Origin of the sequence: Streptomyces sp. ASQP_92, from assembly GCF_025399895.1 — a bacterium.
Classification (GTDB): domain Bacteria; phylum Actinomycetota; class Actinomycetes; order Streptomycetales; family Streptomycetaceae; genus Streptomyces.
The window spans coordinates 1-56,471 of record NZ_JAODUA010000015.1 but is presented as its reverse complement, the minus strand read 5'-3'; the positions used below and the strand labels follow the sequence as shown (position 1 = coordinate 56,471).

The window sequence follows — 56,471 nt, the reverse complement described above, 5'->3', positions numbered from 1 at the left end:
TGCGCGACTTGGAGCGCTTCCAGTGGGACTTCGCGACGTTCAAGGTCGACTGGGCGCTGTCGGGCCCCGTGCCGTGGGAGGCACCCGGCGCGGCCGGAGCGGGAACGGTCCACATCGCCGACGGCGTCGACAGCCTGTCCCGGTTCGCCTCCGAGATCGCCACGGGGCAGGTCCCCGGCGCCCCGTTCGTCCTGCTCGGCCAGATGACCACCGCGGACCCCAGCCGCTCACCGGCGGGTACGGAATCGGCGTGGGCCTATACGCATGTGCCGCAGGACATCACCTCCGACGCCGGCCCCGACGGCATCACGGGCCGGTGGGACGCCCGGGAGCAGGAGGCCATGGCTGATCGGGTCGAGGCCCAGGTCGAGCGGTACGCGCCGGGGTTCCGTGCGCTGATCCGCGCCCGGCGCATCCTGGCGCCCACCACCCTCCAGGCCATGAACGAGAACCTGCACCTGGGCGCCATCAACAACGGCACCACCGCCCTGCACCAACAGGCGATCTTCCGTCCCGTGCCCGGAACCGGACGGCCCGAGACCCCGATCAAGGGCCTGTATCTCGCCTCGGCGGCCGCGCATCCCGGCGGCGGCGTCCACGGCGCCCCCGGCGCGAACGCCGCCCGCGCGGCCCTGCGCCCGCATGGGCTGCACACCCTGCTCCACCGCGCGCAGCGGGTCTGACATCGCGGGCTGGGGACGTAACCCCGTGGTCCGTCCGGCGGTTCGGGCCGTGGGCGGGCGCCATGAGTGGTCCTGTCCTGGTATGAGTAGTCCGTTGGGGCGGATGCCGACCTTGAAATACGACAGAACCGGACATCCTGTGGACGATTACCATTCCCGCGACCAGTGGCCGAACATTGCCGCACTCGTAGAAGCGATGGAGGGCGGGCCGGACCCGGCCGCGGCCGAACTGCTCGAACGGTTCGCCCGTGACGCCGACCGTGCCTCCGTGTTCGCCCTCCGAGACGCGCTCATGGCTCGGGAGCGCCGCGAGACGGGGCAGCACCCATAAGGCGACCGCGAGGCCGCCACTCCCCCGCGGCGGCCGGACCTCGCAAGGGGGCGGGCCGCGCGCACCGCCACGGGCGCGCTCCGCCGGCCCGTGGCGGTGCGCGCGATGCCGGGGGCAGCCCTCCCCCGCGATGCCGGCTCAGCCCTCCCGCGCGATGCCGGGCGAGCCTCCCGCGCCATGCCGGGGCAGGACCGCCGACGGCCGCCCCCGCTCCCCTGTCGGCCGCGACCGCGTACTACCGCTCCTTCGCCTCCCGCTTCGCACGGCCACCCGCCGTGCGGGGTCGGCCCTCGATGTCGGCGCGGGCCTGTTTCACCTTGCTCCTGGCGCGGTCGGCATCGTCTTCAGCCTGTCTCGACCCGCTGTCCCCATCCGTGCCCGAGGCGTTCTTCGTCTCGCCCTTGGCCCGGTTCCTCCTGCCCTGGCGGCCCATCCGAACTCCTTGCGCGGCGCTCGCGCGGTCAGTCGCTCGACAGTGCCTCAAGGAGGTCGCCGACCTTGATGTCCGGCAGGGCGCGGGCCACATCGGCCTGCGCCACGATGCCGACGAGTTGGTGTCCGTCGATGACGGGCAGACGGCGCACCTTGTGCGTGGCCATCGTGCGCAGGATCTCCTCGGCGTCGTCGTCGGCGCCGATCGTCACCGCCTCGCCCTGGGCGAGCTCGCCGGCCTGGGTCGTCGCCGGGTCCTTGCCCTTGGCCAGCACTTTGACCACGATGTCGCGGTCGGTCAGCATGCCCTTCAGGCGCTCGTCGATGCCGCAGATCGGCAGCGAGCCGACGTTCAGCTCGGCCAGTTTGCGGGCCGCGTCCAGGACGCTGTCCCGCTCACCGATGCACTCCGCTCCACTGGTCATGATCTCTCGCGCGGTCGTCACGGCGAGCTCCTTTCTCCTGGGGTCACCCTGGGAAACCCGGCCGCCCACGACGGACGGCCCCATGTGCCGCCCACGGTCCGCGGGTTCGCACGCATTCGGGCGCCCGGGTGAGGGAGGCGGCCGAGGCCTTCGGTGCGCGGGTCTCGCTGACATCTCAAACCGCGCACCGGCCCCCGGCAAGCCCGGCTGGGCCAGTCGGCCGCAGCCCTGGCGGTCGCGCGCACTCCGGCGCCGCGCGAACGGCGCGCGCGTCGACATGCGGGTCCGACCCGGTGGCCCCAGGATGGGCCCAACCCGATCCACCTCCAGGAGGTTGCCGTGCTCGAACGCAAGCGGCGCAAGGACAGCATCGAGATCACGTTCGTGCTTCCTGTCGACACGCCGCCCGGTCCGGTCAGCGTCGTCGGTGACTTCAACGAGTGGCGCCCCGGCACCCACGAACTGCAGGCCCGCAAGGACGGTACGCGTGCGGTCACCGTGGCCCTGCCCGGCGAGAGCTCTCACGCCTTCCGCTATCTGGCGGCCGGCGACTACTGGTTCGACGAGGAGAGCGCCGACAGCCACGACGGTGCCAACAGCCGTCTCCACACCTGACATCCACCGCTTCCCGTACGCGACCCGGGACTCAGAGGCCGTCGTCGGGCGGGGCGGCGAGGCGTACGGCGCTTTCCAGCATGATGGCGTGGACGAAGGCCTGCGGCAGGTTGCCCCGTAGCTGCCGCTGGCTGATGTCGTACTCCTCGGCGAACAGGCCCGGCGGACCGCAGGCGGAACGGTTGCGTTCGAACCAGCGCAGGGCCTCGTTCCGGTTGCCCTGCTGGTGTTCGGCCAGCGCCATCACGTAACCGCAGAACAGGAAGGCCCCTTCGGCCTCTTCCAGGGGGCGCTGGTCGTGCCGGAAGCGGTAGGCGTAGTGGTCGCGGGTGAGTTCCTCGGTATAGGCGCGCAGGGTGCTGGTGGTCCGCGGGTCCTCGGCCGACAGCGCACCGCGCAGAGGGGGCAGCAGGAGGGCGGCGTCCAGGGACGGGTCGCGCGTCGACCGTTGCCAACGGCCCGATGGATGAACGCCGTTGGCGGTCGTCTCGGCAAGGATCACATCCGCGAGGGAGGCCCAGGCGGCCGCGCGCCCCGCGGACGGTGCCGCCTTGGCGACGGCCCGCAGCCCCGCGACACAGATCAGCCGGCTGTGGGTCCAGTGCTGTGCTTCGAGTTCCCAGATGCCCGCGTCGGCGTCACCCCGGCGCCGGGCGATGGCGTCGGCCGCGATGTCGACCGCCCGCCAGCCGTCGTTGTCCAGCCGGCCGTGCCGGTGAGCGGCGGCGAACAACAGCAGCGCTTCGCCGAACGCGTCGAGCTGGAACTGGCGGTTGACCCGGTTTCCGACCTGGCTGCCGCCGCCGGGGTAGCCGGGCAGCGCCAGTTCGCGCGGGCCGGGCACGGGGCCGCCGGTGACCGTGTACGCGGGCGCCATCATGGCCCCGTCCTCGTGGAGGCGGGCCGCGATGAACCGTACGGCGTCGTCGAGCAGGGGATGACCGCCCGCGGCGGCCGCTGCCTGCCCCGCGTAGCACTGGTCGCGGATCCAGACGTAGCGGTAGTCGTAGTTGCGTCCGGCCTCGGCCCGTTCGGGGAGGCTGGTGGTGGCGGCCGCGACCATGCCGCCGGAGGAACTGGTGAGGCCGCGCAGCACGGTGTAGGCGTGGCGGGCGTCCTCGGGGGCCAGCGTGTGGTCGAGGGCGGGTACTTCACGGGCCCAGGCGGCTCTGGTGGCGCGCCACAGGCTGTCGGGGTCGGGTGCGCCGGGCAGGGCGTGCTCCGAGATTTCCAGTACGAGATCGCGATGCTCACCGGCTTGCAGGCGCAGCTCGGCCGTGAGCCCGCCGCGGTGGCCGTACCGGGTGGAGCGCGCCTCGGGTACGCCGCTCCAGCGCCAGCGGAGTTGTCCGGTGCGGGCGCTCCACGTGCCGTCGTCGTCGCGGTGGGGTCCCCGGGACCGGTCGGTGCCGAAGCCCGCGGCGGGTGCCAGATCCACGGTGAGCCGGGCCTCGCCGTCGATGGCGTGCAGGCGGCGCAGCAGCACGGCCCGGTGCCGGTCCGCCGGCAGGGCGAGGGCTTCGCGGCACTCCACGACGCCGTTCTCGGTGATCCAGCGGCTCCGCCAGACGAGGGTGCCGTTCTCGTAGTAACCGCCCCACACATACCGCCCGTGGGGGGTGAGCGCGTAGTGGCCGGGCCCTCCGAGGAGGGTGCTGAAGACGGCGTCGGAGTCCCATCGGGGCAGGCACATCCAGGCGATGTCGCCGTGCGGCCCGATGAGCGCGCCACGCTCACCGTCGGCGATCAGCGCGTACTCGCGCAGTGTCTGCGGCGGGGGGTCGGCCGCGGAGCGCGACGGTGGGGATGTACGGCTCACCATGGTTCCTTGCGGTCAGGTCCGGTCCGTGCGGGTGAAGCGGCGTCGGGGTGCGGTGTCTGCGCGGGCGGCCGGGCGCTACAGGCTCGTCAGTGTCTGCGGGGAGAGGACCTTGATCAGGGAGTTGCTCCAGCGAAGCTGGCGCAACGTCCGGGGGTGGCAGGAGGAGGCGAGTTCGAGTAGTTCGCCTTCCTTGCCGGCCTGCGCGGCCTGGGCGAGCATCTCCCAGTACAGCGAGTTCCGGGTGGCGGCCAGATGCAGCTCGCACAGGTCACGCAGCAGAAGCAGGCCCGGCTCCTTCGCGTCCGGCGCATCCGTTCGGCTCCGCGTCATGAGGAGGCCGGTCGAGGACGGATCGGGGGCGCCGTCGAGATCGAGGCCGCGGGTCCTGGCGGTGTCCGACAGCAGGCGTACGTGCTCGTGCGACCAGGCGGCGAGGTCGGTTGCCACGTGGTGGACCTCGTGCTCGGCGCGATGGCGTTCGGCGACGGCCGAGAGTTCCCCGGCCAAGTGGTGCTCGCCGTGGTGGAGGGCCCGCAGGACGAGTTCGATCCCGTTCACCGTGCGCCTCCTTGACCGTCGTTCTCCTCGGGGGCGGCCGTCTGGAAAGCGTGGGCCGGGCGTCCTCCCGCCGTGGCGGGGACGCTGTCCGGCTCGGCGGGCGCGGACGCGGCGGTGGTGGGAGCGGGGGCGCTCGTGCCGTCGCCTCGTTCGATCAGGCGCAGCGCGGCCGCGGCCGTCTTGAACAAGGGCTGTTTGGAGACGGGGTCCCAGTCCGTGACGGTCGTCTCGTTGGCGGCGCGTCCGGGCGTGCCGGCACCGGGCCCCGAACCCGCCGGGGTGTCCCAATAGCCGTAGTGGAACGGCACGAACAGCAGACCCGGCCGGATGTCGGTGATCCGCAGACGCGCCCGCAGTGCGCCGCGCGGCGTGGCGACCTCCATCAGGTCGCCTTCGTGGAAGCCGAGCGCCTCGGCGTCCGGTGCGGACGCCTCCACCCACACGTCCGGGGCCGCCGCGTTCAGCTGCGGGGCGCGTCCCGTCTTGGTGCGCGTGTGGAAGTGGTAGAGGGTGCGGCCGGTCGTCAGCTGGAACGGGTGGCTCTCGTCCGGTTCCTCGTGGGGCGGAAGGTATTCGGCGGCCTTCAGGACGGCCTTGCCGTCGGGATTGAGGGAGCGGTACTCGACGACGGTGACGGGGGCGCCGGTGACGAGGTCCTTGCCGTACGCCTCGCAGGTGTCGGGGTGGGCCCAGGTGATGCCGTCGGTGTACAGGCGCTCGGTGCCCCGGGGCGACCGGGCGGTGCAGGGCCACTGGATTCCGGTGCCGCCGCGCAGCAGGGCGTAGGACAGACCGGTGTAGTCGCAGGGCCGTCCGGCGCTGCACCGCTTCCACGCCTCGAACGCCGACTCCGGGTCGTGCCAGGGCAGCAGGGGCCCGCCGTCCTTGTCGCGGAAGTCCATACGGGCGGCGTAGTCGAGGAAGATGTCGAGGTCGGGCCGGGCCTCGCCGGGCGGTTCCACGGCCTTGTCGCACAGGTGCACCGTGCGGTCGGCGTTGGTGAAGGTACCGGTCTTCTCGCCCCAGGTCGCGGCCGGCAGCACGACGTCGGCGAGCTGCGCGGTCTCGGTGAGGAACAGGTCCTGGACCACCGTGAACAGCCGGTCCTGGGACAGCACGGAGCGGATGCGGGACAGTTCGGGCAGGGACACGGCGGGATTGGTGCCGCTGATCCACAGCATGCCGATCGAGCCCTGCTCGGCGTAGCGGAACATCTGCATGGCGTGCGTGGGCGGCCCGTAGTGCGGGATCGTCGCCGGTTCGACGTTCCACACCCGGGCCAGATCGGCGACGTGGTCGTCGTTCTCCCAGTTCCGAAACCCGGGCAGGTCCCCGTTCGCCCCGCACTCACGGGTGTTCTGGGCGGAGGGCTGGCCGTTCATCTGCAACACGCCGGCGCCCGGCCTGCCGAGCATGCCGCGGATCAGATGCAGGTTGTTGACCTGCACGGCGGCGGCCGTGGCCTGGTGGGACTGGTAGACGCCCTGGAGCACGGTGGACAGCAGCCGGTCGGCGCTTCCCAGGATCTCGGCGGCCTCACGGACGCGTGCGGCCGGGACGTCACAGATGTCCTGTGCCCAGGACGGTGTGCAATGCTCCACCATCTTCGTCAGCTCGTCGAAGCCGACGGTGTGTTTCTCGATGTAGGCGTGGTCGACCCGGTCGCGGCGGATGATCTCGTGCAGCAGCGCGTTGAGCAGCGCCACGTTGGTGCCGCTTCGCGGAGCCAGATGCACGGTGGCATGGCGGGCCGCCGGGGTGGGCCGCGGGTCCACGCACACCAGGCGGGGCGGATCGCTCCCCGCGAGCCGGTCGAGGACGCGCATCCACTGCACGGGCTGTGTCTCGGCCATGTTGTGGCCGAACATCGCGAGGACATCGGCGTGGTCGAGGTCGTCGTAGCTGCCGGGCTGGCCGTCGCTGCCGAACGACTCCTTGAGCGCCTCGGCCGCGGTGGACGTGCACATGCGGGTGTTGCCGTCGAGGTGAGGGGTGCCGATGCCGGCCCGGGCGAGCACCGCCAGGCTGTAGTACTCCTCCAGGAACAGCTGCCCCGAGGTGTAGAACCCGATCGACCCCGGTCCGCGCTCGTCGAGCAGAGCCCGCGAGCGCGTCACGATCAGGTCCATCGCGGTGTCCCAGTCACACGCGACCAAACGGCCGTCACGGCGTACCAGCGGAGTGACGAGCCGGTCGGGCGAGGCGTTGGCCTGCCAGCCGAACAGGTCCTTGGGGCCGAGGCGACCGCGGTTGACCCGGTCCGACGCCCGGCCCCGCACCCCGACCATGCGGCCGTCGTCGACCGCGATGTCCATGGCGTCACCGTCGGAGTGCAACAGGGAGGCGGCCTGTACCCATCGCTGGACGTCATCCGGCCGCACCCCGTCCGCCAGATGGGTGTCGACGCGCACCGGCCATGTCCCGTGCCGGCCATAGGCGGTGCAGCTGCCCCATGGCTGGGCGATGCGGTCCAATGAGGTGTCCATGCCTACCTCCCTGTGCCCCGGGCGTCCGGCCCGCCGATCCGACATCGGTACCCGGCGCCGCCGCCTTGTAACGCCACGGCCGCTCCGCCGGGGACGGTACGAGCGGGTTTCCCGGCCCGTCCCGCAGCAGTTCAGCGGGGGCCGGGCCGACGCCGGGTGCCGGGCCGCGGCGGGGGTGGGAGGGCCGCGCAGTCGGCGTAGTCGAGGCATCGGGCCGGGGCTCGGGGGGTAGTCGCCGGACATGAAGCCACTCGCTGTCCCCGGCCCGTCGTACTGGATGCAGACGGTCGAGTTCCCCTCGTTCGGCCCCCTGGACGCCGCCACCGAGGTGGACGCGGCGGTCATCGGCGGGGGCATCGCCGGGCTGAGCACCGCCTGGGAACTCGCCCGTGCGGGCCTGAGCGTCATCGTCCTGGAGGCCGACCGACTGGCGGGCGGGGTGACGGGCCACACCACGGGCAAGGTCACGGCGCTGCACACCGCCGTCTATGACACCTTGCGCGACAAGCACGGCGAGGAGGCGGCCCGCCTGTACGCGCGTTCGCAGAGCGCCGCGCTCCGCCATGTCGTCGAGGTGGCCGAGCGACTCGGCATCGACTGCTCGCTCGAACGCCGCCCCGCCCTGACCTACTGCGAGCAGCCCGACGGTGTCGACGCTCTGCGCGCCGAGGCCGAGGCGGCCCGCGCGGCGGGGCTCGACGCCTCCTTCGTCACCGAGACCGAACTGCCCTATCCGGTGGCCGGCGCCGTCCGGGTCGAGGACCAGGCGCAGTTCCACCCCCTGGCCTATCTGCGGGGCATCGTCGACGACCTCGTGGCCCTGGGCGGCCGCGTGTACGAGAACACCCGTGTCACCGGGGTGGACGGGGGCGATCCGTGCCGGGTCACCACGGCCTCCGGGACCACCGTCCGCGCCCGTCATGTGGTGGTGGCCACCCACCATCCGCTCTTCGACCACGGGGTGCTGGCGACCCGGCTCACCCAGCACCGCGATCTGGTGATCGCGGGCCCGCTCCCCGCGGGCCAGGACATCGGCGGCATGTACATCACCGAGGAAGGGGGCAAGCGGTCCATCCGTACCGCACCGCTCCCGGACGGACAGCGGCTTCTGCTCCTCACCGGAGAGGCCTTCACGCCGGGCACCGGCGAGGACACGGCGGCGGGCTACGGCCGGCTGCACGCCTGGGCCCAGGAGCGTTTCCCCGAGGTCGCCATCACCCATCGGTGGGCGGCGCAGGACAACAGCTCCACCGACACCCTCCCCCTCATCGGTGGCCTGCCCACGGCGGGCGACAACGTGTACGTGGCCACGGGCTTCGCGGGCTGGGGCCTGACCGGTGGCGTACTGGCCGGGCAGCTCATCGCCTCCCTGGTCACGGGCGGTCGAGAACCGTGGGCCGAGCTCTACGACCCCCGCCGCGTCGGCTCCGCCGTGCGGTCGGCGACCGGCTTTCTCAAGGCCCAGCTGGACGCGGGCAAGCACTTCGTCAAGGACCGCCTGGACACCCTGGGCGACGGCACCAACGGCCCGGTCGCCAAGCTCCAGCGGGGCGAGGGCACCGTCGTCCGAGCGGCGGGGAAGCCCTGCGCCGTGCACCGCGACGACGAGGGCGAGCTGCACGCGGTGTCCGCCGTCTGCACCCATCTGGGCTGTCTCGTCGCGTTCAACAACGCGGAGCGGACGTGGGAGTGCCCGTGTCACGGCTCGCGCTTCGGTGTCGACGGCCAAGTCCTCCAGGGCCCGGCGCTGGAACCGCTCGAACCGTGCGACCCGGCCGACCTCTGACCCCGGACGGCCCATGACACGCGCCGGCCGCTGACCCCGGCGGCGCCGGCGTCGCCCTCGCTGGAGCGGCCTTAAAGGCCCGGAATCTACGGGCCTTCGGGCCGCGTGCCGTCGTGCTGGGCCAGCAGGGACAGCAGATCCGAGACGGTGGACCGCTGGTCGGCCGGGTGACGCAGCGACCTGTCGGGCGCGACCCGGTAGATGTTGGAGCGGCCCTCACGGGTGTGCGTCAGGTACCCGTCCCGCTCCAGGTCGGAAATGATGTTCTGCACCGATCTCTCGGTCAGCCTGCAGTGCGCCGCGATGTCGCGTATGCGCACGGTGTGGTCCTCGGCGATCGCCGCGAGGACACGGGCGTGGTTGGTCAAGAAGGTCCATCCGGTATGCGCTTCCGGTACTCCACCCATCCGCCCAGCATAGGAGATCGGATTCACGCATCCAAAAGGACGAAATAGATTTCCGGTATCTCTTGACGGGCGAGGGTGGGGAGGGGCAAATTTGGAGGGACCTAGTCGGGTGGAGTCCTCATGGGGAGCCTGCCGTGAAAGATCCAGAGCCGTCCCCCCAGGCCACGGGTCCCCTCTCGGGCACGTCGGCCGACCTGCTGGTGCGCGCCGCCGACGGGTCCGATGTCGTCCACGTTTTCGGAGACCTCGACATCGACAGCGCCCAGCCCCTCCACAGCGCCCTGCGCGAGGCGCTCGACAGGTCGGTCGATGGCCTCTTCCTCGACTTGCGCGGCGTCGAGTTCTGCGACTGCTCCGGGCTCGGCGCGCTGCTGCGCATCCGCCACCACGCCCTGGCGCAGGGCAAGTTCATCCGTCTCCAGGGCGCACGCCCGCAGGTGGACAGACTGCTCGGGGCGACGCACACCTGGCCGCTGTTCACCGCCACCGACCACACCCGCCGGCTCCCCGGCCACCAGCCGATGCGCGACCTCAGGCGTTCGGCGTGAACGAGCGGACCCCCTCCGAGACCACCGAGGCCCTGCACCGCGAGATCGAGCAACTGCGCCGGGCCATGAAGACCCGTCCGGCCATCGACCTGGCCCGTGGCGCCCTGATGGCCTCGTTCAGGCTCAGCCCGCAGGATGCCTGGACCGTGCTGGTCACCGTCTCCCAGCACACCAACAGCAAGCTGCACCAGGTCGCCGAGGACGTCCTCGGCTCCATCAACGGCGAACCCCTGCCGCAGGCCCTTCAGCAGCAACTCGCCGCGGCTCTCGCCCCGTTCCGCGCCAAGCCCCCCACCCCGCCGCACCCGGCAGACCTGCCGTCCGGGTCACCGGGCGCCGACCCGGACGACGCGTTGCACCCGCTACCGCAGCCCCTCGACCCCTGCCCGTAACGGGACGCATGCCCCCGAGGGCCTTGTGCCCGGCGGTGGCCAGGGACAGGTGGCCTTTCCCGTCGGCGCGACACACACGTTCGGCGGCCATCCGGGGGCCTGGTGACAGGTTCGCCGCACTTGGGGGTACACGCTCCCCGGGCGGGCCGACCGCCCGTATCAGTGAGCGAGGAGAGATCGTGGACGGCATCGTGCTGCTCAAGGAAGACCACAAGACGGTGGAGAAGCTCTTCAAGGAGTTCGAGAAGGCGGGCGACAACGCCCACGCCGAAAAGCGGAAGATCGCGGACCGGGTGATCGAGGAACTCACCACCCACACCTGGATCGAGGAGAAGATCTTCTACCCGGCGGCCCGCGAGGCCGCCCCCGACACCAAGGACCAGGCTCTGGAGAGCGTCGAGGAGCACCACGTCGTGCTGTGGATGCTCTCCGAACTCAAGGACCTCGACCCGAGCGACGAGCGTTTCGACGCCAAGATGACCGTCCTCATGGAGAACGTCCGCCACCACGTCGAGGAAGAGGAGAAGGACTGGTTCCCCGAACTGCGCAAGGCGATGGGACGCAACCGCCTGACCGAGCTGGGCGAGCAGATGGAGGCGGCCAAGAAGGAGGCCCCGGCCAGCCCGCTCGCCGTTCCCAGCGCCGAGCACTGAGACGGCGTCCCGGCAAGGAACCCTCGCCCGGCGGCCGTGCGGCCCGGCGCCGTGCGGCCGCAACGGCGGCCGGACCATCGCACCTTCGACGCGGGCGCCTGAACAGAAGCGCCACTCAGTCGCTCACCGTGTCTCCATGTCGGTGAGCCACCCGCCATAGGCCGTCCTCCCGGCGGTACGTCTGCGTGGCCCGCAGCGTGTAGGTGCGTGGCTCGCCGCCGACGGACGTGGAGGTGTGCTCCATGCCCGCCGTATAGGCCATGTCTCCGACCACGTCGTACGACATCAGCTCGAATTCGTACGACGTACAGGTGGAGAAGGTCTCCGCCAGCGCTGTGAACAGTTCGTTGATCTCCCGCTGGCCGCAGGCGTTGCGCCACGCCCCCAGGACACTCACCGGCTCGTTGCGCGACCACAGCGCACGGCGCGGGGCCGCATCGCCGTTGTGCAGGGCGAGCTCCGCCCCGTACAGCTCGGTCCTGACCCATGTCAGGAAGTCGTCGCGGTCACTCATGCTCCCAGGATGCGCCCGCCCCTGGTCAAGCGCACACACATCGCCGCGTACGCCGCACCGCCGATCGACAACGGACCCCCGTCCGGGCTCCGCGGATGCGGATGTCCTCAGCAGCCGGCGCCGGACGGCATCGGGCCACCGGCGCCGATCGGGACGGTGGACGGAACAGCACAGCACCCCGCGCCGGCCCCCTCATCCGTGACGGGCTCGTCGAAAAGACCGGCGCCCCCGCACACCCCGGTCTCGGGCAGGGTCAACTCCACCTTTTCGGCGGCCAGTTGGTCCCCGGCGAGCGCGGCGGCGATGGAGCGGACCTGCTCGTAGCCCGTCATGGCGAGGAAGGTCGGGGCGCGGCCGTAGGACTTCATGCCGACCAGGTACACGTCGGGCTCCGGATGGGACAACTCGCGCACGCCGTGCGGGTAGACGGTGCCGCAGGAGTGGACGTTGGGGTCGATCAGCGGGGCCAGTCCGACCGGAGCCCGCAGCCGCTCGTCCAGGGCGAGGCGGAGCTCGTCCACCAGCGACAGGTCGGGCCGGAAGCCCGTGAGGGCGATGACCTCGTCCACCGGGACCGAGCGGCGGCCGTCGTCGGCGACCAGGACCACGCGCCCGTCCTCGACCCTCTCCACGGCCTGGGTGCGGAACCCGGTCACGGCCTCGGCGCAGCCATCGTCGACGGCGGCCTTGGCGGCCAGGCCGAGCGCCCCGCGGGCGGGGAGTTGATCGGCCTCGCCGCCGCCAAAGGTGGCGCCGCCGATCCCCCGGCGCAGGATCCACACGGCATGGGTGCCCGGCTCGTCCTGTGCCAGGGCCGCAAGGGAGGCGAGCGCGGTGAAGGCGGAGGCTCCTGAGCCGATGACGGCGGTGCGCCTGCCCGCGTAACGGGCGCGCACGGCGGGGTCCTTGAGGTCGGGCACGCGGTAGGTGAAGCGGTCGGCCGCCGCCTTCTCGCCGAGGGCGGGCAGACCGTCACCGCCCGCCGGGCCGGGCGTGGCCCACGTACCGGAGGCGTCGACGACGGCGCGGGCGAGGATGCGCTCGGCCCGGCCGTCCGCGTACGCGATGTGGACCGTGAAGGGCTGCCGCTCCCGGTCGGCGTCCACGACGCGGTCACGTCCGGCGCGGGAGACTCCGGTGACCCTGGCGCCACAACGAACCCGGTCGCCCAGGGCGTCGGCGAGCGGCTGAAGGTACCGCGTGACCCAGTCGCCGCCGGTCGGACAACCCGTGCCGTCCGGCCGCACCCAGCCCGTCGGAGCGAGCAGCCTCTCGGCGGCCGGGTCGACGACCTCGGCCCAGGTCGAGAACAGGCGGACGTGCGACCAGTCGCGTACGGCGCTGCCCGCCGCGGGCCCCGCCTCCAGGACCAGGGGTTCCAGGCCGCGTTCGACGAGGTGCGCGGCGGCGGCCAGGCCGATCGGACCGGCGCCGATGATCACGCAGGGCAGGGAGGTGGTGTCGTTCTCGCGCATCTGTGCTCCGTCGTGTGCTGCGGGGGCGGTGGCGTCCGTCCCTGAATTGACGCCTATCGATATAGCCGACACTGCGGAGTGTGGCGCACTGAATCGACAGATGTCAATATCGACGCATGTCGAATTCCCGGGCATGCCGACGGATCCGGCGGCCCCGCCGCCCCCGACGAGTCGCAGTGGACGCGCTGCGGCCCGCCGAGGACGCGCTCCGGCCGGGCGGGAAGCGTGCTGTCGGTACCTCGGTGGGGCGAGCGGCGGTGTGGGTCAGAACCAGTGCAGGCAGTGCGGGGAGCGGTCGCCGCGGAAGAGGGCGTCGGCCAGAGCGGCCGCGCCGGGCCGGTGCGCCCGGATGTGCCCGGCGCGCACGAGGGTGCTCGGGGTGGTGCCGCCCAGGTACACCGAGCCCAGGTCGCTCACGTCCAGGGACAGGTCGGGCTCGCGGTCCGTCGGGACGCAGTCGCCCTTGCCGTCCCGGACGGTCAGCACATAGCGGCCGGCCTGGTCGAGGAAGGGGTCCTCGACATCGAGGACGAGCTCTCCGTCCGCGAACCAGCCGCGGGCGGCCAGCGCACGCGGGACGTCCAGCAGCCGCACCCACAACCAGTCGGTGTCGCCGTCCACCTCGCCGGCGCGGAAGTCCGTCAACTGCCAGCGCAGCGGGTGATCGGGGGCGAGGTGCTTGAACACCACCTTGGACATCAGGTCATGTGCGAGGAGAAACCGGGCCAGGGCCGTGAAGGCGGCGTCGTCGGTGGTGATCGTCTCGTCGACCGTCAGCGTGTTGTCCTCGCCGCGCGCATAGCTGGCGTACCCGTCCGGGGCCCCGTCGGCGTCCCGGTGCACGGCGACGTAGCGGGGCGTGGCTGAGATCGGAGGCTGCCCGGCCCCCTTGGCCCACCAGGAGTGCGGCCGCGACAGCGCGCCGGGCTGTGCGCGGCGGTACCGGTCGTAGACCTCCTCCAGGATCGCGCCGCACTCGGCGCGACGCAGCAGCTCCACCGAACCGGCGTCCCCGGCCCCGGTGGCGCCGACCGCTCCGGGCGCGCGGGGCGGAACGAGCGCGGCACGGTGGCGGGGCACGGTCAGGCGGCGCGTGTAGGTGGCCGGACCGTAGCCGAACCTGCGGTAGATCACGGCTTCGGACGCCAGCAGTACGGAGAGGAACTCGCCCCGGGCCCGCAGTTCGGCGAGCTGATGCCGCATCATCGCGCTGAGCACGCCCCGGCGCCGGTGCGAGGGCAGGACGCCGACACAGGTGATCCCGGCCGCCGGGGCGATGCTTCCCCCGGGCAGGGTCAGTTCGAAGGAGTACGCGCCTGCCGTGCCGACGGGCTTGCCTTCGGCGGTCACGGCGAGCAGGTTGCGGTCCATTTCGAGCGCCGACCACCAGGGGCCGCCGCCGTCGGGCGGGGTGTCCGGGAAGCGCGCGAACGCGGCGTGGAGTGTGTCGACGAAGACGTCGAGGTCCTGCTCGGTCGTGGAACGGATCTCCATCGCGGCCGCTGCCCTCCCTGGGATACCGACACCACCACGCGTGGTGTCCCGCCCCAGTGCAACCTCGACTCGGCGCCGGGTCAAGCGCATTAAGGCACTCCGCGCCATGCGGGGAGGTCGGCGGTGACTGACACGTTCGGGTGGAAGCTTGTGTCCGTGCGGGGCGCGAAGTGCCGCCATTCATGGGCCATTTGGATCACGGCGGGTACGTGTGTGCGCGTGGCCGGGCCGGGGGGCGGCGGGAAAGACGGCATGGTGACGCCATGCAATCACCTCAAGCGCCGCGGTCCTCCGCCGCGCCCAACTCCCTGTCCCGGCGCGGCTTTGCCCTCGGGACCGCGGCGGCCGCGGTCGCGGCGACCTCGGCGGCACCCGCACCCGCTGCCGCCGCCGGGGCCGAAGCCGTCGCCGGAACCGAGGCCGTCGCCCTCGCACCCTCGGCCACGGCATCCCTGTCCCAGCGCTGCCTGGAGGTCGCGCGAGCCCTGCTGGTGCGCGGGCCGGACGGCCGGGACCTGGTGCCGGGCTACCGCGAGGTCCTGGTGGGCGGTGGCCTGCCCCGGTCGGCCGCCGGGCCGAAGAAGGTGCTGGTCGTGGGGGCGGGCCCGGCGGGCCTCGTCACGGCGCTGTTGTTGCGGCGGGCCGGGCACACGGTCACGCTCGTCGAGGCCAACGGCAATCGTGCGGGCGGCAGGATCAAGACCTTCAGGACCGGCGGCCACGAGCGGGCCAAGCAGCCGTTCGCCGACCCGCGGCAGTACGCGGAGGCCGGCGCCATGCGGATCCCGCAGAGCCACCCCCTGGTCATGGCCCTCATCGACCACCTGGGAGTGCGGCGGCAGAAGTTCCGCCTGGTCGACGAGCACCCCGACGGAAGCCCCGCCCAGCAGACCTGGATCCACGTCAACGGCATCCGCGTGCGCCGCGCCGACTACGCGCGCAGCCCGCGGCGGGTGAACCAGTCCTTCGGTGTGCCCCGCGCGCTCTGGGACGTTCCCGCCGCCAAGATCCTCAGCGATGCCCTGGACCCGGCCCGGGACGAGTTCAGTACGCGGGGCGCCGACGGGCAGCGCACCGACAAGCCCGCCGCGGAGCTGCTCGCCGGCTGGGCACGGGTCATCGAGCGCTTCGGCGACTGGTCGATGCGGCGCTATCTGACCGAGTTCGCCAAGCTCGACGAGGCCACCATCGACCTGGTCGGCTGCCTGGAGAACGTCACCTCCCGCCTTCCGCTCTCCTTCCTCCACAGCTTCCTCGACGCGGCCCTCATCAGCCCGCGCACCACGTTCTGGGAGCTGTCCGGGGGCACCGCGGCCCTGCCCGACGCGCTCCTCAAGGAAGTCGAGCCGTGCATCCGCTTCGACCGCCGGGTCACCCGGATCGAGTACTGGGATCCGCACCGCCCGGGCACCGACACCTCCCATGTGAAGGCCGACGGACCCCATGTGTGGGTCGACACCGTCTCCGAGGGGCGCCGGGGAACGCCGGTCCGCGAGCAGTTCACGGCGGACCTCGCCGTCATCACCGTGCCGTTCTCCGGGCTGCGCCACATCCAGGTCAACCCCCTCATGTCGTACGGGAAGCGGCGCGCGGTCACCGAGCTCCACTACGACAGCGCCACCAAGGTGGTCCTCGAATTCAGCCGCCGCTGGTGGGAGTTCACCGAGGAGGACTGGAAGCGGGAACTCGCCACCATCGCGCCGGGCCTGTACGACTCCTACCGCAAGAGCCTGGCCCCCGACGACGGCAGCCTCCTGGGCCGGCACGACTCCGTCACGGGTGAACGCCTCTCCGAGAGCCAGCGCGCCTACTACGCCGCCTACCGCTCCGTCACCCGCGACCAGCCCGCGGCGGTCGCCGCGCTGGGCGGGGGATCCGTCAGCGACAACCCCAACCGCTTCACCTTCAACCCCTCGCACCCCGTGCCCGGCAGCGCCGGCGGAGTCGTCCTCGCCGCCTACACCTGGGCCGACGACGCCATGCGCTGGGACGCCTTCGACGACGACGCCCGCTACCCGCACGCCCTGTCCGGGCTCCAGGACATCTACGGCCAGCGCATCGAGGTCTTCTACACCGGAGCGGGACAGACCCAGAGCTGGGCACGCGACCCCTACGCCTACGGCGAGGCATCGGTCCTCCTGCCCGGCCAGCACACCGAGCTGTTCCCCGAGATCGTCACCCCCGAAGGCCCCCTGCACTTCGCCGGGGACCACACCTCCCTCAAGCCCGCCTGGATCGAGGGCGCCGTCGAGTCCGCCGTACGCGCGGCGCTCGAAGTCCACACCGCCCACTGATCGCACCGTCGCGTCCCGGGCGTGGCGAGAGCCCATTCGGGCCTCGCCGCCCGGGCCGTTCCGGATGCGGATCCGGCAGGTCGCCGGGGCCGGCGGGACGGCTGGGACGACGGCCGCCGGGGCCCGATCGCCGTGGCACGGCCGGGCCCCGGGTGGCCGGTGAGGTACGCGCGCGGGGCCTTGCGACCGATGCGTACGGGTTTGCCGCCGGGCGGGGCGGGCTACACGCGTAGTGCCACGTTCCTCTTCCTGGTCGTGGCTGAGCAGCGTTGCACCCCGCACCGTATGACGGAGGGCAGACCGATGACCGACACTCCACGCCCGGCCACCACGGCCGATTCCGGTGCTCCGGTGGAGAGCGATGAACACTCCCTCACAGTCGGCCCGGGCGGGCCGATCCTGTTGCAGGACGCCTATCTGATCGAGCAGATGGCGCAGTTCAACCGGGAGCGCATCCCCGAGCGGCAGCCACACGCCAAGGGAAGCGGTGCCTTCGGGCACTTCGAAGTGACCCATGACGTCAGCGCCTACACCAAGGCCGCGCTCTTCCAGCCCGGCACCAGGACCGAACTGGTCGCCCGGTTCTCGACCGTCGCCGGGGAGCGCGGCAGCCCGGACACCTGGCGTGACCCCCGGGGCTTCGCGCTGAAGTTCTACACCAGCGAAGGCAACTACGACATGGTGGGCAACAACACCCCCGTGTTCTTCGTCAAGGACCCGATGAAGTTCCAGCACTTCATCCGTTCCCAGAAGCGCCGCGCGGACAACAACCTGCGCGACCACGACATGCAGTGGGACTTCTGGACCCTCTCCCCCGAGTCGGCCCACCAGGTCACCTGGCTGATGGGTGACCGCGGCATCCCGCGCACCTGGCGCCACATGAACGGTTACACCTCGCACACCTACATGTGGATCAACGCGCAGGGTGAGCGCTTCTGGGTGAAGTACCACTTCAAGACGGACCAGGGCATCGAGTACTTCACCCAGCACGAGGCCGACCAGATGGCCGCGGTCGACACGGACTACCACACGCGTGATCTCTTCGAGCACATCCGCGACGGAGACTTCCCGAGCTGGACCCTGCACGTGCAGATCATGCCGTACGAGGAGGCGGCGACCTACCGGTTCAACCCGTTCGACCTGACCAAGGTGTGGCCGCACGGCGACTACCCGCTGATCCAGGTCGGCCGGATGACCCTGGACCGCAACCCCACCGACAACCACGCCGAGATCGAGCAGGCGGCCTTCCAGCCCAACAACCTGGTCCCCGGCATCGGCCCGAGCCCGGACCGGATGCTGCTGGCCCGGCTGTTCTCGTACGCCGACGCCCACCGCCACCGCATCGGCGGCAACTACCAGCAGCTCCCCGTCAACGCCCCCGTGGTCCCGGTGAACACGTACTCCAAGGACGGGGCGATGGCGTACCGCAAGACCACCGACCCGGTCTACGCGCCGAACTCCAAGGGCGGCCCGGCGGCGGACACCGAGCGGTACGGCAACCCGCCGAGCTGGTACGCCGACGGGGAGATCACCCGGGCCGCGTACGTCGATCACGCCGAGGACGACGACTGGGGCCAGCCGGGCACGATGGTGCGCGAGGTCCTCGACGACGCGGCCCGCGACCGGCTGGTGGACAACGTGGTCGGCCACCTCCTGAACGGCGTCACCGAGCCCGTGCTGCAACGGGCCTTCCAGTACTGGTCCAACATCGACAAGACGATCGGGCAGCGCATCGAGCAGGGGGTCCGCGCCAAGGCGGACGAGATGGACCCCAAGGCCGGGGAGCAGGGCAACCCCGCACGGCGGGACATGCAGGCCAAGGCCTGACCCCGCTCTTCCCCGGAGGGCGTTCAGGACGCCGGGCGCATGAGCCCGGCGTCCTTGGGCACCCGGCGACAAGGGCGCGTCCTCGCGCCCCAGGGACCGGGGAAGGCGAGGGCAACGTGACGTCGTCACACATACAGAGAAGCCGCGGCGGGGCGGGGAACCGAATCTCGGGAACGGACACGGTGAGTGCCGCGGGCCGGGCCGGGTTCGTGGCCCGGGGCGTCGTGTACGTCCTGATCGGGGTGCTGGCCATCCGTATCGCCGTCGGGAGCGGCGGCGGTCAGGCGGACCGTGAGGGAGCGCTGGCCGAGGTCTCCGGGCGGCCCTTCGGGGCCGCGGTGCTGTGGGCGCTGGCCGTCGGCTTCGGCTGTATGGCTCTGTGGCGCGGGATCCGGGCGATACGGGCGCGCGGCGGCGACCGCAAGGTCGCCTCGCGGCTCATGGACGGTGGCCGTGCGGTGTTCTACGCCACGGTGTGCTGGGGAACGGTCACTTTCGCCGCCGGCACCGACCGCGGCTCCAACGGCAACGCGAAGTCCCGTGACTGGACCCGCACGGCACTCCAACTCCCTTACGGGCAGCCCCTGGTGGGCGCGGCGGGTTGTGTGCTCGCCGGTATCGGCGTGGTGCTCGCGGTACGCGCGGCGATGCGCCGCTTCCTGCGCCGCCTCGACCTCGCGGCCACGCCCACCGGGACCCGGCAGGTCGTCACCGCGCTGGGTGTGGGTGGCGGAGTGGCCCGCGGCATGGTCGCGACGGCGGCCGGGATCTTCGTTCTGGTGGCGGCCATCCGCTTCGACCCCCAGCAGGCCAAGGGCGTGGACGCCACCCTGCGCAGCCTCGCCGGGACACCCGCCGGGCCATGGCTGCTGGTCGCCGTCGCGATCGGACTGATGCTGTTCGGCGCCTTCTCCTTCGCCTCGGCACGCTGGCGTCGTATGTGAGACCGCGGCACGGGTGCGTCCCTCGGCCGCCGCGGGTCCAAGGTCCCGGGCTCCGTGACCAACGTCCTCGATGGTGCCGGAACGCGGGGGCGCCCGTTTACGCGGAGGGGTCCAGGGCAGACGGACGTTGTGCTTCGGACCGGAGGCGCATCCGCAGGACAGGTCTTACCCGCGCGGGTCCCCTCCGGCTGTGCCCCGTGCGCGTGACACGGCATGGCGGCCGAGCGCGTCCGCCCGCCGGGCGCATGCGTGCCGCCCGGGCCCGCCTCGCGGGCCGCGACGCGGAACACCCCCGGAGCCGGACCACGGCGGAACCCCGAGTACACCCCTTCTCACAGAACGGCGGAGCGTCCATGAACACGGCCAGTCACCTCGGCAGAAGCGTCCAGCACTTCCGCGCCCAGATCCGGGAACTCGGCAAGGCGGCCGAGCGCGCCCGCGACCCCGAGCTGCGCCGACGTCTCCAGGACAAGGCGCGCCGCCTCCAGGAACGGTGCGAACAGGAAGCGGATACCGCCGTCCCGTCGGCCGGGTAGCCCCACCGGCCGGGCAGGCGTGAGGCTCCCGTGGGCGGACCGCATCGCGGTTCGCCCGCACCCGCAGGAGGGCCGCCCGGCGACACACAAGGACACGGCAGCACACGCCCCGCCCCGATCGCAGCGGGGGTGGGAGCGGCGCAAGATGGGCGCATGGGTAGTCGCATGGGAAGCACGGCGCTGATCGTCATCGACATGATCAACACCTACGAGCACGAGGACGCCCACCTGCTCGTTCCCTCGGTGAAGGCCATCCTGCCCACCGTGGCGGAGCTGCTGGCCTCCGCCCGCCGGAGCGATGTCCCCGTGATCTACGCGAATGACAACTTCGGCGAATGGCGCTCCCACCACGGGGAGCTGCTCGACACCGCGCTGCGCGGGCCGCACGCCGATCTGGTGCGGCCGATCGCGCCGGAGAAGCAGTCCCTGTTCGTCATCAAGGCACGCCATTCGATCTTCTTCGAGACACCTCTCGAATACCTCTTGGGCCAGCAGGGCGTCGACCATGTGGTGCTGTGCGGGCAGGTCACCGAGCAGTGCGTCCTCTACTCGGCACTCGACGCGCACATTCGTCATCTGAAGGTGACGGTGCCGCGCGACGCCGTCGCCCACATCCATGAGGATCTCGCCGAGGCCGCCCTGCGCATGATGGAACGCAACATGGGCGCGCGAATCCCGGTCGCAGCCGACCTGCACTTCTGAGCCCGGGGCCATTCGGCTGCCCTAGCCGTTCCCGCCCCACCGCATGGCCCGAGGGATGGCCTCCGGTCGCCGTAGCGCGCGTGGCGGGTCAGCCTGGGAGAGGCGCCGACCACGGTCGCGGACGGCGGGCGCAGAGAGGAAGCTCCCATGGGTGTGCGCAAGCGGGCCAGAAGCTGGCCGCTCTACCGTCAGCTCAAGGGGGCCGATCCGCTGGGCCGGGGCACCGCGGCGAAGTCGGAACACACCGAGCGGCTCAGGCCCCGTACCGAAACCGCCGACCGGGTGGTGCGTTCCATCTGCCCCTACTGCGCGGTCGGCTGCGGCCAGCAGGTCTACGTCAAGGACGACAAGGTCGTCCAGATCGAGGGCGATCCCGATTCGCCGATCAGCCGGGGGCGGCTGTGCCCCAAGGGCTCGGCCACGCTCCAGCTGACCACGGGCGCGTCCCGTGAGCACCAGGTGCTGTACCGCAGGCCGTACGGCACCGACTGGGAACCGCTGGATCTGGAGACCGCCATGGACATGGTGGCCGAGCGCGTCATCGAGACCCGGCGGCGCACCTGGGAGTGGGAGCACGAGGGCAATCGCACCGCGCGCACCCTCGGCATCGCGAGCCTGGGCGGCGCGACGCTGGACAACGAGGAGAACTACCTGATCAAGAAGCTCCTCACGGGCCTTGGCGTGGTCCAGGTGGAGAACCAGGCGCGGGTGTGTCACAGCTCCACGGTCACCGGCCTCGGGACCTCGTTCGGGCGTGGCGGGGCCACCACGTTCATGCAGGACCTCCAGCACGCCGACTGCATCGTCATCCAGGGCTCCAACTTCGCCGAGGCCCATCCGGTCGGCTTCCAGTGGGTGATGGAGGCGAAGGCGCGCGGCGCCCGGATCATCCACGTGGACCCGCGTTTCACCCGGACCAGCGCGCTGGCCGACCTGCATGTACCGATCCGGGCCGGCAGCGACATCGCGTTCCTCGGCGGGATCATCAACTACGTCCTGACCGAGGAGAAGGACTTCCGCGAGTACGTCATCGCCTACACCAACGCGGCGACGCTGGTCGGCGAGGACTTCCGCGACACCGAGGACCTCGACGGCGTCTTCTCCGGCCTCGACGAGGACGGCCGCCACTACGACCCGACGAGCTGGCAGTACGAGGGCGTCGCCATGCGGGCGCCGGCGGGCGCCGTGGACGAGCGGACCCAGCACTTGGGCGGGCCCGAGACACACGGTTCGGGTGGCGCGCAGACCCGCGGCACACCGCCCCGCGACGAGACGCTCAGGCATCCGCGCTGCGTGTACCAGATCCTCAAGCGCCACTACGCGCGCTACACACCGGAGTTGGTGGAGCAGACCTGCGGGGTGCCGCGCGAGGCGTTCCTGCGAGTGTGCGAGGACCTCACCGCGAACTCGGGCCGGGAACGGACGAGCGCGTTCGTGTACGCGGTGGGCTGGACCCAGCACTCGGTGGGTTCGCAGTACATCCGCGCGGCGAGCGTGCTCCAGTTGCTGCTCGGCAACATCGGCCGTCCCGGCGGCGGCATCCAGGCGCTGCGCGGCCACGCCTCGATCCAGGGCTCCAGCGACATCCCCACCCTGTACAACCTGCTGCCCGGCTATCTGCCGATGCCGCACGCCCGCTCGCACGAGACGCTGGACGACTTCATCCGGGCCAGTCGCACCGAGAAGGGCTTCTGGGGCAACATGCGGGCGTACGTCGTCAGCCTCCTGCGGGCGTACTACGGCGAGGCGGCGACCGCGGACAACGACTTCTGCTTCGACCACCTGCCGCGGCTGACCGGTTCGCACTCGACGTACGACACGGTGATGGCGCAGCTCGACGGGGTGTGCAAGGGGTACTTCCTGCTGGGCGAGAACCCCGCCGTGGGCTCGGCCAACACACGGTTGCAACGGCTCGGCATGGCGCGGCTCGAATGGCTGGTGGTGCGGGACTTCTCGCTCATCGAGTCGGCGACCTGGTGGCAGGACGGCCCCGAGATCGAGACGGGCGAGCTGCGCACCCGGGACATCGCCACCGAGGTGTTCTTCTTCCCGGCCGCGGCGCACACCGAGAAGTCGGGCTCCTTCACCAACACCAACCGGTGGCTCCAGTGGCACCACGCGGCGGTCGAGCCCGAGGGCGATGCCCGCAGTGACCTGTGGTTCATGTACCACCTGGGCCGGCGCATCAAGGCGGCCCTGGCCGCTTCAAGTGACCCGATGGACCGGCCTGTACAGGACCTGACCTGGGACTATCCGGTGGACGGGCCGCTGGACGAACCCATCGCGACGGCCGTGCTCGCCGAGATCAACGGGCACGGCCCGGACGGGGCTCCGCTGTCCGCCTACACCGAGCTCAAGGACGACGGTTCGACGCGGTGCGGCTGCTGGATCTACTGCGGGGTGTACGCGGACGGCGTCAACCAGGCAGCCCGCCGCACACCGGGCGGTGAGCAGGACTGGGTGGCCGCCGAATGGGCCTGGGCATGGCCCGCCAACCGGCGCATCCTCTACAACCGCGCCTCGGCCGCACCGGACGGAACGCCCTGGAGCGAACGCAAGGCGTATGTGTGGTGGGACGGCGAGCAGGGCCGGTGGACCGGCCACGACGTCCCCGACTTCGTCCCCGGCCTGCCCCCCGGCCACGTGCCTCCCGACGACGCCGAGGGCCCGGACGCGCTGCGCGGTGACGACCCGTTCATCATGCAGGCCGACGGCAAGGGCTGGCTGTACGCGCCCGCCGGCCTGGAGGACGGGCCGCTGCCCACCCACTACGAGCCGCAGGACTCGCCCTTCGGCAACCTCCTCCACCCGTCGACGCCCCGCTCTCCGGTGCGTCAGCTGCTGCCGAGGGAGGGCAACCGCTATCACCCGAGCGGCGACGAGCCGGGCGCCGGAGTCTTCCCCTACATCGTCACCACCCACCGCCTCACCGAGCACTTCACGGCGGGTGGCATGAGCCGCTGGTCGTCCCATCTCGCCGAGCTGCAACCGGAGTTGTTCTGCGAGGTCTCCCCTCAACTGGCCGCCGAGCGCGGTCTTGAGCACACCGGCTGGGCCACCATCGTCACGGCCCGCAACGCGATCGAGGCCCGCGTCCTGGTCACCGAGCGGATCAGACCCCTGACGGTGCACGGCCGTACCGTGCACCAGATCGGTCTGCCCTTCCACTGGGGGCCCAACGGGATGGTCACCGGGGACGCCGCGAACGAGCTGATGGCGATCGCCCTGGACCCCAACTCCCACATCCAGGAGGACAAGGCGCTCACCGCCGACATCCGGCCCGGCCGCCGGCCGCGCGGGCCGGATCTGCCGAAGCTTGTGGCGGAGTACCGCGAGCGGGCGGGCATCACCGACTCGACGGGGACGGAGGTACGCAAATGACGGACCGTCACCTGTTGAGCGGGCCCGAGCCCGATCCGGCGCGCGACGCGGGCCACGCCGAACCGCCGCCGCGCGTGGGGTTCTTCACCGACACCTCGGTCTGCATCGGCTGCAAGGCCTGCGAGGTGGCGTGCAAGGAGTGGAACGCCATCCCCGAGGACGGGCTCTCGCTCACCGGCATGAGCTACGACAACACCCAGGGACTCGGCGCCTCGACCTGGCGCCACGTCGCGTTCATCGAGCAGCAGACACCCGCACCGGACGGACGGACCCAACTGCCCATGCTGGGCGAGCAGTTCACGTCGCCCAGCGAGCCCGATGGAGTGGCGGGGCAGTCCGCTCCCCCAAGCGAGGCCGGCGAATTGCGGTGGCTGATGTCGTCCGACGTGTGCAAGCACTGCACCCACGCCGCCTGCCTGGACGTGTGTCCCACCGGCTCCCTGTTCCGCACCGAGTTCGGCACGGTCGTCGTGCAGGAGGACATCTGCAACGGCTGCGGCTACTGCGTGCCCGCCTGCCCCTACGGCGTGATCGAGCAACGGCCGAGCGACGGAAGGGCGTTCAAATGCACCCTGTGCTACGACCGTCTCGGCGCGGGACAGGAGCCGGCCTGCGCCAAGGCCTGCCCGACACAGTCCATCCAGTTCGGCCCGCTGGAGGAGTTGCGCGAGCGGGCCGCGCTGCGGCTCGGCCAGTTGCGGGAGTCGGGCGTGGCGGGGGCCCGCCTCTACGGCCATGAGGACCACGACGGCGCCGGCGGGGACGGGGCGTTCTTCCTGCTGCTCGACGAGCCGGAGGTCTACGGGCTGCCACCAGCGCCCGTGGTCACCACCCGCGATCTGCCCGCCATGTGGAAGCACGCGGGCGCGGCCGCCCTTGCCCTGCTCGGCGGGATGGCCGCGTCCTTCGCGCTGCCCGCGATCGCACGACGGAGGTACCCACGATGAGCGAGGCAGGCACGGCACGGGCATCCGAGGGGAAGGGCGCCGGGCGGAGACGGGGGCGACGCGGCGAGCAACTGATGGTGCCGAGCGCCGAGTTCGGATCGTACTACGGCAGGCCCATCATCAAGGCACCTTCGTGGGCACCCCAGGACATCGCCGGGTACTTCTTCCTCGGCGGGCTGGCGGGCGCGGGCTCGGTGCTCGCGGCGGGCGCCCAGCTCACGGGGCGCACGGCGACGGCGTCCGCCATGAAGCTGTCCTCGCTGGCGGCCGTGTCGCTGTCCGCGGCGGCACTCGTCCACGACCTCGGCAGGCCGGGCCGGTTCGCGAACATGCTGCGGGTGTTCAAGCCGACCTCGCCGATGAGCGTCGGTTCCTGGCTGCTCGCGGCCTACGGCCCGGCCGCGGGCGCGGCCGCCCTGACGGCCGTGACGGGACGGCTGCCCCGCACCGGTGCGGCCGCGACGGCGGGCGCGGCCCTGCTCGGGCCGGCCGTCGCCTCGTACACGGCGGTCCTCGCGGCCGACACGGCGGTGCCCGCCTGGCACGGCGCCCACCGTGAACTGCCCTATCTCTTCGCGGCGTCGGCGACCGCGGCGGCCGCGGGGATGGCTCTGGTCGTCGGGCCGTCGCACGAGAGTGCCCCCGCGCGCTGCGCCGCTCCGCTCGCCGCGCTCGCCGAGGCGGCCGCGACCCGGTGCGCCCGGCGCCGCCTGGGCATGGTGGCCGAGACCTACGAAGAGGGCCGGGCGGGGGCTCTGCTCAAGGCGGCCGAGGTCCTGTCCGTGTGCGGCTCGCTCGCGGGCGCGCTGGCCGGCCGGCCCCGCCCGGTCGCCGTAGCGAGCGGGATCGCGCTGCTGGCGGGCTCGGTCTGCACCCGCTTCGGCGTCTTCGCCGCGGGCATCGCGTCGGCCGAGGACCCCCGGTACACCGTCGTTCCCCAGCGGGCCGGGCTCGACGCCACCCCCTGAGGAACGCTCGCCCCGCCCGATCCGGCACGCCCCCGACACCGGACGGAACGCCGGGCCCCTGCGAGCAGGGCCCCACGGCCAGGAGGACACCATGCTGCTGCCCGACAAGGCGGCCCTCGCCCGTCTGCTCACCCGCTATCGCACGCAAGAACGCTCGGTGCTCGCGCAGCCGCACCGGGCGGACCTGCACCGCGCCCTCGAGGACACCGCCTACACCCTGTGCGTGCTGATGGACGAGCGCACCGTGCAGGCCGCCGTCCGGGCCGCCGAGCGGTATCTGGGCCGGGCGGGGCACAGCCCGGTCCCCGAACGCCCCCCGGCCCGTACCGAACCGGGAGGCGACCGGCGCCACTCCTCCGGCGGCCACGGGCGGTGAACCCCACGAGGCCGTCGCACAGCCCCTGGCCGGACGTCCGCCTCATCAACAGGCCACTCCCGTAAGCGACTTCCTCAAGCTCCACCGACGCCCCAGCAGCTGGACCCGTCCGCGGCCTTCCGCCGGGCACGGGGTCAGGCCAGGCCGGCCGCGATGGCGCGGCGTACCGCGTCGGCGCGGTCCCGGATGTCCGCCTTGGCGAACAGGTTGTTGATGTGGGTCTTGACGGTGGCCTCGCTGATGAAGAGCTTCTCGGCGATCGCTCGATTGGGCAGGCCCTGGCCGATGAGGGTCAGCACCTCGCGTTCGCGCGGTGTGATGTCCCCGGGCAGCGGCTGCTGGGGCGCCGGGGCTTTGGTGCGGACCGTGGCCAGGAGCCGGTCCTGGACCTCCCGGTCGAGCACCGACTGTCCGGCCGCGGCCGCCCGGATGGCACGCGCGATGTCCTGGCGACCCGCGTTCTTGGTCAGGTATCCGCGGGCCCCGGCACTGAGCGCGGCCAGGATCGAGTCGTCGTCGGCGAAGGTGGTCAGGACGACCACGGCCACCTCCGGATGCTCCTCGGTCAACCGGCGCGTCGCGTCGATGCCGTCCATGACGGGCATCCGCAGGTCCATCAGGACCACGTCCACCGGCCCGGCCGCGGCGGCGGCGAGCACCTCTGTCCCGTCGGCGGCGGCCGCGACGACCTCGATGTCCTCGGCCAGACCGAGGACCGCGGCCAGCGGCTCCCGTACGGCGGCCTGGTCGTCCGCCACCACCACCCTCAACCGCCCCGTGTTCCGCGCCGGTTCACTCATCCCGGGATCACCGCCTCCACCTTCCAGCCGCCTTCGTCCGGGCCGGTGACGACCGGGCCCGCCGTGATCGTCCCGCCCAGGAGGGCGACCCGTTCACGCATGCCGATCAGCCCCATGCCGCTGCCCGCTCCGGCGCTCACCCTACGGGTCGCCGGTCCGTTGCGTACCGTCAGCGTCATGTTCCGGGCGGCGTACGTCAGCTCCACATGGACCGCGCCGCCGGGCGCGTGCCGGGCCGCGTTGGTCAGGGCTTCCTGGGCGATCCGCAGCAGGTTCTGGGTCACGGGGGACGGCACGTCGCGGGCGCTTCCCGTCACGGTCAGCGCGTCGCGGTGGCCGGAGGACTCCAGCATCGCGGTCACGCTCTCGACCAGCGGCAACGCGTCCTCGCGCAACGCGTGCACGGTCCACTGGGCCTGTTTCAGGCTCTCCTTGACCATGCTGTGCGCCTTCTTGTTCGCCTCGCGGACCCTGTCCAGGTCACCGGTGTCGATGAGCGCGTCCGCCAGCTCCAGTTGCATGTTGATGCCGGCCAGCGAGTGCGCCAGGACGTCGTGCACATCGCGGGCGATCCGGCTGCGCTCGGTCAGCACCGAGGTGCGGGCCTCGGCCCGGGCGGCCCGCTCGGCGGACTCGGCCGCCTCGATCGCCGCCCGCACGGCCCGCCGGCGGCTGCGGTTGAGCATGCCGATCAGCACCGGGGCGCCGGTGGTGAGGCCGAGCGTCCAGGGCAGCAGATCGTGGCTCGGGCCGAGGCGGAAGAACAGCACGCCACCGCACAGCACGCTGGACAGCGCCGCCAGGGCGAGGGCCGGCCGGGTCTCCAGGCGGACGCCGATGTGCCCGACGAGGAAGTACGCGAAGAGATAGCTCGCACCGCTGCTGCTCACCTCGAGCAGCGCCGCCGCCGCGACGACGCCCGCCGTCAGCCACACCAGGGCCACCCGCGGCGGCACCTTGTACATGGGCAGATGCCGGGCCGCCAGGGCCACACAGTTGACCAGGAGCAGCACGGCGACCGCCAGGCCCCGGCCGTCGAGGCCCAGCGGCCGGACCGTCCAGAGTGCGGAGACGATGACGAACAGGGTCGGGAGCCACTGGACCCGCGGGTCCTCACCGGGCTCGGGCCACGGGCCCGCCTCGTGGTGCGAGGCGGGCCCGTGGTCCGGGGCGTTCTGGGCTTCTGGCACGGCGTGACGATAGCTCACGGTCAGACCGTACGGTCGAGTGTCCGGGCGGTGCGCGCCACCACCGGGGCGAGCCCCTGGCGGGCGGTGACGATGCGGCTGCGGATGAAGATCGTGGCGACCCGCGTGACCACCTCGGTGACCGCCATCAGGACGAAGGCGGCCACCCAGGCCTGGTCGCTGGTGATGTGGTGGTCGATGCTGAACCGGGCGACGTGGCCGGCGCCGCCGTGGTCGACCCACACCTGGAAGCCCATCCGGGCGCCCATGCCGAGCACCCACAGGGCCGCGGAGACGGCGCCCGCCTTGATCAGCAGGTGCTCCCCCGCCCTGCGGATGCGGGTGTACACGCCGCCGGCGATGCCGAGCGCGGCACCCACGGCCATCAGCGCTCCGACGAGCACCAGGTCGTTGCCGGCGGTGGGAATGCCGTCGAGGTACGTGGAGGCCACATAGGCCACGATCCCCAGCGGGATCAAGAAGGTCTTGAGGTCGAGGCGGCCTTCCCGCAGCTGCCGGAAGACGACGAGGACGAGCGCGATGTCGGTGATCCAGTCGGTCGTTGTCATGCCTCAAGACTGCTGTCGGCGTGCCTCACGCACCTGGACCCATGGGTGGAACAAGGGGTGGAGATGGGCGGACACCGGTGCCGGCCCTCGCGCACCGCGTGCCCCGATGGGCCAACGGGGCAGGTGTCGCGCACCGGGCGGTACGAGCCGTGACGCCTGATCGTTCACGGGGCATGAAACGAGCTCATGGTGTGCGCCTGCTGGTGTCGGCCGCCGCGGTCCTGCTGACCGCCGCGCCCGCGTTCGGCGCCGTCGACTCCCCCGTCTTTCCCGCCCCGCACCGGACGGCCGCCGGCTCCTCCTCGGAGATGCCGGCCGTCGGCACCGAAGTCCCGTCGAACATGACCGGCCCCGACAGCGTCATCGAGGTGGGACCGGAGGTGATCACGGCCGACCTGTCAGGCGGCATCAAGCAGAAGGCGGAGCGCGACCCGCATCAGCCGAACCCCACCAGGAGCGTGCTGCTGCGCACCACCGGCTTCCACCTCGAAGGCACCTCCCCGGACCGGGAGTTCACGGTGACGATCGCCCTCAAGGGCACCGACACGCTCGCCGAGAGCAGTCTGCGGATGATGTCCGCCAGGCCGCCCCGGTTCGTCGAGCACGACGTCATCCTGGTGACGGTCAGCGTCGAGCGCCGCGGCGAACCCGCTCTCACCCTCGAAACCCATGCCCCGCTGAGCCTGAAGTGCACCGGCCTGACCCGGTTCCCGCCCGCCGACAGCCGCTATGAACTGGCGCGTCCGGTGGACCTGTTCGCGCCGGGTGAGTCGGTGCCCGTCGGCCGCATCCGGGCTCTCCCGACCGTTCGGGGCGCGTCCCCGATCACGCCGTAACCGCCGGTCCGTGAAAGGGCGTTGAGAGGCAGGTGTTTCAGATCCTGGTGCGGTGACGGTCGAGGAGCGCGCGCAGGCGCTCGACGGTCGCCTCGTCCTGCACCGCGCGCTTGGGCAGGATCGTGAGGCAGGTGGCGTTCTTGTCCCCGCTCAGCAGCACGAACAGCCGGGACGTCTCGACATACCGGGGCGCCGCCTGCCAGGTCATGGTCCCGGTTGCCTGCTGGTGGGCGACGGTGACGTCGGACTCGGTGACGGTGGTTCGGTAGTCGCCGTGTGCTTGCGCCAGCTTGCCGAACTGCCGGGACTGGAGGCGGGGCGTGCCCCACTGAAGCAGCGCGAAAGCCACCGGAATCACCAGGAGCGGCACCGGGATTTCGGAGTCCGTCACCGCCAGGAGCGCTATGAAGAACACCGCCAGGACGCACGCCAGGATGCTGAGCCGGCGGGAACGGCGGGCCGAGGCCGAGCCTTTGGTCCGGGCGATGAGCGCATCCTTGTAGTCCGCCGCCGTCAACCGGTACCGCAGTTCGACGCCGTCGACCGTCAGGTCTTCCACGCTCATCCCCACCACTCCCCTTGCGCCGCGCTTGTGCGCGGCGGACCATCCTAACCGCTGGTCACAGGGTGTTTGCCGGTGCCGGGGACGCCTGCGCGGCGCCCCGGCCGGCTCTTGCCCGGGTGGGTCGGTCCTGGCAGAGGCCGGTAGGCGACCGTCGCCGTGGCGCGAGCACCGCTCAACTCCCCTTACCGCCTTCTGTGTTGGCGGTCGACGGCTCACGCACCGCGACCGGGGCAGAAATTTTGTTAGACACACGAAGGTTTTCCGCACATAATCCTTAGACATGGGAAAGACTTATGAGCGCATCGACGGCCGGCTGCGCACCTTCATCGAGCAGCAGCCCGTCTTCTTCACGGCCACCGCGCCGCTGGTCGCGGACGGCACGGTCAACCTCTCCCCCAAGGGCCTCAAGGGTTCCTTCGCGGTGCTCGACGAGCAGCGGATCGCCTACCTCGACTTCGCGGGCAGCACGGCGGAAACCATCGCCCACCTGCGGGAGAACGGCCGGATAACGGTGATGTGGTGTGCCTTCGAGGGACCGCCCAACATCGTTCGGGTGCACGGCCGGGGCGAGCCCGTCTTCCGTGACGACCCGCGCTTCAAGGAACTGCTCACTCACTTCCCCGACATAGACCCGACCCGGCACGGGCTGCGCGCCATCATCGTGGTGACGGCCGAACTGGTCCGCGACTCCTGCGGATACGGGGTGCCCTTCATGTCGTACGACGAGGATCGCGATCTGCACGGCAGGCGCTTCGCGCGTGAGGACGACGCCTCGCTGAGCGCGTACTTCAGCAAGAAGGACCACATCGCGCAGAGCCTCGACGGCCTGCCGGGGCTGCCCCTTCCGCTGCCGCCCAGCGACTTCTGAGAAGCCGCGCCACGCCCCCTCGGGCGCTTCCTGCCGTTGCCCCGGCACCGCTGTCGCTGGCCGGTCGAGCCTTCGGCCCACCGCCGTCCCTCACCGGTCGGCGGGGCCCTGGGGGACGATCGAGAAGTCTGCGGCACGGCCGAACAGTGCCAGGGTGCCGTCCGGGTTGCGCGACGCGAGCAGACCCGTGCGGAAGCGGCCATCGGCGGTGAAGGAGCGGGCGTTCTCCTCGGGCGCCCGGTAGTAGCCGCGCACCGTGTACGGGCCGCGCACCAGGAGTTCGCCGGGTTCGCCGTCGGGCACCTCCTTGCCCTCCGCGTCGACGATACGGATCTCATCGTCGGGCGACAGCGGGCGGCCGAGAGTGCTGAGCACCGCCTTCTCCGGATCGTCGGGCCGGGTGAGCAGGAGCAAACCCTCGGGCATGGCGAGGATCCGCTGAAGGCGACAGCCCAGCTCGGCGCCCAGCCGCCCGGCCGCTTCCGGGAGCGGGTCCGCGCCGATGAGGTGAACGCTCCGCAGAGAGCTCAAGTCGGCCTGGAACGCGGGCAGTACGTCGAGCCAGGCTCCGGCGTCGGAAGCCTCCACCGCCGCGACGGTCACCCTCTCGCGCGCGATGACCGCGAGACACGTGGCGGGTTCCGGGTCCTCGACCAGGACCACGGTGGCACCGGTGGCCAGGGCGCCGACAACCCCCGGGCCCGCGAAGGCGACAGGGGAATCGGGGGGCAGCGCCGCGAGATACACGTCGTTCGCGGTGAGCGCCACCGACTCGGCGGCGGCCCGCGCCTGATAGGCATAGTCGTTGTGGGTGCGCGGAATGAGCCGGGGCGCCTCGGCGGCACCGGTGGAGAGCAGGAAGAGCGCCACCTGGTCCGCGCTCAGCGCGAGCGCCGGACCGGGCGGCGAGTCGAGCGAGCCGAGCGGTGAGTACTGGCAGCCCGAGGGATCGGTCGTCAGACCGCCGTAAGGGGATGACGTGCCCGGCTCGTCCAGGGTGAACACCCGCCGCAGGAACGGCCATTGGGCCGCGGTGCGTCCCGCCATGGCCGTGTGGTCGAAACCCTGGTGCGTCGGGGGGGCGACGTAACCGATCGCCTGAGTGATCCGCACGATGCCGGGCACGTGCGGCTCACGGTACGAGAGCGGGCACAGGACCGGGACCGCTCCGGCCCGCATCAGGGCGAACACGGTGATGACACGCTCGGGAACGTTCGGAAGCTGGACGACGACCCGCTGCCCGGGCCGCAGGCCGCGCATCCGGAACGCGGCCGCCATCCGGTTCACGCTCCGGTTGAGGTGCGCGTAGGTGATGCGGGTGTCCCCGTGCACCAGCGCGGTTCGTGGCCCGTACTCCAAGGCCCAGTCACGCAGCAGGTTGTCCAGCGTATTGCCGCGCCAGTGCCCGGCCGCCCAGTAGCGGTCGACGAATTCCTCGGGCCAGGGTGTGCAGCCCTTGAGCAGGGGGGTCATACGCTTCCTTGTCGCTCGGCATGCCGCCACGCACCGCTCGTGGTGTGAAGCGCGGTGGCCTTCGGTGTTCCCGCGCGGCGCGGCCCCGCGGTGGAGGCCTGGCAATCCAACCCCGCAACTCCGCGGCGCTCAATGCGCGTTCCCGACCACGGGCACGTGACGCACTCGGCGGATGGTCCAACAGGCGCCTGTGAACTGGGGTCATGGCAGGGGCCAACCACGCTCGGCAGCACACCGCACGGGCACCGCCGAGGCCACGTCCGCGGGTTGGGGAGCGCCTTGATGACGCCTCCACACCGCAGGGAGGCGCCCTATCCGCGCCCGCGTCCGTGTGGCAGGCTCCCGTCTGGCCGAGATCCGGCGGGTGCGGAACGCGTCCGCCGTCGGTCCTGCGAACGGTTCATGAGGCAAGTCCTTGCGACAGGAGGCTGATGAGCATGCGCATCTTCGGTCGGAGCAGAGTGCGGACGACCGCGCTCGCGCTCCTTGCGGCTGCGGCACTGGTGGGCGGGGCGACGGTATCCACCCACGCTGCCGTGGCACCCGTCAAGAAGGGACCGGCCTCGGTGGCCTACATCGAGGTGAACAGCAACAGCATGCTCAACGCCGGCAAGTACAAGCTGGCCAACGGCGGCGGCAACGTGTTCGACGTGGCCGTCATCTTCGCCGCCAACATCAACTACGACACGACCAAGAAGTCCGCGTACCTGTACTTCAACGACAACGTCCGGCGAGTCCTCGACAACGCCCGGACGCAGATCCGCCCGCTCCAGGCCAAGGGCATCAAGGTGATGCTGTCGGTCCTCGGCAACCATCAGGGCGCCGGCTTCGCCAACTTCCCCTCCAAGAGCACGGCCACGGCCTTCGCCAAGCAGCTCTCGGACGCTGTGAACACCTACGGCCTGGACGGCATCGACTTCGACGACGAGTACGCCGAGTACGGCAACAACGGCACCGGGCAGCCCAACAGCAGCTCCTTCGTGTACCTGGTGTCCGCACTGCGCGCGAGCATGCCCGGCAAGCTGATCTCCCTGTACAACATCGGGCCCGCGGCATCGCGGCTGTCCTACGGCGGCGTGAACATAACGTCCGCGTTCAACTACGCCTGGAATCCGTACTACGGCACCTGGGGCGTCCCGGGCATCGCACTGCCCAAGTCCGCCGTGTCGCCGGCCGCCATCGACTTCGCGGCGACCTCGTCGAGCACCGCGGCCGCCCTCGCCAGGCGCACGGTCGGCGAAGGGTACGGCGTGTATCTCACGTACAACCTGGACGGCGCCGACCGGCACACATATGTCTCGGCCTTCACCCAGCAGTTGTACGGGAGTGACGCCGTCTACACCCCGTAGGAACCCCGCCCCGGCCCGGCCGCCGGATGCGGGGCCGCGCTCAGCGGGTCAGAAAGGCGCGCAGCGGCGGGATCAGGGCGGCCGGGTTGTCCTCCTGCACGTTGTGTCCCGCGTCCGGCACCACCACGAGTTCGCCGTCCGGAAGCTGCTCGACCAGTCGTTCCGCGGTGGACTGCGGAAGCACTTTGCTGCGTCCGCCGCGCACGAGCAGCACCGGCACCCGGGCGAGCCGGGTGGGGAGTTGCTCGATGGCGGTGAGGATCGCGGGGAAGTCGGGTGGTCGTGGATCGCCCTTCGGCACCCAGTCGCCGTCTGGGGCACGACGGAACAGCGTGCTCATCCGGTGGGCGACGCTCGCCCGGTCGGCCCTCGGGTTGAGCAGCATCGCGGCGTCCACCACCGCGCCGAGCTCGGCCACCGGGCCCAGCCCCTTCATGAAGGCCCGCATGCGTCCGGTGCTCTCGAAGTCCACGCCGGGGGCGACATCGATCAGCGCCAGCCGCTCGACCCGGCCGGGGTGGGTGTCGGCGACATGTGCGGCCACCACACCTCCGAGGGACATGCCGACCAGGCTCACCCGTTCCAGGCCCAGGTGGTCGGCCGCGGCGATGACGTCCTCGGCCATCGTGGCGATGCGATAGTCGTCGGACCAGTCGCTGTCGCCGTGGCCGCGCAGGTCCAGAGCCACGAGCCGGGCCTCCCCACGCAGGCCCAGGCAGACGAAATCCCAGGTGTGCGCGGTCAGTCCGCCCCCGTGCAACAGCAGGACATCGGGGCCCGCCCCGCCCCAGTCGAGTCCGTGCAGCCGGCGGCCCGACCGGCTGTAGAGGAACTCGGCCGGCGGATCCGGCGCCCGGACCCTCACCCCCAGCGTCGCTGCCAGCTCGGCCGTCGGCCAGGCCGTATCGCGTCCACCCATCGGGGCACCCCCTTACCTTGAGCATCCAAGGTAAGGGACCTACCTTGACGGGTCAAGGTAGGATGAGTGAGTGGCTACCCGAGTGCGACGCACACCCGACGAGGCGAAACGACAGATCCTGGAGGCGGCCGCCAAGCTGCTCGCCGCGGGCGGTCCCGCGGCCGTGCAGGTGCGGGCCGTGGCCGCCGAGGTCGGGGTGTCCGACGCCGCGGTCAACCACCACTTCGGAACCCGCGAGCGGCTGCTGTCGGCGCTGTTGCGCTTCGGCGGAACCACCCTCAAGTCCGAGTTGCACACGGCCCTGGCGGGGTGGACCGAGGGTGCGGCCGACCCGGCCGAACTCGTCCGGGTCCTGGCCGCGCTCTATGCCGGCGGTTTCGCCGAACTGGCCCTGGCACTGCGCCAGTTGGGGTGGCGGGACACCGGAAGCGGGCTGCTCGACGAGGTCGTCGACCGGCTGCACGCCCAGGCGCGGGCCAACTGCGCGACCACCGCCCGCACGGCCCCGACCCGCGAGGCGGTCCAGCTCGCCGTGGCCGCCGCGCATCAGGCCCTTGCCACGGAGCCCCTGTTCGGTGACGAGTTCCGCAGGAGCGTCGGACTGGACGCGGACGCCCGTGACCGCATGCTCGCCTGGTGGGTCGAGACCCTGCGCGCGCTTGTCGCCGGCTGAGACACGCCGCACGGCGGGACAACATGGCCGCCCGCCGTCAGGTCTCACCTACGAGAAGGCCTGACGGCGGGCGGCGGTCCGGTGTGGGGCATCAGCACATGGGCCACAGCCACATGCGCCCTCGTCCCTGAACGACGGTCAGGAGGCGAAGGCCCTTTCCAGCCTCGGGATCAGGTCCCGGAGGTCCTGGTCCCAACAGCCGCCGTTGTGGCCGCCGTTGCACTGCGTACCCCAGGCGGCGCCGTCGCCGTAGTCGACGTAGTGGTACGACATCCCCAGGGCGTCCATGCGGTCCTTGACGTGTTTCGACGCGCCTTCGAGCCAGAACTCCAGGTCCGTCACGTTGCCATGTCCGTTGCCCACATAGATGGAGACACCCACATTGGCGAGCTTGTCCATGTGCTGGGACGGGTCCACCGCGTTCCACACCCGGTCGGCGTTGAAGATCGGGTAGGGCGAGCCGAACAGCGCGTCACTGTCCACGCCCGGCTTGTACGGGTCGACGTTGGGGTCACAGACGCCGGACGACGAACCGCACATCGCGCCCTGGGCGTCGATCAGCGAGGCGACGATGGCCAGTCGCAGATCCATCGAGTCGACCGACAGGTCGATGTCGCCGGACAGGGACGCGGTCTGGTTGAACAGGTCGGGGCGGTCCTGGGCGTAGTGCAGGGCTCCGAACCCGCCCATGGAGACGCCTGCGATGGCGCGTGCCTTCTTGGTGGGGATGGTCCGCAGGTTGGCGTCGATGAACGGGATCACCTGCTTGAGGTGGAAGTTCTCCCAGTTCTGGGCGCCGGCGGCGGTGCGCTGGTTGAGCCAGTTGGCATACCAGCCGCGTGCGCCGCCGTCCGGGATGACCGTGATCATCGAGTTGGTCGTGCCGAACGCCGGATAGTTCTGCTGGACGGGGTCGTCAGGAGAGCCGTGCAGGAAGTACAGCACCGGGTAGCGCCTGGCCGGGTCGTCGTAGTACCCGCTCGGCAGGATGATTTTGATGTGGTGCTTGCCCGCGACCTCGGGCGTGGTCACGGTCAGGTAGAAGGTGGTGGGACTCCCGACCGACGTGTCGACCTGGGTCAGACCGAACCCGTCCGACAGCGGCGGCGGCCCCGCCGGGGCGGCCGCCTGTGCCGTACCGGCCGGCAGGGCCATGCCCACCAGGGTGGCCGCCAGGGCCACCATCATTCGCCATCGACTCGATTTCTTCATCACAGCGTTGCCCCCTCATGAGCCTTGTCGTTGCGCGGCGCGGAACCTACCGGGACGCGATGACATCCCGATGAAACAGCACGCCGGGGGCCCGTGCTCGGGGCCCGGCGTGGCCGCCCGTCGTTCTCAGTCCAGCACCTTGACCTCCAGCGCCGGCGAGACGGAGATCTGGTCCTCGGTGAACCGCTCGCTCACCCACTGGCCGGCCGAGAACAGTCTGGTCTGATCGGCGTAGTGGGGCGAATTGGAGTTGGCGGACTGGGAGTAGGCGAGGACCGATGATGCCTGCGGCGGACCGTCGGCGGTGAACTTGACCTGCTGGACGAAACTGGAGCCGAAGACGATGTCCGGCTTGCCGTCCACCATGCCGGGAGTGACCACGTTGAGCACGCCCAGCTCGCTGATCGAGCCGTGGATCGGGATCTGCTCACCGTTGCGGATGACCTTCTGGACGTCTGCCAGACGCGCGTTGAGCGGGACGCCCGCCTTGCGCAGCGCGATCACCGCCCGGCCGAACGCGTCGCGCACGGCGGAGCTTCCCGAGTCCAGGGAATTCGGCGTGTGGACCGGGTCCTTGGGGTCGAAGGGGACTCGCCACGGCAGCTTCTCGATGGCGTCCCTGCCGACCAGCAGGGCCCAGTACGTCTCGAACAGCGAGGAACCCCGGCTGTCCGCCGTGTAGTTGTGGTCCTTCCAGGCCGCCAGGATCGGACATGCCTCGCTGACGTTCACGAGGTTGCCGTCCACCAGGATCAAGCCGAAGGGTGCGCTCTGGCACATCGACACCGTCGCGTTGAGGGCGAGATCGGCGGCTCTGCTGTTGTCGGCGAAGAGCAACTGCCGCATGCTCTCCGGAGTGAAGCCTCGGCCGGGCAGCCCGTCGGTTCCATCGATCCGGTTCTGTGCGGTCAGGATCAGCTCCTGCGTACGCAGCGACCGGGGGGCCGCCGTGTCACCCATCACCCGGGGAAAGGACAACGGCTGCTCGGGGTTGGCCAGCCACGCGCTGTCGTTGGCGTTGCCCACGAAGTCGGAACGGATCAGGCGTGGTTGCTTGTGCGGGTCCAGGAGCCCCGGCGCGACCGCGTTCGGGTCGTCGGGCCAGTCGCACGCACTGCGCTTGCCGTCGAAGATGGAGATCGGCGGCACGTTCGGCAACCGTAGTTGCTGACTGAACAGCAGCTTCCCGGTCAGGGTGAGGCACGACGCCGCGTGTTCGTCGGTGATGTTGGGCGTGGCCTGGATGTCCGCGTACAGGGCGTTGCCCTTGCGGTCGGTGGCGACCGTGTTGAAGAACGGGACGCCTTCCGTGGTCTCCAGGGTGTTCACCACGTCGTGGACGTCGGTGGCCTGGTCGAGGTGGAACCAGGTGTTCAGCGCCCGCAGGTTGTCCATGTTCACGTCGCGCACCGCGTGCGCGCTGACCACCCACGGCAGCGGCTGCCCCTGGATGGAGGTGGTGATCGGGCCGTAGCGCGTGGCCCACAGCGTTCTGGTGACCTTGCCGAGGGAGCCGTCCGCGTTCCGTACGTCGACGGCGACCTGCTGCGACGTCATCTTCTGCCAGGCGCCGTCCACCAGGTAGTTGGTGGGGTTCAGCGGATCCACCTGCACGTCGAACAGGCCGAACGGGGCGACCGTGGCGATGGTGTGGCTCCAGGCGACGTCGTCGTTGTGCCCGATGTTGATCGCCGGGAACCCGAGCAGGCTGGCCCCGGACACATTGGCCACTCCCGGGATCGTGAGCTGGCTCTGCCACATGCGGTTCTTGCCCTGCCAGGGGAAGTGCGGGTTGGCCAGCAGCATGCCGGTGCCGCCGGACACCCCCTGCGACCCCACCGCCAAGGCGTTGCTGCCCATGCTCTGCTGGCGGCTGACGGCCATCGCCTCACGGATCTTGTTCGCGGTCTCCTCCGGCGGGACAGAGGCCCCGGAGGCGGGCGCTTTCGATGTGCTCCGCGACACCTTCGGGGCCGCCGAACTCGCTCCCGGGGGCTGGGCGTTGACCTCGCCCTCAAGCAGGGGGTCGGCGCTGCCCATGATGATCTCGGCGTGGGCGTGCCGGTAGACGTCGAGCTCCGTGATCGGCCGCACCCAGGCCGCGCCGCGGCAGGCCGGGTCGGTGATGTTGTTCACGCCCGTCTCGGCCAAGTACCGGTTGTATCCCTGGACATAGCCGCGAATGGCCTCCTTGACCTGCGGCTCCGGTCCGTTGGGGGCGGGCTGGTCGAGCAGCCGCTCCACCACGCGGTTGTCGTTGATCCGCTGGAAGTACAGGTCGCTGTTGAGATTGGTGGTGCTCTGGTTCTCGCCGGGACTCGCCTTGCCGTCGGCACCCAGGTAGCGGGATCTCTGGGCGTTGACCATGAGATAGGTGTCGGCCAGGGTGCAGATGTTGTCCTTGGCCACGGCGTACCCGTAGCCCGTGCCCAGGCCCTCCCAGTTCGAGGCGATGATGTGCGGGATCCCGTATTCGGTGTAGCGGATCGTCGGCTTGTCCGGCCCGGCTCCGGCGGCCGGTGCGACGCCGGGTGCCCCGGCATCCGATGGGGAGCCGGATGCCCCCGCGGCCGTCATCGTGCTGATCACCGCCGCCACGGCCATGACCGCCATCGGCAGCCTCGCTCTGAATCTCCTCCGCGCCATCGAGCCCGTCCTTCCCCTGCCGTCCAGACCCTTGTCCGAACGCGGACACGCTAGGAAGAGCCGATGAAATCGCGATGGAGTGGCTGATGCCGGGGGCGCCCGTCGGGTGGGCGGCCCCGCCCCCCGCCTCGGGGTCGACAAGGACGACGCCGAGCCCGCGCCGCGCGGCCCGTCAGAGCCACGTGGCCTGCCTTCTCCGTCGCCCTACCGTCCCCGCCGGGGGCCGCGCGCCGTGGTGTTCCGGACGGCGGCGGGGCCGGGACCGGCGTCGTCCCCGCGCAGGATCATCTGGTACGTGCGTCGCAGCGCCCGGCTCGGGGGGACACCCAGCTCGTCCGCCAGGTGACCGCGTGTGCGGTCGAACACGGCCACCGCGTCGGCCTGCCGACCGGTCAGGCAGAGCGCGCGCATCAGCATCGCGGCCACCTGTTCGTTCAGGGGGTGGGCCGCGGCCAGGGCGAACAACTCGGCAATGGATTCCCCGAGTTGACCCCAGCGCAGCTGCCACTCCAGCTTCCGCTGCACGAGGGCCGTCCTGCGCTCGGTGAGCCGCAGCCGTTCCAGCTCCGCGAACGGCCCGGGCAGGCCGGCGAGCAGCTCCCCGCCGAACAGATCCAGGGCTTGGGAGCACAGCCGGATCGCCTCGGGCACCTCGCCCGCCCGATCGGCCCTCGCGGCCTCGGCGGCCAGGCGTTCCATGCGCACCACGTCCACATCGACCGCGCCGGGCGTCAGTCGGTAGCCGCACCGATCATGCTCGATCACCGAGTCCGCGCCGTCCCCGATGCGCAGGGTCTTGCGCAGCCGGTAGATGTACACGGGCACGACGTTCGTGAGCGGGGGCTCCGTCCCCCACACCCCGTCGAGCAGTTCGTGCCGGCTGACGGTCCGCCCCTCGCCCAGCGCGAGCGCCGCCAGGACCGCCTGCTGGCGGAGGTGCCCCAGGTTGAGAGGACGCCCGTCCTGCCATGCCCGCAACGGGCCGAGCACGGAGATCCGCACGCCCGGCCCTTCCGCGCGGCCGGCGGCGACGCTCGGCGCCGCGCTCTGCGCCCGGGCCCGCGGCCCCCGGCCGGGAACCACAAGACCGCAGTCGAAGGCGTGCACGACGGCGGCCGCCCGGTCGCGCAGCCCGAGCTTGGCCAGAACGCGCGCGAGATGCCCGGCCACCGCGCCCTCGGGGATGGCGAGTTCGGCGGCGATCTCGTCGTCCCGCAGCCCGCAGCCGACCCCCTGGAGCACCCTGCGCTCCTGGTGTCTGAGCGGGGCGGGCGCCGCCCGGACGGTGGTGGCGGTCGTCGGCATCATGGCTCCCCGGGCTGTTCGGTGTGATGGAGGCGGTCGACAGAGACGCGGTCGACAACGTAGTGGCGGCGGCGTCGAACAGGGCATCCGGAACGATCCGGGGTGACCCCAGGGACTCCCCCGACCCGGCGAAGCACGCACCGGGCCGGGGGGCCGAACAACCCTGCTGTGCAAGGGGGTTGACGAGACGGTCAATTAGTTCTGATGCTAATCAAAATAATGGAGGAGGGTGACGGCCATGAGACGGTGGGGATCACGCTGGGGCTCGCGGGGCCGGCGCATCGGGGTGAGCGCCGTCATGGGCCTGGCGTTCGTGGGGCTGCCTCCGGCATCCGCGACAGCCGCTCCGGCGGGCGGGGCGGGCACCACGAGCGGTGCGGGGGCGGTCGCCGGAACCGGCGTGATCACGGTCGGCGGCTGGTGTCTGGACGACGCCGACGCGGCGACCGGCAACGGGAATCCCATCCGCCTCTACGGCTGCAACGGCACCGCCGCCCAGCAATTCACCTGGCGCGACGACGGCACGGTGACGGTGCTCGGCAAGTGTCTGGACATCACGGACGCCTCCAACGCCACCGGATCCCTGGTCCAGTTGTACGACTGTGCGGCCGGGGCTCCGCAGCAGAGGTTCAAGTACCTTCCGGACAAGACCATGTACAGCGTCAAGTCGGGCAAGTGTGTCGCCGTACAGGGTCCGGCCGCGTCGGCCGCCCGGGTCGGGCTCGCGTCCTGCGACCCGTCCAAGGCGTCGCAACAGTGGAGCGCCCCGGGCGCGCCGGCCGCTCGGTACAGCCTGTCGGCGGGGGCGGCGACCGAGTTCGACAACCCCGACGACATCCCCGCCGTCCCGTTCACGGACCGCGACGGGCAGTTCTACTACCAGCAGTCCCACGCCCTGTACGGCACCAAGGACAGCAGGCAGTGGAACTTCTTCACCGGTCCGAACTTCGACGACGTCGCACTCGCTCCGGTCAGCAACGCCTCCGACCCCGCCAACCCGGCGGACAGCAACGCCGACACCACATGGCGGTGCAACAACAGCCCCACCGGCCGCACCGCCACCAATGCTCCCGCTTCCTCCGGGTATTCGCAGCGTAACTTCTGTGATCTGAGCGGAGTGTGGGTCGATCCCGACACCGGCTGGTGGTACGGCCTGGTGCACAACGAGTTCACCCCGCAGCCCTTCGGCGACGGCCTGCACTACGACGCGATCGACTATGCGCTCTCCAAGGACCGGGGGGCGACCTGGTCGATCCAGGGCCATGCGATCACCTCGCCCTTCAGCACCGCACGCGCCGACACCACGGCCTTCCCTAACGAGACGTACTACTACGGCGACGGCGACCAGCGGCTCTTCGTCGACCACGCCTCCGGCTACTTCTACGTCTTCTACGCCACGCGCGTCCTGGACAAGTCCGGCGGCGGCACCATCTGGCTCCAGCACGTCGCGCGGGCCCCCATGTCGCGGAAGATGGCGTCCTCGTCCTGGACCAAGTGGTACGACGGCGCGTGGCGGTCGCCGGGTGTCGGCGGCGCCGAGAGCGACATCATCCCGTCGGAGGGGCTCGGCTCCGGCTACCTCGCGCCCGGCGAGGACTACCGGCCGGACAGCACGGGGACCGTCGCCGACCAGGTGGCCCGCGGCGCCATGCCGGACCACTCCCAGCTCGCGGTGATGAACGTCGCCTGGAGCGCATACCTCGGCAAGTACATCGGTACCCCGCAGAACAACATCGCGCAGGCCACGGACACCAGGACGCCGCTGCACTTCTACGTCACCGACGACCTGGCCACCCAGAAGTGGACCGACATGGGTCTGGTCGCCAACCAGCCGAACGCGGCCTGGTACCGCTGGATGCTCGACCCGGCCAACCTGACCGGATCCACCGTCGTCGGCAAGACGTTCCGCTCGTACTGCGCCTTCTACTGCTCGACCTACACGAGCGAGTACGCGAACATCACCCTCACGCCCAACGCCGCGTCGGACCTTCCGGCCCCCGTGGTGCCGGGCGCCTCCTACCAGATCGGCGCGGGCAGCGGCCAATACCTGGCGCAGAGCGGTTCCGGTCTGGGGACGGCCGCCCCGGACGCTTCCGCCCCCGCTCAGCGCTGGCGGTTCGACGCCACCGGTGACGGCTTCTACACGGTCACCAACGCGGCCTCGGGGCAAGGGCTTTCGGTCGGATCGGGCGACGCGGGGCGCGCCTGGGGGGCGGGCGTCACGCTGACGCGGTCCGCCGCGAAACCGGCGGTCGCCCAGCAGTGGTCCCTGCAACCGGTGGTGCGCGCGCCGGACGCCGCCGGCCCCTCCGTTCGCACGGGCGCGTACCGGCTGATCAACCGCTACAGCGGTCTGGTCCTCAGCCTGGGGTCGGGGGCTCGGCCCGTGAGCACCGCGCCGGTGCGCGACTGGGACAACCCCGGCACCCAGGGCGACACCCGGCCTTCGGCGGGCCAGCTGCTGACTCTGGTCGCCGCCGCTCACGACGACCTGGCCCTGAACCGGCCCACGACCGCGTCGAGCATCCAGTCCGCCGCCACCCCGGCGGGCGCCGCGGTCGACGGGGACGGGGCCACGCGCTGGTCCAGCCAGTTCTCCGACCCGCAGTGGATCCAGGTCGACCTCGGGGCCGACCGGGCGGTCGCGGAGGTGAAGCTCACCTGGGAGGCCGCGTACGGCATGGCCTATCAGGTGCAGATCTCCGACGACGCGCGGTCCTGGACCACGCTGCGCACCACGGCAGCCGGCGACGGAGGCGTGGACGACCTCACCGGCCTGTCCGGCCACGGACGCTATCTGCGCGTCTACGGCACCAAGCGCGGGACGGGCTACGGCTATTCACTCTGGTCGCTCCAGGCGTACGGGCCATGAGGCGGGCGCCGCACCGGGAGCGTCAGGTGGCGGTGCCGCTCGGGTCCTCGTAGACGGGGTCGAGGGCGAGTTGGGCCCCGCCACGGGCCGGGGCTCCCAGGCCCAGTGTGGAGGGGAGGATCTCGCAACCGCCCGAGTCGGGGGCCATGACGCGTCGCGCGACGCCTTCGCGTACCCGGTCCAGGACGTGGTCGGCGAAGACCGGGAAGTAGCCACCGAGCACGACCGCACGGGGGTTGAGCACATCGACCAGGAGCGCGATCCCGAGGCTGAGGTCGTCGGCGAGGCGGTCGAGCGCGCCCAGCGTGCGGGCGTCACCGGCCTCGGCGCGTGCGCGCAGGGCGCCGAGCCGGGTGGCGATGTCGAGGGACGCGTCGTGCACGGGGTCGTCCGGGTCGGCGGCGTGGCGCAGCAGGGCGCCGAGGCCGACCAGGGTCTCCCAGCAGCCGCGTCGCCCGCAGTTGCAGAGCCGGCCGCCGGGGGCGAGCTGCATATGGCCGATCTCGCCGGCGAAACCCCGGGCTCCGCGCAGCAGCCTGCCGCCGCTGATGATGCCGCCGCCGACACCGGTCTCGCCCGTGAGGGAGATGAGGTCGTGGATGTCGGCGGCGGAGGCGATCACGTACTCGGCGATGGCCGCCAGCTTCGCGTCGTTCTCCAGGTGGAGCGCGGGCGCGTCGCGTCCCAGACGGCGCCGCAGTTCGGTCAGCGCCGCGACACCGCGCCAGCCGATGTTCGGGGCGTAGACGACGTGACCGGTGGCGATGTCCACGTTGCCGGGCGCGCCCAGGGCCGCGCCCACCAGACGCGCGCCGGCGGCGGTGACGGCGGCATCGGCCTCGCGGATCAACTCCGCCGTCGTGTCCAGCACCGCGTCCGGCCCGGCCGCCCGGACGTCGAGGGGGATCCGGCGCCCGAAGACGTGGTCACCGCCCAGGGACTGCGCGATGGCGCTGACGTAATCGGCGTTGATCTCAAGACCCAGGCCGCAGACCGCTCGCCCGTCGATCTCGACGCTCACGCCCGGCCGTCCCACCGCGCCCTCGCGCTGCGAGTTCCCCTCGCGCACGAGACGGAGTTCGACGAGTTCGGCGACGAGATTGGTGACGGTCGGGCGGGGCAGGCCGGTGTCCCCCGCGATCTGTGCGCGCGAGCGCGGGCCGGTGTCGCGCAGGAGCCGCAGCACCAGACCGAGGTTGGTGCGCCGGATGGAGGCGCGGTCATTCGGCCGCGCCTTACCCCCCATGACCACCCCGCGCACCACTCCGCTTCGCAACTCTGCCACCGTGCTCTCCCCCGCCCGCCCCGTGCCCCGCGCACCCCCCAAGTCTGCCGAAGCGCCCCGGCTTCCACCAGGCGGATCCGCGCGCCCGGGCACGCGCCGGGCCGCGCGGAACGCTTCCTCCCGCCACGGCGGCCCGCCCTCCGGTGCCCGACTCATCGCCACGGCCGCTCCCCCGCGAGGCGCCAACTCCCCACCGGGCGTGCTCCGTTGCCCTTCTCATCAGTCTCCGATCGTGGCGGGAAACCTACGGCTCACCGAAGCGTCTCGGTCAACTCTCGTGCCCGCAGGGCCGCCGGCACCGTTGAACGGGCGTGACCTCTCCCGGCGCCCACGGCCGCACCCCCGTGCCCTTCGCTTCCCTTTCCGACGCCTACTGGCTCGATACACCGCTCCTCACGCGCCCGACCGACCAGTGCGTGCTGTGCGACCTGCTGCGCACCACCGAGGACGACCACGCACCGGCCGAGCCCGAACCGGCCCCCACGGTCGACGTGCTCGCGAACTGGGCCCGGATGCTTCTGCTCTGTGTGGCCCTCGCCGCCATCACCACCGCCCTGCTCGTCACCCTGCGCCGGCCCTGAGTCCAGACGCACCGGGCGGGCAGCGCGCCCGCCCGAGGGCCGCGAGGAGCGGCGCGCGCCGTGACATCCCCGGCCACCTACCCGGGCCGCAGCGGCGGGAGCCCCATCGCGTTGGGAAACGGCACGCCTCCCCCTTCGACGATGCGCCGTGCGAGCGGGTCGAGGCATGCGGTGAGCCTGTCCCTGCCGTGCGGGCCCAGTACCTCCACGAGAGGCCCGGCCAGGCGGTCCGTGGCGGCCTCGATCGCCGCCCGCTCCCCGCGCCCTCGGGCCGTCGGCGTACCGTCGGCCGCGAGGATGCCTCGTGCGCGCAGGCGCTGTCCCGCGGCCTGCCACTCCGCCTCGCTCCAGCCGCGGTTGAGGCGCTGTTCCGGCGGGGCGAGGCCCCACGCCACACTGATCACATTCGCCTCACAGCCGTCGATCCCGGCCGTCAGCAGGGCCGCCACATGTCCGTCGCCGCGGAATTCGCGCAGCGCGGTGGCCGCCCACCAAAGGGCGAGGTGGGGCTCCTCGGGCATCGGCACCGCGGCGTGCGCGGCGAACAACACCCTTCCGGAGGTGGGTAGTTCACGTACCGCGCGCTGTCCGAGCTCGGCGGCCTCGGCCGTCTCCGCACTGTCGACGAGCTCTCCCAACAGCCGGCGCAGACACCGGTCGGCCACATCGAGCCGGGCCGCCAGGACGGTCGCGGGCGGACAGCGGTGCCAAGCGCCGGGAAGCGCGCGGGCGATGCGCACCGGGGCGAAGTTGTAGAAGGCGGCCGTCACCACCTCCGGCGCGGCCGCACCGAGCGCCGCCGCGCGCGAGGCGACGTACCCCGTCCAGAAACCCTTGAGTCCTGCCCCGGCCGCGGCATAGGCGGGGCCCGTTTCCGGCGCGAAGTAGACGGGAGCGTGGACGCACTCCAGAAGATGCCAGATGTCTTCCATGCGGCCGAGGGTAGGAGGTGGCGGCCTGGGCCCGCGCGGTCCCTTCCGCCGGCGCCCGATCGTCGAGGCGGAATCAGCCGCGGCGGCCGGGGTAGGCGGTGCGCAACGAGGCACCGAGGGAAAGGGAGTACCCATCGTGAGCGACCGCAGGCCCGAAGGCCCCGGAGACGCCGGAGCGCCCGTGCCCGAGCCGATACCGAGGGATCTGCCCGATCAACAGGCCGGTGCCGATTCGGACGAGGACCCCTGGGAGGCGGCGGACGGCTCCCCGCGCCGTGCGGACGGCGGCGACCGCCCCGATCCCGGGATCCCGGACACCGATGAGGCGGGCACGGGCCGTCGAGGAGCCCCGCACTCCGGCAGCAAGCGGCCGGACCACCCCGTGCCGGACGAACCGACGGGCTGAGCCCGGCGGCCCGATTTCTCGGGGCGCGACAGGACGGACGATGTGGTCCACGTCGGGGCGTGACGTACGGCTGGTTCATCGACCGTGTGGCGGGAAGCCACCCAGGAATGGCGTAGGGTGGTGTTCACCGACGCGGGGTGGAGCAGCTCGGTAGCTCGCTGGGCTCATAACCCAGAGGTCGCAGGTTCAAATCCTGTCCCCGCTACTGAACGCAGAGGCCCGGATCCAGCACTGGATCCGGGCCTCTTCGCATGCCTCCCGTGGCGTCGGACCGAGTCGCTCCAGTCGGGCCCGAGGATCACTCATCCGGGTTGTTTAGTGCCGAGGTTCGGGGGCAAGCGCGGGTTGTGCTTCGGACCGGAGGCACGTCTGCGGAAGTCCCACCGTAGGTGTGCTCTGTCCACACAAGGTGCAGGGCTTCCGTGGTCAATCCCCCGACCACGCGGCCCTAGGAGCAACACCATGGCCACTCCCGCATCCACGAACATCGTCCGCTCCCATGCGGACGCGCCCGACACGGCCGACGCCTTCGAGCGCCTGCGGGAACTGCCCGAGGGACCCGAACGCGAGGTGCTGCGCGGCCAGTTGGTGCAGGCGTGGCTGCCGATGTCGCAGCGCCTGGCGGGCAAGTTCCGCAACCGTGGCGAAGACAGCGACGACCTGCGTCAGGTCGCCGCCCTCGGTCTGGTCAAGGCGATCGACCGGTACGAGGTGGCGCGCGGGGCCTTCGAGGCGTTCGCGATTCCGACGATCAACGGCGAGATCAAGCGGCACTTCCGCGACCACGCGTGGGCCATGCACGTTCCGCGCCGCGTCCAGGAGCTCCGTAACCGGGTCCGCGTCGCGCGCCGCGAGCTCCAGGCCTGCCAGGCCGGCGAGCCCACCCTGGCCCAGCTCGCCGTGGAGTGCGGCCTGAGCGAGGACGACGTCCACGACGGTCTTGAGGCTCTCAACTCCTATGCCGCGCTCTCTCTCGACGCGGAGCTCCAGTCCGCGCCCGGTGACGACGGTCGCAACCTCGCCGACACCCTCGGCACCACCGACCACGGCTACGACACCATCGAGGCGCGCGAGGCCGTAAAGCCCGCTCTCCAGGCCCTGCCCGAACGCGAGAGCCGCATTCTCTATATGCGGTTCTTCCAGGACAAGACGCAGAATGCCATCGCGGAAGAACTCGGCCTCTCCCAGATGCATGTGTCCCGCCTCATCACGCGCACCTGCGCCCGCATTCGCGCACAGGCTCTGCACGAGCCCACGCACCAGATCGCGGCGTGAAGATGAACCCCGCCAAAATCGCCTGCCTTCCAGCGTCCGGGAATCGACCGGGTTCCCACCGGCACCGATAAAACACGTAAAGCGCAGCGCATACCTCGCCCGGCTCGGGGCAGATGAATCCCTGGAGGTTGATAACTATGGTTCCCCTGCTTCTCGTTCTTCTGCTCGCCCTGATTCTGTTCGGTGCCGGATTCGCGCTCAAGATCCTTTGGTGGGTCGCGATCGCGGTTCTGGTGATCTGGCTGATCGGGTTCGTGGCCCGCCCGAAGGGTGGTAGCGGCCGCTGGTATCGCTGGTAGACGGGCCCTCCGTCACCCCGGCCGAAGTGTGGGGTCTGCCCTGTTCAGGGTGGGCCCCGCTTTCTTTTTGTTCCCGCCCCTGGGGGTGTGGGACAACCCTTTGAGGGCACACGCCCTTTCAGCGGAACCGCATCTCTCACATCCTGCGGCCAACGGGATACGAGAAAAGCGGCCTCCCTATCAGAACTGGCACAGTTGACCTGAGGAGTTGTTTTCATGTCCGACAACATGTGGGGCTACCGCGAGAACTCCGGCCGTCTGGCCGACGTCGATCTGACGGGTTACAAGGTCGAGGCGACGGACGGATCCATCGGCAAGGTCGACAAGCATTCGGACGAGGCCGGCTCCGCCTACATCGTGGTCGACACCGGCCCCTGGATCTTCGGCAAGGAAGTCCTCCTGCCCGCCGGTACGGTCGAGCGGATCGACGCGGACGAGCAGAAGATCTACGTGGACCGCACCAAGGACCAGATCAAGAACGCCCCCGAGTTCATCCGGGACGAGCACCTCAACAACGCGGGCTACAACGAGGAACTCGGCACCTACTACGGCACCGGCGCCCCCTTCGGCGGCAGGCCCGCCTGATCACCCCATGACGAGCGAGGGGGTGGCCGCCCGAGTGCCGGGCGGCCGCCCCCTCGCTCGTGCGCGGGCAGCGGCGTTCGTGCGTTCGCGAGGCGTACGCGAGGAAGCAGTTGCAGCAGCCCGGGGGCCCTCACGGGTGACACGGCGTGTAGCCCGCCGCCTCACGGGCACGCGTCTTTCATGATGTTCACGACGCTCATCCTCGTGCCCGTCGCCCTCGCCGTCGCTCTCACCTGGCACCACCCCCACCACAACCGCCACCGGCGCTGAGCGGTCGCTCCGGCTCCCCACCTCCGGCCCGGAAACGCACTCTCCCGCCGCCCCTGCTCATGGGGCGGCGGGAGAGTGCGTTCAGCGGTGGCAGCCGGTTCAGCGGCGCCTGTCGCCGCGGCCGTCGCCGCGCCGGCGCTCGCCCTTGCCGGTCTCGTCGTCGTACTGGATCTGCTCCTTGCGGACGGTGTCGGACACCTCGCGCTGCTCGGTGACCTTCTCCGTCTCCAGGCGGACCCGTTCGACCGGAACGGCTTCCTTGCGCACGACCGGGCGCTCGGCGTGGAGCGTCACCTCGGACTCCGCCTCGCCGATGTCGGCACGGGCGCGGTCGCCCTCGCGGATGGGCTCACGCACCACCCGTACCTCTTCGTGGCTGACCGGGACGGTCGTGGTCACGTCCTCCGTGACGACGACCTTGCGCAGCCGCGCCCGGCCCACTTCCTGGTTCTCCGTGCCGACGCGCAGCCGCTCCTCGGAGCGCACGAGGGCGTCCTCGTCCCTGCCGTACCGGGCGTGGACGTCGGTGCCGGTGGCGTTGCCGGGCACGTCGACGCTTCCGGCGGCTCCGCCCGGGCCCGGGCTGGCCGTGGTGTGGCCGTCGACGCCGTAGTGCCGGTACAGCTCGCGCTCCTGGTCGACGTCGAGGTGCTCCTCGGCGTCCAGACGCGGCGCGTCCTTCACCATGCTCTTGGCGTACCCGACGTGCAGGGCGTCGCCGTCACGACGGGCGCCCGCCAGCGGGACGAAGGACTCCTTGGTGCCGAACAGCCCCGTCTTGACCGTGACCCACTCCGGGCGGCCCGAGGCATCGTCCAGGTAGACCTGTTCGACACCGCCGATCTTCTCTCCATCGGGGTCGTAGGCCACGAGGCCCTTCAGACCCTCGGGGCGGTTGAACATGTCACCGGTGTTCATGCGGATCACTCCTGACCTGTGGGGAAGGCTAGGGACGAAACGGCATCCGGACACGGAGCCGTGACTCTCCCTCCCACCCCGCCACACCCCACCCGCGCCTGCGACCCGAATCACTCCTGTACGACGGCTCACTCCCCAGTCCACGTACGGCCAGACCCGCTGTCGGCGTGCGCCGGGAAGTTACGCCGCCCGGGTGAACGCGCCGCCACCGCGCCCGTCGCATTCCGGTGCGATGATCACCGTTTCCACCCTCACGCGTGAAGCGGCCTCCCCTCAGCTCGACTTCGGCGGGGCGGCCCCGCTACGAAGATCCTTCGACATGGGAGACCGTGAGCAAGGGGTGCTGATGCGCTGGGACCGCCTGTTGTGGGTGATGTGCGCGGGGCTGCTCGCCTCGGGCTGTGTCACCGTCGCGCCCGGGACCGCGCCGCCGGGAAGCGGGGTCGAGCCCGACGCGCGCCGCATCGTCACGGTGGCCCCCGACCCGGCGGAGCCCCTCGCACGCGAGACCCTGGCCCCTGCGAACGACCCCGCGACAGCCCCGCACGAGCCCGTCGGCGCCCGGGCCGCCGAGCGAACCGTACGCACCCACCGGGAACCCGAAGCCGCGGCTCCCGCCCCCGCGCCCCACTCCCCCGGTCACGCCCGGGCCGGTGCCCCGCACCCCGAACCCGCACCGCGCCACCCCCGAGCCCGTGCCCCCCACCCCCACTACGACCCCGGGATGGTGTGCACGTGGGCCAAGGGAACCGGCTTCGACCCGTCGGTCGTACGCGCCTGCCGGCAGCAGCTGGGCCACTGAGTCGCCGGACCCGGCTCGGAGCCACCACCCCACCGGGCACCCCAACTCCCCTGCTGTAACAGCTTGATAACGACCCGTCAGTTCCCTAGCTGTAAAATTTCACATATCACATCATGCACTGCATGAGAAAAGTCATCGCCCTGCTCTCGGCCGTCACGGCCGTCGCAGCCCTCACCGGAACGACCGCCGCCAGCGCCTCACCCGACACCTCCGCCGCCCAGGACACCGGACAGGGCAAGCTCGACTGGAACTCGTGCGGCGACACCGCCACCCCCGCGTTGCAGTGCGCGATGCTCGATGTGCCGGTGGACTACGCCGACCCGCACGGCCGGAAGATCAAGATCAAGGTGAACCGGCTCCCGGCCACCGCACCCAAAAGCGAGCAGCAGGGGCCGATCCTGCTCAACCCCGGCGGCCCGGGCGACTCCGGGCTCTGGATGCCCGCGTACATCGCCGGGCAGATCCCCAAGGACGTCGCCGCGACCTACGACTGGATCGGTTTCGACCCGCGCGGCACCAACGCGAGCGAGCCCCATGTCCTGTGCGACGCGCACTACTTCGACGGCCCCCGGCCCGACTACCAGGTGAGCCAGGGCACTTCGAAGGCATGGCTGGCGAAGGCCGCCGGATACGCGGCGGACTGTGCGGCCGACTGGTCCTGGCTGATGCCCCACATGACCACCGTCGACAACGCCCGCGACATGGACAGCATCCGACGCGCACTCGGCGCCCCGAAGATCAATTTCTATGGCGGCTCCTGGGGCACCTCACTGGGCTCCACCTACGGCCAGCTGTTCCCCTCGCGCGTTCGCCGGATGGTCCTGGACAGCATCGTCGGCCCCACCATCACCTGGTACGACCACAACGTGCTCCAGGACAAGGAGCACCAGCGCCGCTTCGACGCCTTCGCCGACTGGGCGGCCAGGGCCGACTCGGTGTACCACCTGGGCACGGACGGCGCCGCGGTCGAAAAGGCGTACCAGCAGGTCGAGGCGGACCTGCGGACCCACCCGGTCGATGCCGCCCCGGCCGCCGGCAAGATCGGCCCCGCCGAATTCGAGGACACCTTCTACGGGGGCGGGTACAACTTCCTGCGCTGGCCCAGGATGGCGACCGTGCTCTCCGCCTATGTCACCCACCACGACACCCAGCCCCTGAACATCGCCTACAACCGGTACGCGGCGCCGGGCGCCGACGACGGCACCTTCCCCGCGTACAACGCGGCGCAGTGCACGGAGAACGCCTGGCCCCGGGACTGGGAGTTCTGGAAGAAGGACCAGGCCAAGGTCAACGCCTCGGCGCCCTTCTACACGTACAACAACATGTGGTTCAACGCGGCCTGTATGTTCTGGCCCCACCAGGGCAACACCGCGGGCCGTATGAAGATCACCGGCAAGGGTCTGCCGCCCGTGCTGCTCTTCCAGGCCACCGAGGACGCCGCCACCCCGTACGAGGGCGGCCTCGCCATGCATGACGCGCTGCCGGGTTCGAAGCTGGTCGTCCAGAACGGCGGCAGCTTCCACGAGATCCTCTTCCACGGCAACGCCTGTCTGGACGACACCTTCACCGACTACCTCCGCGACGGCAGCCTGCCCACGGGCCGCGGCCGCATCGCCAAGACCTGCGCCCCCGAGGCCGCTCCGGACCCCGTCTATGTGACCCCTGCCCCCGCCTTCGCCGGAAAGGCCGCCACCAAGCCCCTCTCGCCGACCGACCCCGAAGCCGTCCACGGCGCCCACCGGTAGGCCGACGCGGCACCCGGCCCCCTGGCCGCCGGCTCCCAACCGGCGGCTTCCGCACGGCACTTGGGGGGCCGGAGGCGGCCGGGGGCCCGCCCCTCACCACCGTACGGCGGTGAAGTCGACCGGACGGGGCCTGAGCAGCCGGGTGCGTTCCGTCAGGGCGCGCAGTCGGCGGGACATCTCGTCCGCGGGGCGATGGCGGCGGTCCCCGTGGCCGGGCAGGACCCACTCGAAGCGGAGCCGTTCGGCCGTCCTGGCCAGCGAGGCGGCCAGTTCCTCGATGGAGTACCAGGTCACACTGTCCGCCACCGCCAGGTCCTGCGTGGCGCGTGACCAGTAGAAGCTGTCGCCGCTGAAGCAGTACCGGTCGTCCGCGAGGTAGAGCACGCTTCCCCGGGTGTGGCCGGGCAGTGGGTGGACCGTGACCCCCTCGCCCACCTCCATGGGATCGAGGCCCCGGATCACCTGGTCGGCGTCCGGGGCCGCCTCGATGTCTCCCTCGTGGATCCACAGGCGGGCCCCGAAGTGGTCCGCGTACCTACGGCCGTGGGCCGCGTGGTCCCGGTGAGTGAGCAGAACGTCGGTCACCGGTCCCAATTCCTCGTACCGTCGGGCGAGTTGGGGGCTCCAGCGGGGCGTGTCGATCATCATCACCGCGCCGGAGGGCCGCGGTAAGAGGTAGGAGTTGGCGCCGGCGGTGTGGCGCGAGTTGTGGCCGCAGATGAGTACGCCGTCGTCCAGCGCCATCGGAAACGGGTCGAGGGCCTGGTCCGTGCGCCCGGTGACCGGGCGGATCGAACGGGTGGGGCAGGCGAAGGCGGCGGCGTGGAACCGCCGCGTCTCCGCCCGGCCGACCGGGGAGCGCAGTATCCGCGACTTCCCGTCGGCCTCGTCTATCAGCTCGGGCGCGAACTGCCGGGCGACATCGCAGTTGGTGCAGCGGTCGTCCACGTACCAGCCGTCCATGACGGGCTCCTTCCAGAGGGGCGGGCCGAACCGGGGCCGGCGCCGTGCCACGAAGTCCCTTACGCGGCGGTGGGTACGGCGGCGACTCCGCCAACTACCTTAATCCGAGAGGTAGTTGAGAGCCTGGGCGCACGCGCGAGGAGCATGTCGCCGGCGCCGCGAACCACGACGCCTGGATGGCGGCCGCTTACCACACGATGTGGAAGCTGGCGACATACGACGCGAAGATCCGGACTACGAGGCGGACGGATTCACCCGAACAGACCGCCCGGGCAGGCAACCGCCCAGCAGCGGTGATGGTGTGGAGTGCTCCCCCTGTAGGAGGACCGCCATGTACGAAATGCACGTCGGCACGGCCGTCACCGGCACCCGCCGGGTGTGGCACGTCGTCGCCCATGATCACCGCGCCACCTTGTGCGGCCAGCCCCTCGACCCCGAAGAGAACACGCAAACCGACCACCACTGCCTGCCCTGCATGTCGGCCTTTCAGCGGCTCATGCAAGCGGCCGAACCCGTCTGACATCGAGGGAAGCCGCTCCGGCGAAGTCCTCGAACCGACCTTGCGCATGGTCCCTGGGTGCCGTCCGGGACCGTGCCGAGGGGCCTCGTGAACGCCGCGGACGTCTCGCCACGACCGGCGGGATCGAGGCCCTCTCCGGGATCTTCGTCTCGCGGTCCCTCGCCTAGAGGCTCGGCCTGCTGAGGTCCTTCGTCATGAAAATACTGTTCCGGTCATGCCGATAGCCGCCGAACGGCTCACAGGGCGTGAACCCGAACTTCTCATAGAGCTTCCTGGCCGGCCGGAAGAAATCGGCCGTGCCGGTCTCCAGGCTCAGTCTCGTGAAACCCATGCGCCCGGCTTCGGTGATGATGTGCTCCAGCATCCGGGAGGCGATCCCGGTCCTGGTGCGCGCCGGGGCGGTACGCATCGACTTCAGCTCGGCATGCGTCGCGTCGATCCTCTTGATCGCGCCACAGGCGAGCACGGTGTCACCGTCCCGCGCCGACCAGAACGTGATTCCAGGATCGCGCAGGGCACCAAGATCGAGGGCGTGTTTGCTCTCCGGAGGCGTGATGGACTGCATCTGTCGAACGTGTTCATCGAGAAACCTGGCGACCTCGGGTCCCGAGAGGTCGTCGACCGCGATATGCACCTTGCTCGTCCTTCTCCCGCTCGCATGGGGCCGCCGGTGCCGCCTGGCGCTCCAGAGGTCGCGCTGGGTCGGGAAGCGGCGCTTCAGGCATTCGACGAGTCTGCCAGGTGCGCACCAGGTGCCCTAGGCATTTACGGCCGCCCTCCCCCGCCCCGGGACGGCCGCGTGAACGTGGGGCGGGACCGGCCGAAGTTCCCGGCCGGTCCCGCCCCACGTTCGGACCGCGGTGGTCAGTGCTTGAAGACGTCCTTGACCTTCTCCTTGGCCTGACGGGCGTCACCCTTGGCCTGCTCGGCGCGGCCCTCGGCCTCCAGGCGCTCGTTGCCCACCGCCCGGCCGGCCGTCTCCTTGACCTTGCCCTTGGCCTGCTCGACCTTCGACTTGCCCTTTTCGTCACCGGACACAGAAACCACTCCCACATGTCGATGTAAAACTGCGACAGCAGTACGTCTCGCCGGATTCGGCAGATCTAAACCGTGCGGGCGGGAACTACGTCCACGGTACTCCTCGGCCGCACGGATTCACGCCAAAGAGTTCGGCGCCCGCCCTCCGCGGCTTGGATACAGGAGAGCGGATACCTACAGGGGAGCCGATACAGAGGAAAGGGAATCAGCGCGCTCGGGCGCGTGGGGGGCGCTTTTCGGGGCACACGGCGGTCCGGAGGTTGATAACCATGGTTCCCCTGCTTCTCGTTCTTCTGCTCGCCCTGATCCTTTTCGGTGCGGGCTTCGCCCTCAAGGCCCTGTGGTGGATCGCCGTCGTGGTCCTGGTGCTGTGGCTCATCGGGTTCGTCGCGCGTCCGCGAGGTGGAAGCGCCCGCTGGTATCGCTGGTAGCGGCGTCACGGGTCGTACGACGTCGACAGCAGGGGCCGAGCCCATCGGGGCCGGCCCCTGCCGCATGAGGTGCCTGCCGCATGAGGCCTCCGCCGCTTCTGCTGCGCGCACCTCCGCACGGGCACACGAGGACCGCCGAGACGACGGCGAATAAGCGCCCCCATGCCGGGCGGAAAACCGGGTAGGAGCCCCTTATGGCCGGGTCCGCGCCTGCGAGCGCAGGAACCAGCGCACCTCCATTGCGGGCTCGGACCCGGTCTCGTCTTCCGGCCCCTCTACCGCGCCTCCCTCTTCCTCCTGCCGATTCCCTCTTCCTCGCGCGCCTTTCCCCGATGATCGATCGCAGGGAATCAACAGAATTCCGCTGTACGGGAATTGGCTGACACACCGCACGCACAAAAAAGCGATGCGGGGCCGACCGGAACAACCGGCCGACCCCGCATCACCATCCGAAGGGAAGAAGCGCGAACAAAGAGCCGTGAGCGAAGAGTTTGTGCTTACCCGCTCGGACGCTCCCCCGCTCGCATCAGGCGGTGGCGTCGATGCTGGGC

General features: G+C 71.1%; 53 protein-coding genes and 1 tRNA gene (1 of these 54 running past the window's edge). 31 read left to right on the top strand and 23 right to left on the bottom strand.

The annotated features are described in order from the left end of the window. Window positions 1–683, top strand: the final stretch of a protein-coding gene (locus N4G70_RS26875; protein ID WP_261715301.1) for an NAD(P)/FAD-dependent oxidoreductase. 907 nt of this gene lie to the left of the window's left edge; the window shows 683 of its 1,590 coding nt (coding positions 908–1,590); its start codon lies off the left edge, out of view; the stop codon is at window positions 681–683. Window positions 684–822: 139 nt separating this feature from the next. Next, entirely contained in the window at window positions 823–1,014 is a 192-nt protein-coding gene (locus tag N4G70_RS26870) for a hypothetical protein (protein ID WP_261715300.1), read from the top strand. Window positions 1,015–1,475: 461 nt separating this feature from the next. On the opposite strand, the gene N4G70_RS26865 is transcribed toward N4G70_RS26870, so the two are convergent. Next, a complete protein-coding gene (locus N4G70_RS26865) occupies window positions 1,476–1,892 on the bottom strand; it encodes a CBS domain-containing protein (protein WP_261715299.1) in 417 nt (138 codons plus the stop codon). Window positions 1,893–2,210: 318 nt separating this feature from the next. Here N4G70_RS26865 and N4G70_RS26860 point away from each other — a divergent pair, with 318 nt between their 5' ends. Next, window positions 2,211–2,486, top strand: a complete 276-nt coding sequence (locus tag N4G70_RS26860; RefSeq protein ID WP_120726504.1) for a hypothetical protein — start codon at window positions 2,211–2,213, stop codon at window positions 2,484–2,486. Between the two features lie 31 nt (window positions 2,487–2,517). Here the strand turns inward: N4G70_RS26860 and N4G70_RS26855 are convergent, their stop codons facing one another. The 3 genes from N4G70_RS26855 to N4G70_RS26845 all read right to left on the bottom strand — a co-directional run bounded on the left by N4G70_RS26855 (window position 2,518) and on the right by N4G70_RS26845 (window position 7,352). After that, complete coding sequence (locus N4G70_RS26855) at window positions 2,518–4,308, bottom strand: glycoside hydrolase family 15 protein (RefSeq protein ID WP_261715298.1); 1,791 nt, start codon at window positions 4,306–4,308, stop codon at window positions 2,518–2,520. A gap of 75 nt (window positions 4,309–4,383) precedes the next feature. Next, on the bottom strand, window positions 4,384–4,866 hold the full coding sequence (locus N4G70_RS26850) for a hypothetical protein (protein ID WP_261715297.1): 483 nt from the start codon (window positions 4,864–4,866) through the stop codon (window positions 4,384–4,386). Next, complete coding sequence (locus N4G70_RS26845) at window positions 4,863–7,352, bottom strand: molybdopterin oxidoreductase family protein (protein WP_261715296.1); 2,490 nt, start codon at window positions 7,350–7,352, stop codon at window positions 4,863–4,865. The genes N4G70_RS26850 and N4G70_RS26845 overlap by 4 nt, the downstream gene beginning before the upstream one ends. Window positions 7,353–7,593: 241 nt before the next feature. Between N4G70_RS26845 and N4G70_RS26840 the strand changes: the two genes are divergently transcribed. Then, window positions 7,594–9,138 carry an FAD-dependent oxidoreductase gene (locus tag N4G70_RS26840; protein WP_399036971.1) on the top strand — a complete coding sequence of 515 codons (1,545 nt, stop codon included), beginning with the start codon at window positions 7,594–7,596 and terminating at the stop codon, window positions 9,136–9,138. An 86-nt stretch (window positions 9,139–9,224) separates the two neighbouring features. On the opposite strand, the gene N4G70_RS26835 is transcribed toward N4G70_RS26840, so the two are convergent. After that, entirely contained in the window at window positions 9,225–9,545 is a 321-nt protein-coding gene (locus N4G70_RS26835) for a helix-turn-helix domain-containing protein (RefSeq protein ID WP_261715295.1), read from the bottom strand. A 134-nt stretch (window positions 9,546–9,679) separates the two neighbouring features. Here N4G70_RS26835 and N4G70_RS26830 point away from each other — a divergent pair, with 134 nt between their 5' ends. The 3 genes from N4G70_RS26830 to N4G70_RS26820 all read left to right on the top strand — a co-directional run bounded on the left by N4G70_RS26830 (window position 9,680) and on the right by N4G70_RS26820 (window position 11,138). Beyond that, window positions 9,680–10,093, top strand: a complete 414-nt coding sequence (locus N4G70_RS26830) for an STAS domain-containing protein (RefSeq protein WP_261715294.1) — start codon at window positions 9,680–9,682, stop codon at window positions 10,091–10,093. Continuing rightward, a complete protein-coding gene (locus tag N4G70_RS26825) occupies window positions 10,090–10,485 on the top strand; it encodes an ANTAR domain-containing protein (protein ID WP_261715293.1) in 396 nt (131 codons plus the stop codon). Before N4G70_RS26830 ends, N4G70_RS26825 begins: the two co-directional genes overlap by 4 nt. A 179-nt stretch (window positions 10,486–10,664) precedes the next feature. Further along, window positions 10,665–11,138 carry a hemerythrin domain-containing protein gene (locus N4G70_RS26820; RefSeq protein ID WP_261715292.1) on the top strand — a complete coding sequence of 158 codons (474 nt, stop codon included), beginning with the start codon at window positions 10,665–10,667 and terminating at the stop codon, window positions 11,136–11,138. A gap of 115 nt (window positions 11,139–11,253) precedes the next feature. Here the strand turns inward: N4G70_RS26820 and N4G70_RS26815 are convergent, their stop codons facing one another. The 3 genes from N4G70_RS26815 to N4G70_RS26805 form a co-directional block, all read right to left on the bottom strand. Next, entirely contained in the window at window positions 11,254–11,652 is a 399-nt protein-coding gene (locus tag N4G70_RS26815) for a nuclear transport factor 2 family protein (protein ID WP_261715291.1), read from the bottom strand. Between the two features lie 107 nt (window positions 11,653–11,759). Then, window positions 11,760–13,127 (bottom strand): lysine N(6)-hydroxylase/L-ornithine N(5)-oxygenase family protein, encoded by a 1,368-nt coding sequence (locus N4G70_RS26810; RefSeq protein ID WP_261715290.1) that lies wholly within the window; start codon window positions 13,125–13,127, stop codon window positions 11,760–11,762. A gap of 264 nt (window positions 13,128–13,391) precedes the next feature. Next, the gene (locus N4G70_RS26805) at window positions 13,392–14,621 is read right to left on the bottom strand and encodes a GNAT family N-acetyltransferase (RefSeq protein ID WP_261715289.1); all 1,230 of its coding nucleotides are present in this window, start codon (window positions 14,619–14,621) and stop codon (window positions 13,392–13,394) included. A 263-nt stretch (window positions 14,622–14,884) separates the two neighbouring features. On the opposite strand from N4G70_RS26805, the gene N4G70_RS26800 reads away from it, so the two are divergent. From N4G70_RS26800 to N4G70_RS26760, 9 genes are all read left to right on the top strand, one after another. Continuing rightward, on the top strand, window positions 14,885–16,915 hold the full coding sequence (locus tag N4G70_RS26800) for an FAD-dependent oxidoreductase (RefSeq protein ID WP_261715288.1): 2,031 nt from the start codon (window positions 14,885–14,887) through the stop codon (window positions 16,913–16,915). A gap of 303 nt (window positions 16,916–17,218) precedes the next feature. Beyond that, complete coding sequence (locus tag N4G70_RS26795; RefSeq protein ID WP_261715287.1) at window positions 17,219–18,742, top strand: catalase; 1,524 nt, start codon at window positions 17,219–17,221, stop codon at window positions 18,740–18,742. A 182-nt stretch (window positions 18,743–18,924) separates the two neighbouring features. Beyond that, entirely contained in the window at window positions 18,925–19,686 is a 762-nt protein-coding gene (locus N4G70_RS26790) for a DUF1206 domain-containing protein (protein WP_261715286.1), read from the top strand. A gap of 353 nt (window positions 19,687–20,039) precedes the next feature. Continuing rightward, the gene (locus N4G70_RS26785) at window positions 20,040–20,222 is read left to right on the top strand and encodes a DUF6381 family protein (protein ID WP_261715285.1); all 183 of its coding nucleotides are present in this window, start codon (window positions 20,040–20,042) and stop codon (window positions 20,220–20,222) included. Window positions 20,223–20,387: 165 nt separating this feature from the next. Continuing rightward, window positions 20,388–20,924 carry an isochorismatase family cysteine hydrolase gene (locus N4G70_RS26780; protein ID WP_261715419.1) on the top strand — a complete coding sequence of 179 codons (537 nt, stop codon included), beginning with the start codon at window positions 20,388–20,390 and terminating at the stop codon, window positions 20,922–20,924. 147 nt (window positions 20,925–21,071) lie between these two features. Further along, a complete protein-coding gene (gene fdh, locus N4G70_RS26775; RefSeq protein WP_261715284.1) occupies window positions 21,072–24,305 on the top strand; it encodes a formate dehydrogenase in 3,234 nt (1,077 codons plus the stop codon). Beyond that, a complete protein-coding gene (locus N4G70_RS26770) occupies window positions 24,302–25,252 on the top strand; it encodes a 4Fe-4S dicluster domain-containing protein (protein ID WP_261715283.1) in 951 nt (316 codons plus the stop codon). Before fdh ends, N4G70_RS26770 begins: the two co-directional genes overlap by 4 nt. A gap of 74 nt (window positions 25,253–25,326) precedes the next feature. After that, window positions 25,327–26,220: an NrfD/PsrC family molybdoenzyme membrane anchor subunit gene (nrfD, locus tag N4G70_RS26765; protein WP_399037051.1), complete on the top strand. Its 894-nt coding sequence runs from the start codon at window positions 25,327–25,329 to the stop codon at window positions 26,218–26,220. A gap of 91 nt (window positions 26,221–26,311) precedes the next feature. Next, window positions 26,312–26,596, top strand: coding sequence for a DUF5133 domain-containing protein (locus N4G70_RS26760; RefSeq protein WP_261715281.1), 285 nt, complete (start codon window positions 26,312–26,314; stop codon window positions 26,594–26,596). A 134-nt stretch (window positions 26,597–26,730) separates the two neighbouring features. On the opposite strand, the gene N4G70_RS26755 is transcribed toward N4G70_RS26760, so the two are convergent. The 3 genes from N4G70_RS26755 to N4G70_RS26745 are packed head-to-tail and all read right to left on the bottom strand — an operon-like array spanning window position 26,731 to window position 29,152. Continuing rightward, window positions 26,731–27,396 carry a response regulator transcription factor gene (locus N4G70_RS26755; RefSeq protein WP_261715280.1) on the bottom strand — a complete coding sequence of 222 codons (666 nt, stop codon included), beginning with the start codon at window positions 27,394–27,396 and terminating at the stop codon, window positions 26,731–26,733. After that, window positions 27,393–28,586, bottom strand: a complete 1,194-nt coding sequence (locus N4G70_RS26750; protein WP_399036963.1) for a sensor histidine kinase — start codon at window positions 28,584–28,586, stop codon at window positions 27,393–27,395. Before N4G70_RS26750 ends, N4G70_RS26755 begins: the two co-directional genes overlap by 4 nt. A 20-nt stretch (window positions 28,587–28,606) precedes the next feature. Beyond that, window positions 28,607–29,152, bottom strand: coding sequence for a hypothetical protein (locus tag N4G70_RS26745; protein ID WP_261715279.1), 546 nt, complete (start codon window positions 29,150–29,152; stop codon window positions 28,607–28,609). 173 nt (window positions 29,153–29,325) lie between these two features. On the opposite strand from N4G70_RS26745, the gene N4G70_RS26740 reads away from it, so the two are divergent. Next, window positions 29,326–29,988, top strand: a complete 663-nt coding sequence (locus N4G70_RS26740) for a hypothetical protein (protein WP_261715278.1) — start codon at window positions 29,326–29,328, stop codon at window positions 29,986–29,988. A 37-nt stretch (window positions 29,989–30,025) separates the two neighbouring features. Here the strand turns inward: N4G70_RS26740 and N4G70_RS26735 are convergent, their stop codons facing one another. Then, window positions 30,026–30,553, bottom strand: coding sequence for a YcxB family protein (locus N4G70_RS26735; RefSeq protein ID WP_261715277.1), 528 nt, complete (start codon window positions 30,551–30,553; stop codon window positions 30,026–30,028). Between the two features lie 280 nt (window positions 30,554–30,833). Between N4G70_RS26735 and N4G70_RS26730 the strand changes: the two genes are divergently transcribed. Continuing rightward, the gene (locus N4G70_RS26730) at window positions 30,834–31,421 is read left to right on the top strand and encodes a pyridoxamine 5'-phosphate oxidase family protein (protein WP_261715276.1); all 588 of its coding nucleotides are present in this window, start codon (window positions 30,834–30,836) and stop codon (window positions 31,419–31,421) included. 90 nt (window positions 31,422–31,511) lie between these two features. Here N4G70_RS26730 and N4G70_RS26725 read toward each other — a convergent pair whose 3' ends face one another. Continuing rightward, a complete protein-coding gene (locus N4G70_RS26725) occupies window positions 31,512–32,894 on the bottom strand; it encodes an AMP-binding protein (RefSeq protein WP_261715275.1) in 1,383 nt (460 codons plus the stop codon). 437 nt (window positions 32,895–33,331) lie between these two features. On the opposite strand from N4G70_RS26725, the gene N4G70_RS26720 reads away from it, so the two are divergent. Next, window positions 33,332–34,243, top strand: coding sequence for an endo-beta-N-acetylglucosaminidase H (locus N4G70_RS26720; protein ID WP_261715417.1), 912 nt, complete (start codon window positions 33,332–33,334; stop codon window positions 34,241–34,243). A 40-nt stretch (window positions 34,244–34,283) separates the two neighbouring features. On the opposite strand, the gene N4G70_RS26715 is transcribed toward N4G70_RS26720, so the two are convergent. Then, window positions 34,284–35,162: an alpha/beta fold hydrolase gene (locus N4G70_RS26715; RefSeq protein ID WP_261715274.1), complete on the bottom strand. Its 879-nt coding sequence runs from the start codon at window positions 35,160–35,162 to the stop codon at window positions 34,284–34,286. Between the two features lie 70 nt (window positions 35,163–35,232). On the opposite strand from N4G70_RS26715, the gene N4G70_RS26710 reads away from it, so the two are divergent. Continuing rightward, entirely contained in the window at window positions 35,233–35,835 is a 603-nt protein-coding gene (locus N4G70_RS26710; protein WP_261715273.1) for a TetR family transcriptional regulator, read from the top strand. 138 nt (window positions 35,836–35,973) lie between these two features. On the opposite strand, the gene N4G70_RS26705 is transcribed toward N4G70_RS26710, so the two are convergent. The 3 genes from N4G70_RS26705 to N4G70_RS26695 form a co-directional block, all read right to left on the bottom strand. Then, window positions 35,974–37,047 carry an alpha/beta hydrolase gene (locus N4G70_RS26705; RefSeq protein WP_399036958.1) on the bottom strand — a complete coding sequence of 358 codons (1,074 nt, stop codon included), beginning with the start codon at window positions 37,045–37,047 and terminating at the stop codon, window positions 35,974–35,976. Window positions 37,048–37,173: 126 nt separating this feature from the next. Then, the gene (locus N4G70_RS26700) at window positions 37,174–39,693 is read right to left on the bottom strand and encodes a penicillin acylase family protein (RefSeq protein WP_261715272.1); all 2,520 of its coding nucleotides are present in this window, start codon (window positions 39,691–39,693) and stop codon (window positions 37,174–37,176) included. Window positions 39,694–39,897: 204 nt separating this feature from the next. Continuing rightward, window positions 39,898–40,998, bottom strand: coding sequence for a BTAD domain-containing putative transcriptional regulator (locus N4G70_RS26695; protein WP_261715415.1), 1,101 nt, complete (start codon window positions 40,996–40,998; stop codon window positions 39,898–39,900). Between the two features lie 238 nt (window positions 40,999–41,236). Between N4G70_RS26695 and N4G70_RS26690 the strand changes: the two genes are divergently transcribed. Then, window positions 41,237–43,870: a ricin-type beta-trefoil lectin domain protein gene (locus tag N4G70_RS26690; protein ID WP_261715271.1), complete on the top strand. Its 2,634-nt coding sequence runs from the start codon at window positions 41,237–41,239 to the stop codon at window positions 43,868–43,870. A gap of 22 nt (window positions 43,871–43,892) precedes the next feature. On the opposite strand, the gene N4G70_RS26685 is transcribed toward N4G70_RS26690, so the two are convergent. After that, window positions 43,893–45,155 carry an ROK family protein gene (locus N4G70_RS26685; protein WP_261715270.1) on the bottom strand — a complete coding sequence of 421 codons (1,263 nt, stop codon included), beginning with the start codon at window positions 45,153–45,155 and terminating at the stop codon, window positions 43,893–43,895. 311 nt (window positions 45,156–45,466) lie between these two features. On the opposite strand from N4G70_RS26685, the gene N4G70_RS26680 reads away from it, so the two are divergent. After that, window positions 45,467–45,736, top strand: a complete 270-nt coding sequence (locus N4G70_RS26680) for a hypothetical protein (protein WP_261715269.1) — start codon at window positions 45,467–45,469, stop codon at window positions 45,734–45,736. Between the two features lie 77 nt (window positions 45,737–45,813). Here the strand turns inward: N4G70_RS26680 and N4G70_RS26675 are convergent, their stop codons facing one another. After that, complete coding sequence (locus N4G70_RS26675) at window positions 45,814–46,668, bottom strand: SCO6745 family protein (RefSeq protein WP_261715268.1); 855 nt, start codon at window positions 46,666–46,668, stop codon at window positions 45,814–45,816. A 136-nt stretch (window positions 46,669–46,804) separates the two neighbouring features. Here N4G70_RS26675 and N4G70_RS26670 point away from each other — a divergent pair, with 136 nt between their 5' ends. The 5 genes from N4G70_RS26670 (at window position 46,805) to N4G70_RS26650 (ending at window position 49,233) form a co-directional block, all read left to right on the top strand. Then, window positions 46,805–47,074 carry a hypothetical protein gene (locus tag N4G70_RS26670; protein ID WP_261715267.1) on the top strand — a complete coding sequence of 90 codons (270 nt, stop codon included), beginning with the start codon at window positions 46,805–46,807 and terminating at the stop codon, window positions 47,072–47,074. A 131-nt stretch (window positions 47,075–47,205) separates the two neighbouring features. Beyond that, window positions 47,206–47,279 (top strand) — tRNA-Met (locus N4G70_RS26665). A 257-nt stretch (window positions 47,280–47,536) separates the two neighbouring features. Beyond that, window positions 47,537–48,349, top strand: coding sequence for a SigB/SigF/SigG family RNA polymerase sigma factor (locus N4G70_RS26660; protein WP_261715266.1), 813 nt, complete (start codon window positions 47,537–47,539; stop codon window positions 48,347–48,349). Between the two features lie 137 nt (window positions 48,350–48,486). Continuing rightward, entirely contained in the window at window positions 48,487–48,648 is a 162-nt protein-coding gene (locus N4G70_RS26655; protein ID WP_388730932.1) for a hydrophobic protein, read from the top strand. Between the two features lie 216 nt (window positions 48,649–48,864). After that, window positions 48,865–49,233 carry a PRC-barrel domain-containing protein gene (locus tag N4G70_RS26650; RefSeq protein ID WP_261715264.1) on the top strand — a complete coding sequence of 123 codons (369 nt, stop codon included), beginning with the start codon at window positions 48,865–48,867 and terminating at the stop codon, window positions 49,231–49,233. A 369-nt stretch (window positions 49,234–49,602) separates the two neighbouring features. Here the strand turns inward: N4G70_RS26650 and N4G70_RS26645 are convergent, their stop codons facing one another. Next, on the bottom strand, window positions 49,603–50,421 hold the full coding sequence (locus N4G70_RS26645; RefSeq protein WP_261715263.1) for a PRC and DUF2382 domain-containing protein: 819 nt from the start codon (window positions 50,419–50,421) through the stop codon (window positions 49,603–49,605). A 232-nt stretch (window positions 50,422–50,653) separates the two neighbouring features. Here N4G70_RS26645 and N4G70_RS26640 point away from each other — a divergent pair, with 232 nt between their 5' ends. Continuing rightward, complete coding sequence (locus N4G70_RS26640) at window positions 50,654–51,223, top strand: hypothetical protein (RefSeq protein WP_261715262.1); 570 nt, start codon at window positions 50,654–50,656, stop codon at window positions 51,221–51,223. A 122-nt stretch (window positions 51,224–51,345) separates the two neighbouring features. Next, window positions 51,346–52,968, top strand: a complete 1,623-nt coding sequence (locus tag N4G70_RS26635; RefSeq protein ID WP_261715261.1) for an alpha/beta hydrolase — start codon at window positions 51,346–51,348, stop codon at window positions 52,966–52,968. Between the two features lie 93 nt (window positions 52,969–53,061). Here the strand turns inward: N4G70_RS26635 and N4G70_RS26630 are convergent, their stop codons facing one another. Further along, window positions 53,062–53,931, bottom strand: a complete 870-nt coding sequence (locus N4G70_RS26630) for an MBL fold metallo-hydrolase (protein ID WP_261715260.1) — start codon at window positions 53,929–53,931, stop codon at window positions 53,062–53,064. A gap of 331 nt (window positions 53,932–54,262) precedes the next feature. Between N4G70_RS26630 and N4G70_RS26625 the strand changes: the two genes are divergently transcribed. After that, window positions 54,263–54,451 carry a hypothetical protein gene (locus N4G70_RS26625; RefSeq protein ID WP_261715259.1) on the top strand — a complete coding sequence of 63 codons (189 nt, stop codon included), beginning with the start codon at window positions 54,263–54,265 and terminating at the stop codon, window positions 54,449–54,451. A 163-nt stretch (window positions 54,452–54,614) separates the two neighbouring features. Here the strand turns inward: N4G70_RS26625 and N4G70_RS26620 are convergent, their stop codons facing one another. Together N4G70_RS26620 and N4G70_RS26615 are read right to left on the bottom strand one after the other, a co-directional pair. Further along, window positions 54,615–55,085, bottom strand: coding sequence for a GNAT family N-acetyltransferase (locus tag N4G70_RS26620; RefSeq protein ID WP_261715258.1), 471 nt, complete (start codon window positions 55,083–55,085; stop codon window positions 54,615–54,617). Window positions 55,086–55,315: 230 nt separating this feature from the next. Then, complete coding sequence (locus tag N4G70_RS26615; RefSeq protein WP_120726427.1) at window positions 55,316–55,489, bottom strand: CsbD family protein; 174 nt, start codon at window positions 55,487–55,489, stop codon at window positions 55,316–55,318. 269 nt (window positions 55,490–55,758) lie between these two features. On the opposite strand from N4G70_RS26615, the gene N4G70_RS26610 reads away from it, so the two are divergent. Then, entirely contained in the window at window positions 55,759–55,920 is a 162-nt protein-coding gene (locus N4G70_RS26610) for a DUF5670 family protein (RefSeq protein WP_120720048.1), read from the top strand. The last annotated feature ends 551 nt before the right edge of the window (window positions 55,921–56,471 follow it).

Coding starts and splice junctions, on each gene's coding strand:
- nrfD (WP_399037051.1), top strand. CDS start 25,327: ATGGTGCCGAGCGCCGAGTTCGGATCGTACTACGGCAGGCCCATCATC.
- N4G70_RS26660 (WP_261715266.1), top strand. CDS start 47,537: ATGGCCACTCCCGCATCCACGAACATCGTCCGCTCCCATGCGGACGCG.
- N4G70_RS26625 (WP_261715259.1), top strand. CDS start 54,263: ATGTACGAAATGCACGTCGGCACGGCCGTCACCGGCACCCGCCGGGTG.
- N4G70_RS26705 (WP_399036958.1), bottom strand. CDS start 37,047: ATGAAGAAATCGAGTCGATGGCGAATGATGGTGGCCCTGGCGGCCACC.
- N4G70_RS26635 (WP_261715261.1), top strand. CDS start 51,346: ATGAGAAAAGTCATCGCCCTGCTCTCGGCCGTCACGGCCGTCGCAGCC.
- N4G70_RS26745 (WP_261715279.1), bottom strand. CDS start 29,152: ATGACAACGACCGACTGGATCACCGACATCGCGCTCGTCCTCGTCGTC.
- N4G70_RS26835 (WP_261715295.1), bottom strand. CDS start 9,545: ATGGGTGGAGTACCGGAAGCGCATACCGGATGGACCTTCTTGACCAAC.
- N4G70_RS26700 (WP_261715272.1), bottom strand. CDS start 39,693: ATGGCGCGGAGGAGATTCAGAGCGAGGCTGCCGATGGCGGTCATGGCC.
- N4G70_RS26715 (WP_261715274.1), bottom strand. CDS start 35,162: ATGGGTGGACGCGATACGGCCTGGCCGACGGCCGAGCTGGCAGCGACG.
- N4G70_RS26695 (WP_261715415.1), bottom strand. CDS start 40,998: ATGCCGACGACCGCCACCACCGTCCGGGCGGCGCCCGCCCCGCTCAGA.
- N4G70_RS26760 (WP_261715281.1), top strand. CDS start 26,312: ATGCTGCTGCCCGACAAGGCGGCCCTCGCCCGTCTGCTCACCCGCTAT.
- N4G70_RS26675 (WP_261715268.1), bottom strand. CDS start 46,668: ATGGAAGACATCTGGCATCTTCTGGAGTGCGTCCACGCTCCCGTCTAC.
- N4G70_RS26690 (WP_261715271.1), top strand. CDS start 41,237: ATGAGACGGTGGGGATCACGCTGGGGCTCGCGGGGCCGGCGCATCGGG.
- N4G70_RS26725 (WP_261715275.1), bottom strand. CDS start 32,894: ATGACCCCCCTGCTCAAGGGCTGCACACCCTGGCCCGAGGAATTCGTC.
- N4G70_RS26645 (WP_261715263.1), bottom strand. CDS start 50,421: ATGAACACCGGTGACATGTTCAACCGCCCCGAGGGTCTGAAGGGCCTC.
- N4G70_RS26730 (WP_261715276.1), top strand. CDS start 30,834: ATGGGAAAGACTTATGAGCGCATCGACGGCCGGCTGCGCACCTTCATC.
- N4G70_RS26720 (WP_261715417.1), top strand. CDS start 33,332: ATGCGCATCTTCGGTCGGAGCAGAGTGCGGACGACCGCGCTCGCGCTC.
- N4G70_RS26845 (WP_261715296.1), bottom strand. CDS start 7,352: ATGGACACCTCATTGGACCGCATCGCCCAGCCATGGGGCAGCTGCACC.
- N4G70_RS26855 (WP_261715298.1), bottom strand. CDS start 4,308: ATGGTGAGCCGTACATCCCCACCGTCGCGCTCCGCGGCCGACCCCCCG.
- N4G70_RS26800 (WP_261715288.1), top strand. CDS start 14,885: ATGCAATCACCTCAAGCGCCGCGGTCCTCCGCCGCGCCCAACTCCCTG.
- N4G70_RS26755 (WP_261715280.1), bottom strand. CDS start 27,396: ATGAGTGAACCGGCGCGGAACACGGGGCGGTTGAGGGTGGTGGTGGCG.
- N4G70_RS26770 (WP_261715283.1), top strand. CDS start 24,302: ATGACGGACCGTCACCTGTTGAGCGGGCCCGAGCCCGATCCGGCGCGC.
- N4G70_RS26650 (WP_261715264.1), top strand. CDS start 48,865: ATGTCCGACAACATGTGGGGCTACCGCGAGAACTCCGGCCGTCTGGCC.
- N4G70_RS26840 (WP_399036971.1), top strand. CDS start 7,594: ATGAAGCCACTCGCTGTCCCCGGCCCGTCGTACTGGATGCAGACGGTC.
- fdh (WP_261715284.1), top strand. CDS start 21,072: ATGGGTGTGCGCAAGCGGGCCAGAAGCTGGCCGCTCTACCGTCAGCTC.
- N4G70_RS26655 (WP_388730932.1), top strand. CDS start 48,487: ATGGTTCCCCTGCTTCTCGTTCTTCTGCTCGCCCTGATTCTGTTCGGT.
- N4G70_RS26780 (WP_261715419.1), top strand. CDS start 20,388: ATGGGAAGCACGGCGCTGATCGTCATCGACATGATCAACACCTACGAG.
- N4G70_RS26810 (WP_261715290.1), bottom strand. CDS start 13,127: ATGCGCGAGAACGACACCACCTCCCTGCCCTGCGTGATCATCGGCGCC.
- N4G70_RS26610 (WP_120720048.1), top strand. CDS start 55,759: ATGGTTCCCCTGCTTCTCGTTCTTCTGCTCGCCCTGATCCTTTTCGGT.
- N4G70_RS26795 (WP_261715287.1), top strand. CDS start 17,219: ATGACCGACACTCCACGCCCGGCCACCACGGCCGATTCCGGTGCTCCG.
- N4G70_RS26735 (WP_261715277.1), bottom strand. CDS start 30,553: ATGAGCGTGGAAGACCTGACGGTCGACGGCGTCGAACTGCGGTACCGG.
- N4G70_RS26740 (WP_261715278.1), top strand. CDS start 29,326: ATGAAACGAGCTCATGGTGTGCGCCTGCTGGTGTCGGCCGCCGCGGTC.
- N4G70_RS26815 (WP_261715291.1), bottom strand. CDS start 11,652: ATGAGTGACCGCGACGACTTCCTGACATGGGTCAGGACCGAGCTGTAC.
- N4G70_RS26630 (WP_261715260.1), bottom strand. CDS start 53,931: ATGGACGGCTGGTACGTGGACGACCGCTGCACCAACTGCGATGTCGCC.
- N4G70_RS26805 (WP_261715289.1), bottom strand. CDS start 14,621: ATGGAGATCCGTTCCACGACCGAGCAGGACCTCGACGTCTTCGTCGAC.
- N4G70_RS26785 (WP_261715285.1), top strand. CDS start 20,040: ATGAACACGGCCAGTCACCTCGGCAGAAGCGTCCAGCACTTCCGCGCC.
- N4G70_RS26640 (WP_261715262.1), top strand. CDS start 50,654: ATGATCACCGTTTCCACCCTCACGCGTGAAGCGGCCTCCCCTCAGCTC.